Origin of the sequence: Paenibacillus aurantiacus (genome assembly GCF_042431225.1) — a bacterium.
Taxonomy (GTDB): domain Bacteria; phylum Bacillota; class Bacilli; order Paenibacillales; family Paenibacillaceae; genus Paenibacillus_Z; species Paenibacillus_Z aurantiacus.
The window spans coordinates 1-57,671 of record NZ_JBHMDO010000053.1 but is presented as its reverse complement, the minus strand read 5'-3'; the positions used below and the strand labels follow the sequence as shown (position 1 = coordinate 57,671).

General features: G+C 58.5%; 49 protein-coding genes, 1 other RNA gene and 2 riboswitches (1 of these 52 running past the window's edge). Of the genes, 41 read left to right on the top strand and 9 right to left on the bottom strand.

The genetic code is table 11. The annotated features are described in order from the left end of the window. On the bottom strand, window positions 1–900 hold the 5' portion of the coding sequence (locus ACFFSY_RS32650; RefSeq protein WP_377502352.1) for a sensor histidine kinase. Its footprint begins 501 nt before the window's first position; only the first 900 of its 1,401 coding nucleotides appear in the window; the start codon lies at window positions 898–900; the stop codon falls past the left edge of the window. After that, window positions 893–1,567: a response regulator transcription factor gene (locus tag ACFFSY_RS32645; RefSeq protein ID WP_377502349.1), complete on the bottom strand. Its 675-nt coding sequence runs from the start codon at window positions 1,565–1,567 to the stop codon at window positions 893–895. The genes ACFFSY_RS32650 and ACFFSY_RS32645 overlap by 8 nt, the downstream gene beginning before the upstream one ends. Before the next feature lie 167 nt (window positions 1,568–1,734). Here ACFFSY_RS32645 and ACFFSY_RS32640 point away from each other — a divergent pair, with 167 nt between their 5' ends. The 5 genes from ACFFSY_RS32640 to ACFFSY_RS32620 all read left to right on the top strand — a co-directional run bounded on the left by ACFFSY_RS32640 (window position 1,735) and on the right by ACFFSY_RS32620 (window position 10,203). Then, entirely contained in the window at window positions 1,735–2,259 is a 525-nt protein-coding gene (locus ACFFSY_RS32640; RefSeq protein WP_377502346.1) for a hypothetical protein, read from the top strand. Beyond that, window positions 2,259–2,930, top strand: coding sequence for a PspA/IM30 family protein (locus ACFFSY_RS32635; protein WP_377502343.1), 672 nt, complete (start codon window positions 2,259–2,261; stop codon window positions 2,928–2,930). The genes ACFFSY_RS32640 and ACFFSY_RS32635 overlap by 1 nt, the downstream gene beginning before the upstream one ends. Window positions 2,931–3,102: 172 nt before the next feature. Beyond that, on the top strand, window positions 3,103–3,534 hold the full coding sequence (locus ACFFSY_RS32630) for a universal stress protein (protein ID WP_377502340.1): 432 nt from the start codon (window positions 3,103–3,105) through the stop codon (window positions 3,532–3,534). A 263-nt stretch (window positions 3,535–3,797) separates the two neighbouring features. Next, window positions 3,798–5,840 (top strand): bifunctional diguanylate cyclase/phosphodiesterase, encoded by a 2,043-nt coding sequence (locus ACFFSY_RS32625; protein WP_377502337.1) that lies wholly within the window; start codon window positions 3,798–3,800, stop codon window positions 5,838–5,840. A 232-nt stretch (window positions 5,841–6,072) separates the two neighbouring features. Continuing rightward, window positions 6,073–10,203 carry a hypothetical protein gene (locus ACFFSY_RS32620; RefSeq protein ID WP_377502334.1) on the top strand — a complete coding sequence of 1,377 codons (4,131 nt, stop codon included), beginning with the start codon at window positions 6,073–6,075 and terminating at the stop codon, window positions 10,201–10,203. 51 nt (window positions 10,204–10,254) lie between these two features. On the opposite strand, the gene ACFFSY_RS32615 is transcribed toward ACFFSY_RS32620, so the two are convergent. Next, complete coding sequence (locus ACFFSY_RS32615) at window positions 10,255–14,853, bottom strand: DEAD/DEAH box helicase (RefSeq protein WP_377502331.1); 4,599 nt, start codon at window positions 14,851–14,853, stop codon at window positions 10,255–10,257. 114 nt (window positions 14,854–14,967) lie between these two features. Between ACFFSY_RS32615 and ACFFSY_RS32610 the strand changes: the two genes are divergently transcribed. Beyond that, entirely contained in the window at window positions 14,968–15,396 is a 429-nt protein-coding gene (locus tag ACFFSY_RS32610; RefSeq protein ID WP_377502328.1) for a hypothetical protein, read from the top strand. 264 nt (window positions 15,397–15,660) lie between these two features. Here ACFFSY_RS32610 and ACFFSY_RS32605 read toward each other — a convergent pair whose 3' ends face one another. From ACFFSY_RS32605 to ACFFSY_RS32595, 3 genes are all read right to left on the bottom strand, one after another. Continuing rightward, window positions 15,661–16,161 carry a C40 family peptidase gene (locus ACFFSY_RS32605; protein ID WP_377502325.1) on the bottom strand — a complete coding sequence of 167 codons (501 nt, stop codon included), beginning with the start codon at window positions 16,159–16,161 and terminating at the stop codon, window positions 15,661–15,663. Between the two features lie 4 nt (window positions 16,162–16,165). Further along, a riboswitch (cyclic di-AMP (ydaO/yuaA leader) is annotated at window positions 16,166–16,320 on the bottom strand. Between the two features lie 271 nt (window positions 16,321–16,591). Next, window positions 16,592–17,416: a hypothetical protein gene (locus tag ACFFSY_RS32600; protein ID WP_377502322.1), complete on the bottom strand. Its 825-nt coding sequence runs from the start codon at window positions 17,414–17,416 to the stop codon at window positions 16,592–16,594. A 36-nt stretch (window positions 17,417–17,452) separates the two neighbouring features. Beyond that, a complete protein-coding gene (locus ACFFSY_RS32595) occupies window positions 17,453–19,522 on the bottom strand; it encodes a M1 family metallopeptidase (protein ID WP_377502319.1) in 2,070 nt (689 codons plus the stop codon). A gap of 181 nt (window positions 19,523–19,703) precedes the next feature. Here ACFFSY_RS32595 and ACFFSY_RS32590 point away from each other — a divergent pair, with 181 nt between their 5' ends. From ACFFSY_RS32590 to ACFFSY_RS32580, 3 genes are all read left to right on the top strand, one after another. Beyond that, window positions 19,704–20,246: a YwhD family protein gene (locus ACFFSY_RS32590; protein ID WP_377502316.1), complete on the top strand. Its 543-nt coding sequence runs from the start codon at window positions 19,704–19,706 to the stop codon at window positions 20,244–20,246. Between the two features lie 116 nt (window positions 20,247–20,362). Continuing rightward, window positions 20,363–20,785, top strand: a complete 423-nt coding sequence (locus ACFFSY_RS32585; protein ID WP_377502313.1) for an N-acetylmuramoyl-L-alanine amidase — start codon at window positions 20,363–20,365, stop codon at window positions 20,783–20,785. Window positions 20,786–20,946: 161 nt separating this feature from the next. Continuing rightward, window positions 20,947–23,172, top strand: coding sequence for a methyl-accepting chemotaxis protein (locus ACFFSY_RS32580; RefSeq protein ID WP_377502310.1), 2,226 nt, complete (start codon window positions 20,947–20,949; stop codon window positions 23,170–23,172). A gap of 289 nt (window positions 23,173–23,461) precedes the next feature. Here the strand turns inward: ACFFSY_RS32580 and ACFFSY_RS32575 are convergent, their stop codons facing one another. Beyond that, the gene (locus ACFFSY_RS32575) at window positions 23,462–24,154 is read right to left on the bottom strand and encodes a hypothetical protein (protein WP_377502307.1); all 693 of its coding nucleotides are present in this window, start codon (window positions 24,152–24,154) and stop codon (window positions 23,462–23,464) included. Between the two features lie 359 nt (window positions 24,155–24,513). Beyond that, window positions 24,514–24,603, top strand: a riboswitch (cyclic di-GMP riboswitch). A gap of 85 nt (window positions 24,604–24,688) precedes the next feature. On the opposite strand from ACFFSY_RS32575, the gene ACFFSY_RS32570 reads away from it, so the two are divergent. From ACFFSY_RS32570 to ACFFSY_RS32520, 11 genes are all read left to right on the top strand, one after another. Further along, window positions 24,689–25,033, top strand: coding sequence for a DUF192 domain-containing protein (locus ACFFSY_RS32570; RefSeq protein WP_377502304.1), 345 nt, complete (start codon window positions 24,689–24,691; stop codon window positions 25,031–25,033). A gap of 56 nt (window positions 25,034–25,089) precedes the next feature. Further along, window positions 25,090–25,284 (top strand): Flp family type IVb pilin, encoded by a 195-nt coding sequence (locus ACFFSY_RS32565; protein ID WP_377502301.1) that lies wholly within the window; start codon window positions 25,090–25,092, stop codon window positions 25,282–25,284. 108 nt (window positions 25,285–25,392) lie between these two features. After that, on the top strand, window positions 25,393–25,587 hold the full coding sequence (locus ACFFSY_RS32560; RefSeq protein WP_377502298.1) for a Flp family type IVb pilin: 195 nt from the start codon (window positions 25,393–25,395) through the stop codon (window positions 25,585–25,587). A gap of 88 nt (window positions 25,588–25,675) precedes the next feature. Continuing rightward, a complete protein-coding gene (locus tag ACFFSY_RS32555; RefSeq protein WP_377502295.1) occupies window positions 25,676–26,188 on the top strand; it encodes an A24 family peptidase in 513 nt (170 codons plus the stop codon). Continuing rightward, window positions 26,185–26,565, top strand: coding sequence for a TadE/TadG family type IV pilus assembly protein (locus ACFFSY_RS32550; protein ID WP_377502292.1), 381 nt, complete (start codon window positions 26,185–26,187; stop codon window positions 26,563–26,565). Before ACFFSY_RS32555 ends, ACFFSY_RS32550 begins: the two co-directional genes overlap by 4 nt. A 9-nt stretch (window positions 26,566–26,574) precedes the next feature. Next, window positions 26,575–27,492 (top strand): pilus assembly protein TadG-related protein, encoded by a 918-nt coding sequence (locus ACFFSY_RS32545; protein ID WP_377502289.1) that lies wholly within the window; start codon window positions 26,575–26,577, stop codon window positions 27,490–27,492. Window positions 27,493–27,533: 41 nt separating this feature from the next. Continuing rightward, window positions 27,534–28,256: a Flp pilus assembly protein CpaB gene (gene cpaB / locus ACFFSY_RS32540; protein WP_377502286.1), complete on the top strand. Its 723-nt coding sequence runs from the start codon at window positions 27,534–27,536 to the stop codon at window positions 28,254–28,256. 83 nt (window positions 28,257–28,339) lie between these two features. Then, a complete protein-coding gene (locus ACFFSY_RS32535) occupies window positions 28,340–29,191 on the top strand; it encodes a CpaE/TadZ family protein (RefSeq protein ID WP_377502283.1) in 852 nt (283 codons plus the stop codon). A gap of 37 nt (window positions 29,192–29,228) precedes the next feature. Continuing rightward, entirely contained in the window at window positions 29,229–30,665 is a 1,437-nt protein-coding gene (locus ACFFSY_RS32530) for a TadA family conjugal transfer-associated ATPase (RefSeq protein ID WP_377502281.1), read from the top strand. An 8-nt stretch (window positions 30,666–30,673) separates the two neighbouring features. Further along, window positions 30,674–31,633, top strand: a complete 960-nt coding sequence (locus ACFFSY_RS32525) for a type II secretion system F family protein (protein WP_377502278.1) — start codon at window positions 30,674–30,676, stop codon at window positions 31,631–31,633. Between the two features lie 4 nt (window positions 31,634–31,637). After that, window positions 31,638–32,567 carry a type II secretion system F family protein gene (locus tag ACFFSY_RS32520; protein ID WP_377502275.1) on the top strand — a complete coding sequence of 310 codons (930 nt, stop codon included), beginning with the start codon at window positions 31,638–31,640 and terminating at the stop codon, window positions 32,565–32,567. Between the two features lie 138 nt (window positions 32,568–32,705). On the opposite strand, the gene ACFFSY_RS32515 is transcribed toward ACFFSY_RS32520, so the two are convergent. After that, entirely contained in the window at window positions 32,706–34,802 is a 2,097-nt protein-coding gene (locus ACFFSY_RS32515; RefSeq protein ID WP_377502272.1) for a transglycosylase domain-containing protein, read from the bottom strand. Window positions 34,803–35,012: 210 nt separating this feature from the next. Here ACFFSY_RS32515 and speE point away from each other — a divergent pair, with 210 nt between their 5' ends. The 6 genes from speE (at window position 35,013) to argS (ending at window position 41,061) form a co-directional block, all read left to right on the top strand. Continuing rightward, on the top strand, window positions 35,013–35,840 hold the full coding sequence (gene speE / locus ACFFSY_RS32510) for a polyamine aminopropyltransferase (protein ID WP_377502270.1): 828 nt from the start codon (window positions 35,013–35,015) through the stop codon (window positions 35,838–35,840). A gap of 13 nt (window positions 35,841–35,853) precedes the next feature. Continuing rightward, window positions 35,854–36,723 (top strand): agmatinase, encoded by an 870-nt coding sequence (speB, locus tag ACFFSY_RS32505; RefSeq protein WP_377502267.1) that lies wholly within the window; start codon window positions 35,854–35,856, stop codon window positions 36,721–36,723. 502 nt (window positions 36,724–37,225) lie between these two features. After that, window positions 37,226–37,486, top strand: a complete 261-nt coding sequence (locus tag ACFFSY_RS32500; RefSeq protein WP_377502265.1) for a DUF7667 family protein — start codon at window positions 37,226–37,228, stop codon at window positions 37,484–37,486. A 168-nt stretch (window positions 37,487–37,654) separates the two neighbouring features. After that, window positions 37,655–38,191 carry a DNA-deoxyinosine glycosylase gene (locus tag ACFFSY_RS32495; RefSeq protein WP_377502262.1) on the top strand — a complete coding sequence of 179 codons (537 nt, stop codon included), beginning with the start codon at window positions 37,655–37,657 and terminating at the stop codon, window positions 38,189–38,191. A gap of 638 nt (window positions 38,192–38,829) precedes the next feature. Further along, window positions 38,830–39,306 (top strand): YwiB family protein, encoded by a 477-nt coding sequence (locus ACFFSY_RS32490; protein WP_377502260.1) that lies wholly within the window; start codon window positions 38,830–38,832, stop codon window positions 39,304–39,306. Window positions 39,307–39,381: 75 nt separating this feature from the next. Then, window positions 39,382–41,061, top strand: a complete 1,680-nt coding sequence (gene argS, locus ACFFSY_RS32485) for an arginine--tRNA ligase (RefSeq protein ID WP_377502257.1) — start codon at window positions 39,382–39,384, stop codon at window positions 41,059–41,061. 307 nt (window positions 41,062–41,368) lie between these two features. On the opposite strand, the gene ACFFSY_RS32480 is transcribed toward argS, so the two are convergent. Beyond that, the gene (locus ACFFSY_RS32480) at window positions 41,369–42,508 is read right to left on the bottom strand and encodes a S8 family peptidase (RefSeq protein WP_377502254.1); all 1,140 of its coding nucleotides are present in this window, start codon (window positions 42,506–42,508) and stop codon (window positions 41,369–41,371) included. Between the two features lie 850 nt (window positions 42,509–43,358). Here ACFFSY_RS32480 and rpoE point away from each other — a divergent pair. The 15 genes from rpoE (at window position 43,359) to ACFFSY_RS32405 (ending at window position 57,424) form a co-directional block, all read left to right on the top strand. After that, window positions 43,359–43,907 carry a DNA-directed RNA polymerase subunit delta gene (rpoE, locus tag ACFFSY_RS32475; protein ID WP_377502251.1) on the top strand — a complete coding sequence of 183 codons (549 nt, stop codon included), beginning with the start codon at window positions 43,359–43,361 and terminating at the stop codon, window positions 43,905–43,907. A gap of 212 nt (window positions 43,908–44,119) precedes the next feature. Beyond that, on the top strand, window positions 44,120–45,724 hold the full coding sequence (gene pyrG, locus ACFFSY_RS32470; RefSeq protein WP_377502248.1) for a CTP synthase: 1,605 nt from the start codon (window positions 44,120–44,122) through the stop codon (window positions 45,722–45,724). A 161-nt stretch (window positions 45,725–45,885) separates the two neighbouring features. After that, on the top strand, window positions 45,886–46,284 hold the full coding sequence (locus ACFFSY_RS32465) for a response regulator (RefSeq protein ID WP_377502245.1): 399 nt from the start codon (window positions 45,886–45,888) through the stop codon (window positions 46,282–46,284). Window positions 46,285–46,831: 547 nt separating this feature from the next. Then, window positions 46,832–48,085: a UDP-N-acetylglucosamine 1-carboxyvinyltransferase gene (gene murA / locus ACFFSY_RS32460; protein WP_377502242.1), complete on the top strand. Its 1,254-nt coding sequence runs from the start codon at window positions 46,832–46,834 to the stop codon at window positions 48,083–48,085. A 100-nt stretch (window positions 48,086–48,185) separates the two neighbouring features. Continuing rightward, window positions 48,186–49,529 (top strand): transcription termination factor Rho, encoded by a 1,344-nt coding sequence (gene rho, locus ACFFSY_RS32455; RefSeq protein ID WP_377502239.1) that lies wholly within the window; start codon window positions 48,186–48,188, stop codon window positions 49,527–49,529. Window positions 49,530–49,554: 25 nt separating this feature from the next. Beyond that, window positions 49,555–50,802 carry a radical SAM family protein gene (locus ACFFSY_RS32450; protein ID WP_377502236.1) on the top strand — a complete coding sequence of 416 codons (1,248 nt, stop codon included), beginning with the start codon at window positions 49,555–49,557 and terminating at the stop codon, window positions 50,800–50,802. A gap of 117 nt (window positions 50,803–50,919) precedes the next feature. Further along, window positions 50,920–51,117 (top strand): 50S ribosomal protein L31, encoded by a 198-nt coding sequence (rpmE, locus tag ACFFSY_RS32445; RefSeq protein ID WP_377502233.1) that lies wholly within the window; start codon window positions 50,920–50,922, stop codon window positions 51,115–51,117. Between the two features lie 72 nt (window positions 51,118–51,189). Continuing rightward, window positions 51,190–51,627 (top strand): hypothetical protein, encoded by a 438-nt coding sequence (locus ACFFSY_RS32440; protein ID WP_377502230.1) that lies wholly within the window; start codon window positions 51,190–51,192, stop codon window positions 51,625–51,627. An 86-nt stretch (window positions 51,628–51,713) separates the two neighbouring features. Continuing rightward, window positions 51,714–51,978, top strand: an RNA gene (gene ffs / locus ACFFSY_RS32435) — signal recognition particle sRNA large type. A 161-nt stretch (window positions 51,979–52,139) separates the two neighbouring features. Then, window positions 52,140–53,594 (top strand): ATP-binding protein, encoded by a 1,455-nt coding sequence (locus ACFFSY_RS32430; RefSeq protein ID WP_377502227.1) that lies wholly within the window; start codon window positions 52,140–52,142, stop codon window positions 53,592–53,594. Window positions 53,595–54,002: 408 nt separating this feature from the next. Next, window positions 54,003–55,757, top strand: coding sequence for a DNA polymerase III subunit gamma/tau (gene dnaX / locus ACFFSY_RS32425; protein ID WP_377502224.1), 1,755 nt, complete (start codon window positions 54,003–54,005; stop codon window positions 55,755–55,757). 45 nt (window positions 55,758–55,802) lie between these two features. Further along, window positions 55,803–56,114, top strand: a complete 312-nt coding sequence (locus ACFFSY_RS32420; RefSeq protein WP_377502221.1) for a YbaB/EbfC family nucleoid-associated protein — start codon at window positions 55,803–55,805, stop codon at window positions 56,112–56,114. 25 nt (window positions 56,115–56,139) lie between these two features. Beyond that, on the top strand, window positions 56,140–56,736 hold the full coding sequence (recR, locus tag ACFFSY_RS32415; RefSeq protein WP_377502218.1) for a recombination mediator RecR: 597 nt from the start codon (window positions 56,140–56,142) through the stop codon (window positions 56,734–56,736). Between the two features lie 149 nt (window positions 56,737–56,885). Beyond that, a complete protein-coding gene (locus ACFFSY_RS32410) occupies window positions 56,886–57,164 on the top strand; it encodes a DUF2508 family protein (RefSeq protein ID WP_377502214.1) in 279 nt (92 codons plus the stop codon). Continuing rightward, the gene (locus ACFFSY_RS32405; protein ID WP_377502212.1) at window positions 57,161–57,424 is read left to right on the top strand and encodes a pro-sigmaK processing inhibitor BofA family protein; all 264 of its coding nucleotides are present in this window, start codon (window positions 57,161–57,163) and stop codon (window positions 57,422–57,424) included. Before ACFFSY_RS32410 ends, ACFFSY_RS32405 begins: the two co-directional genes overlap by 4 nt. Window positions 57,425–57,671: the final 247 nt, after the last annotated feature.

Here is a 57,671-nt window from a genome sequence, read left to right as displayed (position 1 = left end):
CCGGGCCAGATAGAGCAGGTCGCCGACCAGGCGCGTCATGCCCTTCACTTCCTCCTTCATATGGCCGAGCGTCTGGACGGCGAACCGGTCGTCCGTCTTATCGGACGCGGACGGGACGCTCATGCCGAGCGCTTCGATCGAGGCTAGCAGCACGCTGAGCGGGGTGCGCAGCTCATGCGAAGCATCGGCGACGAATTCGCGCTGGCGGACGAGCGAGCGTTCGATCGGCGCCATCGCGCGTTTGGACATCAAGTGGCTGACGTATACGGCCGCGATCGCGAAGACGAGAGTCAGGCCGCCCAGCACGAACGCCGCGCTGCGCAGCATGCGCTCCTGGGAGGAGATGTCGATGCCGACGAATAACGTCCCGACCTCGCGGCCGCCAGCGGTCATGGTACGGCTCGCCACCAGATAAGGGGTCCGCTCCCCGTCCTCCTGATGCATGTCCCGAACCCGCCGGAGCCGGCTCTCCGCACGAAGTTCGACGACGCGGGACTCGTCCGCTCCGGCGTTCCAATGCCGGAACGACTGGAGCGCTTGCTCGCGAAGGCCGCTTTGATTCTCGTCTCCGAACAAGAGGCTGCCCTGGGCGTCGATCCAATAATAGAACGCCTGGTCGCCGCCAACCGCGAAATAATCATCCTTCTCCGCCATGAAGCTTTTGCCCCGCGTATTGCCGCCATGCTCGTCGATCAACCGGAATTCGTCATCCAGCAGCGTCTGGATCTTGCTCTCCTGCTCGCTGCGGGCAGACGCCTCCAGCAGGGAATACGCCGCTCCCGCGAACAAGCCGAGCAGCAGCAGGAGCAGCAGGCTGTACTGCGCGGTTAGCCGCCATCGGGTGCGGCGTATAATATCGCCGGCGCGCTCCTTCTGGCGCCGTCCGGGCCGCCTACGCATGGATGCGGTACCCGACGCCGCGGACGCTCTGGATGAGCCCTTGCTGCCCGGCCAGCTCCAGCTTCTTGCGCGCGAGCTTGACGGTCGCGTCGATGATCTTCAGACTGACGTCGGAGTCGTAGCCCCAGATGCGGTCGAGAATGAGCTCGCGGGTGAGTACCCGTCCCCGGTTGACGGCCAGCAGGTCCACGATCTGAAACTCTCTCGGGGTGAGCAGAATCCGCTGGTCGCCCAGCTGCACTTCATGGCTGCTCCGGTTCAGCCGCATGGGGCCGAGCTGCACCGTCTCTTCTACCAACGGCGCGAAATTACGGCGGGTCAGCGCGCGAACCCTTGCCAGCAGCTCGTCGATCTCGAACGGCTTCACGAGATAATCGTCCGCTCCCGCATCGAGTCCGGCCACCCGATCCTGCACCGTATCCCGGGCGGTCAGCATCAGAATCGCGCCGGCATAGCCGGCCTTGCGCAATCGTCGGCAGATCGTCGCCCCATCGCCCTCCGGCATCATCCAATCGAGCAGAATCACGTCGTACGACGCGGCCATCGCGTAATCGTACGCTTCCTCCCCGGTCATGACCCAGTCGACCCGGCTGCCGGTTTTGACGCTCATCATATGCACGATCAACTCGCCGAGGCGAATATCGTCTTCCGCTAATAATAGATTCATTTATCGATAACCTCGCTTTCTGCCTACGCGTGTGCGAATACCATACCAGGACAAGCTGAAATGAAGCTGAAAGAAACCTGACCGCGGCATGAATGTTTCGTTTCACCGTTTTTTCACCAAACGTCGGTAAGCTAAGGGGGTACGAAACGCCAAGGAGGTGAGAACGAATGAAAACCGCGGGATGGAAATTGCTGAAATGGCCGCTGCTCGCGGCGCTGGTCGTGACCGTGCTGGTCATTTGCTCCGGCTGGACGCATGGCGGCATGCATGCGTCAAGAGGCGCGCACGAGGCCGGATTCGGCCGCGGCGGCAGCCCGTTCATGGCCGGGGGCCCGCGCATCGAGCAAGGGATTCGGGGCGGACACGGCGGAGGCTTCTCCTTCGCGCACATGCTGCTGAAGATCGGCGTGCTGCTGATCGGCGCGGCGCTACTGGCGAAAGGCAAGTCGGTGCTGAAATGGGGCGGCGGTCTCATCGCGCTGCTGGCGCTTTGGTCGCTGCTGTCGTTCTGGACGATCGTCATCATGGCGGCCGTCATCGCGGCTTACGCTTACATGCGTAGAAGAACAAAATCGAATGATCCACTTGAGTTAACGGCTTCGGCGGGATGGCTGGCGCCGTCGTCTACGCACAATCAAGTCCACATACTCGATCAATGGGAAAGACAACTGGAGAAGGAGGCGAAGCAATAATGGGGATTATTAAACGCGTCAAAACGATCATGCAGTCCGACCTGCACAGCTTTCTGGATAAGGTGGAAGATCCGATCAACATGGTGAAGCAGTACATTCGCGAGCTGGAGGAGCAGCTGGACCGCGCGGTGCAGGCCCTGTCGCTGCAACTGCTGGCCGAGCGGAAGCATGCCGCGCTCATCGAGCAGACCGAGGCGCTGCTGGCCAAGCGCACCCGTCAGGCGGAGCTTGCCGTCGACCGCGAGGAGGACGCGATCGCCACGATCGCGATCCGCGAGAAGCTCGTCCATCAGGAGCGGCTTGCGCATTACCGCGGCCAATATCAATCGCTGCAAGAGCAGACGGCTCAGCTGCGGGAGCAGATCGAGCAAATGAAGCATACGTACGACGCCCTGCAGGCGAAGAAGCATTACTTGATCTCCCGCGTACAGGCAGCGCAAGCGATGGAACGGGCCAGCAGCACGCTGAACGCCTTCGATCCGAATCAAGCGGCGCGCGGCTTCGCCCGCATGGAGGAGAAGGTGTGGCAGCTGGAAGCGTCCGCGACAGCCCGCAAGCAAGCGCAAGGGCAGTGGGGCTCTGCGGCATCCGCCCGCCTGGACGGCTTCGAGGACAGCGTCAAGCTGGAGCTCGACGCGATGAAACAGCGGAAGGCGAGCGCGCAAGGCTAGCGGCATCGGAAGAAGCGCAGGCGTCGAATCTAGCGCGGCGAGGGGGCTCCTCGCGCGCGCGGCAAGCACGGCATCCCAACCGATTGGCTCCGGGGATGCCGTGTTTGTGCGTTGTCAGGCGGCGTTGCGGGTAATAATCCTTTGAGCGGTCAAGCACGAAGGAGGGTTTCCGATGTTATTTTCCCATGTAGTCGTGGCATTCGACGGTTCGGTCCAGGCATGGCGCGCGCTGGAATACGCCATCAAGCTGGCCGAGAGCGGACTCGCGGAGCGGTTGAGCGTCGTTCATGTGTACAGCGCGCCCTATATGGTCGTGCCCGAAGCGACGATCTATGCGCCTGCCGAACTGCAGAAGGAGATGTACGACAGGGCGGAAGCGCTGCTGGCCGAAGCCGGCAAGCGGACGGCCCATCTTCCCCATGCCTCGCTTACGCTGATGCAGGGCAGTCCGGCCGACAGTCTGCTGCAGTACGCCGATAAGAACGGCGCCGCGCTGATCGTCATCGGCAGCCGGGGGCTCGGCGGTCTGCGAGAGTTCATGATGGGCAGCGTCAGCCATAACGTGGTACAGCATGCTTCGGTGCCTGTGCTGGTCATTAAATAAGGACGCGCGCAAGCGGGCGGGATCGCCCGGAGCAGCGCTGTGCAGCAAGCTTTGACCCTTGTCTTCCGGCAGAGAGGTCAAGGCTTGTTTCGCGTAGTCGTAGATTGGGTAAAGGGGTCGGAATAACTATGCGACGAATGTCGAATTTGGTCTAATTATTTGTCTATTTTTGTCGAATTGGGCAATACTGAGCATTCTCTTTAAAATCGTCATCATTTATAATAAGGCTAACATCAGGAATCGGCGACTGGAGAGGTAGAGCAATGAATCACATGCACGGACACTATAACGAATGGATTGTTGCTTTATCCTTTCTCATCGCGGCAGCCGCATCTTACTCCGCCTTTGATTTAGCCGGGAAAATCTCCCGCGTATCGGGCAGAGCCCGGACCGTCTGGCTCTCCATCGGCTCGTTTATTATGGGCGCCGGGATTTGGTCGATGCATTTCGTCGGCATGATGGCCTTTCATCTCGGCGTCAATGTGCAATACAATATTTGGACGACCGCGGCCTCCATGGTATTCTCCATCGGCGCGTCGTTCGTCGCCTTCCGCGTCACGTCGCTGACGAATATCCCTTACTGGCGCCGCATCTTGGCCGGTTTATATATGGGCGTGGGCATCGTCGGGATGCACTACACGGGCATGTCGGCGATCCAGAAGCCTGTCATCGTCTCGTATAACGCGTCGATGGTGGGCGTGTCGGCCGCGATCGCGGTCGGCGCTTCGTATGCGGCACTCTTCTTGTTCGGCAAATTACGCAGCGTGCAAGGCTTCTCTTATTGGAAGCTGATCTGCTCGTTCGTTATGGGATTTGCCGTTTGCGGCATGCACTATACGGGCATGCTGGCGACCAACTTCCATATGAGCGCGTCCGACATGGCGGCTCATCATGTTGCCGGCGACTCTCCCCCTCAGTTTTTGATGCTCATTACGGTCGTGATGGCGACATTCCTCATCTTGGCAATCTCGGCAGGCGTCATGTTCTTCGATCGGACGGTGCTGGAACGAATGGCGTACTACGACGCGCTGACCGGATTGCTTAACCGTCACCGCCTGCTGTACTATTTCGAAACCTCCTTCTCCGGGAAAGAAACGGGCTTCCTGCTTTTCCTCGACTTGGACCGGTTCAAGAACGTGAACGATACGCTTGGGCACGATGCCGGCGACATTGTTATTAAGGCAACGGCAGAGCGGCTGAAGCAGGCGGTGTCGGGCGACCAGACCGTGTTCCGGCTTGGCGGCGACGAATTCCTCGTTGCTTCGGCCAAAGGTTCGAAGGAAGAGGCATTGGAGTTGGCGGCGAATATTGTCCGGATGCTGCGCAAGCCGATGGATGTCGAGGGCAGCGAGATCCATTTGACGATCAGCGTGGGCGTCAGCTTGGCTCCCGAGCACGGCAGCGACCGGACGGCGCTGCTCAAGACCGCCGATATGGCGCTGTATCAGGCCAAGGAGCTCGGACGGAACCAATACCGGTTGTTCGACGAGGAGATCGATCGCCAGTATATCCGCAAAATGGAGCTGGAGCGGGATTTGCGCAAGGCGCTTGCGAACGGGGAGCTGTTCGTCTGCTACCAGCCCAAATGGGACGCCAAGGAGAACCGGCTTATCGGATTGGAGGCGCTTATGCGCTGGCGGCATCCGGAGCTTGGGCTCATCTCGCCGGTCGAATTCATCCCGATCGCCGAAGAAACCGGATTGATCGTGCCGATGACGCGCTGGATGCTTCGCGATGTCTGCGCGCAGAACCGCAACTGGCAGAAGCGCCGAATGGCGAATGTCCGGGTATCGGTGAACATGTCGATTCGCGTGTTCGAGCGCGGGGCGCTGGTGCAGATGGTGCATGATGCGCTGGAGTCGTCGGACCTGGAGCCGTCGCTGCTCGAGCTGGAGATTACCGAATCGATCGCCATGCAGGACGTGGCGGATACCGTCGACCAACTGCAGCAGCTGCGCGCGCTCGGCGTCCACGTATCGATGGATGACTTCGGCACCGGCTATTCCTCGCTGGGCAGTCTGGATGAACTGCCGATCGACGTGCTGAAGATCGACCAGTCGTTCGTTCGCCAGAGCGCCATGGAATCGAAGCAGGCGATCATCAGCACGATCATCGCCATCGCCGGGCATTTGAAACTGCAGGTCGTCGCCGAAGGCGTCGAGACGCAAGAGCAGATCGAATTCCTGCTCTCGCGCGGATGCAGCATCATGCAAGGGTATTACTACGGCAAGCCGATGGATACGAAGAGTTTGGAGCAATGGCTGATCGACCATCAGGCGAGCGGCAATCTCATGCGCGTGAAATAATACAGACAGGGCCATAGGTCGAAAGAGGACAACTCTTGAGACCTATGGCCCTTTTTCGCATCCCGATTTAACCGGGAAACGTTTGGGAAATTCACATTCCTTCATATCAGCTCCGGTTGGAATATGATAGAATTAGCGCTAGGAAAACTCATACTAAAGGGTGATCGCGTTGCGCAGGATAGCGGGATTTGGATTAGCATTTCTATTACTATGGGGCGTTGTTCCTATCGATATGGGACGCGTCAGCGCCAGCGTTGCGAGCGGAGCCGGCAGACCGGCGGCGATTGCGGGACGCATGGCGGATGAGCGCACGCTCGTGCTGACGTTCGACCGGGCGCTGGCCGGAGCGAGCGACGCGCTGGCGCTGTCTAGCGAGAACTTCAAAGTCAACGGGCGATCGGGCGTCGTTGCGGAGGCTTACGCCGAGGATCGCGAAATCTTCATCGTATTGAGCGAGATCGCGTCGGGCGATCGCGTCGATGTCTCGGTGGAGGCGGATACCGTCTTCGGCGCGGGTATCGTGGCGGGGGCCGGCAATGCGGCCGTCAACGGGTACCGCATCGTTACCGATTCCGGGGCGCTTAAGCTGAAGAATGCCCTTGATCCCGATGGCGGCGGCTTCGCGCTGGCCGATGCGGTGGCGTATATCAATCGGTTGAAGGCGACAAGCGGCGGCGATGCCAATATTGCCGGGCTGTCCCCGCTGGACGGCGCGGACGTGCGGTACCTGCTTTCGTTGCTGGATCTGGGCTTGCCGGATCGGAAGCAGCTGCAGACGGCGATCGCGCAGGCGGATGCGCTTCTGGCGGCGACGCAAGGACGGACGGACGCTGAGCGGAGTCGGTTAAGCGCATCGCGCGAGCATGCGCAGGCCGTGGCCGCAGACGCGGCTTCGACGCAGCGCGTCATCGACGAGGCGCGCGTGCGGATCGAAGCAAGCCTGGCGGCGTTCAAGCCGGTCGGCGCCAAGTATCGCGCGGTGCGGACGCCGTTGTCGGTCGGCCTTACGCCGGGCTCGCTTCTCGCGGACGGTCTCTTCAATGAAGCGGACCGGCAGAAGCTTGGCACGGACGAAGGCGCCGCGGGCGCATCGCTGCGGGTCGTGCTGCCTGGCGCGGACGGCGGATTCGACGACTATCGGCCGGGCGATCAGATCGTGCTGACCGTTAGAGAGAATGGGAAGTCCGGAGCGAGCGAGCAGAATTCCTATACGTATACGTTGAAGGCGTCGGATGTGGCCCGCATGAAGAAGGACGGCGGTACGTATAGCGTCGACTTCGATATGGCGTCGTTCCTTAAGGCGCAGGGAACCGACCTTGCTGTGTTCAGCTATAGCGCGCTCATGCGGAACGGCGCGAATCTCTCGCAGAGCAGCGAGGCGGTGAGCAATGCGGCGAGCGAAGCGTTCAGAATCGATTTCGCGCCGGTCATTCAGACGGCACCCGAGCGCGTCGTTCAGGGCGAGCCGATCGCGGTGACGGTGAACGATCCGAAAGCCAAGGTCTATTTGACCAAGCGGGACATGGAGACGGACTTGCCGTTCGTTTGCGATGGCGTGGGCGGTTGCAGCTTGGCGACCAAGGCGATCGAAGCGGGCCTCTATGAGATTTATGCCAAGGATACATCGGGTCAAAGATCGGCTAGCCGCACGGTTGAGGTGGAGGCGAAGAAGCTGCCGTCAGCTCCTGCAGCTCCGTTATCGGTCACGCTATCGTCGATGCTGCCGATCAATGAAGAAGGACAGTACGTGTTCAACGGACCGACGAGGGACAGCTGGGGTTGGTCGGAAGAGCCTGTGATGGCGCAGGTCGAGCTGCCTGGTCATCGCGACGCGGAGCCCAATTATAAGCTAGGCGACCTTATCGTGATTGCATTCCGTGGGGGAGAACGTAATTTCAAGACGGTCGTCCACGCGCTGAATAGCGACGAAATCGGCGCACTCGACAGTGCAGGGGCAGAGGAGACGGTCACGGTGTCCGTCGACGTCACGTCCTACTTCTTGGGCGAGGGGCTGAAGGATGATACCGTCGAAGTCGCCGCGCACGTGCAGGATGCCGAGGATGAAGCGCTCGTGTCGGCGAGCGTCGAGCTGGATCATACGATCTGGATCGACGTGACGCCGCCGGAGCTAGAAGTATCGACCGGCGATGTCATCGAGCAGCCGCCGGCAGAGGTCATCCCGCTGGATGGCGGGCGCATTGTGGCGGCCGGCAAGGAGCGCGTTGCGATTTATGTGATTCCATGGCTGTGCGTGGAGGGGGCCAGAACCGAAGATCAGTTGGAGGATCTTGTTCAACGAGGAATAGGGCATAAACAGCTCTATACGGGGTCCAACGTGACGTTCCAGGCGTCTTCGCTGGGCGTTGGCGACTATGTGGTGTTGGGCGTTGACGAGGCCGGCAACGTATCGGTGCCGGAGAGCATTATTAGCGTCCAGGATATCGCTGCGGATCTAGATGCGCCAACGCTGACAGTTAAGACGGTTGAGTCTGGCGGGCTAGACGCCGCGATTTCGCTGGAAGAGGGGCGGATCTGGGCGAGCAGCTCGGAAACGGGCACGATCTATGCGGTGCTTGAGGGCGAACTGCCGGAGACGGTCACCGCGGCGAATTTAGATACCATGATTTCGCGAGAACAAGGGCTGAAACGCGAATTCGCCGAGGGGCACGTTCTATTCGGGGCGAGCGATCTGGGCGAGGGCGGCTACGTATTGTTCGCGGTCGATGGAGCAGGCAACGTATCGCTCCCATCCCCTACGATTCATATTGAGGATCAGCTGGTACCGATGGTAACGGTGTGGACGAGCGAATACGGTAATACGATTCCGCTGAATGGCGGCCGTATTTGGGCTAATAGCACGGAAGCGGGCACGATCTTCGCCATCCCTGCCGGGGAAGCGTCTGCGGAAATGTCGTTAGAGGCTTTGAATGCCCTAGTCTCGGATGAGATCGGATACAGCCGTCCGTTTGTAGGAGAGAACGTTGTTTTCGAGGCAAGCGACCTGGATACGGGCGAGTTCGTCTTCTACGCCGTGGACGAGGCGTTGAAAGTATCGGCGCCATCCGATCCGATTCTCATTGACGAGTTCTATGAGCCGGATTTGACCGCGCCTACGCTTGAAGTCACGACAAGCGAAGATATCGAAGGTGAACCGGCCGAGAGAATCCCGCTGCATACCGGTCGCATCTATGCGCGAAGCAACGAATCCGGCATGATCTATCTCGTGCCGGCCGTAGAGGCGGCCCCGGACATTAGCGTTCTTGAATTGGAAGCCATCGTCGACGGCGAGAGAGGCTGGAAGCGCCAATCGTCGGAGTCGAGCGTAACGTTCGAAGCGAAGGAACTCGTCGTGGGTGATTACGTGTTGTTCGCGGTCGACGATTCGGGCAATGTATCGGTTGCCTCTCGCCCAATCTCGATCTTCTATGTAGAGCCTCCGTTGCTTCTTTCAGCGAACGCGCCGGATTCGATTGAGATCGACGATGCGATGACCATTCATCTGCCGATCGGCCTGACGGCAGGTGATCTACGTGCGTATTTGCAAAGCGCGGACTACTTCAATATTTATGAAGATGACGGTTATGAATCATCCTCGGTAGAGGACAATGCTTTGTTGACGGAAGAGAACGTCGTCATGGTGGAGACGGGGAATGATAGGTTTGTATTCCAGCTGGACTTCCACCCCTATGTCGTGAAGACGGCGCACCATCAAGCGGATGTGCCTAACAGCCAAACCGAACTGACGGTCAACGCGCCGCTTATGGTTAGTTTTAACGAGGAACTCTCGGAGTATGCCGGCAGTCAGGTCGAAGAGGCGTTCAGACACGCGGCGAACGGCAGGGAGTTAAGCTTCAATTGGGGGTTCGATGAGGACGGCTATTATGTCCTTACGATTGGGCTGGAACCGTTGTCAGAGGGCGAAGGAGAAGATCCTGTCGTGCGTTTCGCCAACAACATTACGGCGAAGCTGATCGAGGCCGAATCCGCGCAGCCGGAGACGCTGCTGGAAGTAGAACCGGTTGGGGTACAGCTCTCGCCGGATTATGAAGCGGGGAAAATCACGTTAACGTTCTCCGTGGGGCTGTCGTCCCGCCTGCTGCTGACGGAAGCGCTGGATCCCGGCATGATCGAGACAATCTTGGTTGCGGAAAGCGGTCAAGATCGAGGCTCCTTGTATGTCCAGTCCGTTCAACATGGCGAAGCAGACAACCAATTGATAGTTACCTTCAGTGATTGGGATGAGTTGGCGATCGAGAATGCCAACCTCGTCACGCTGCAGCTGAAGTTCAAGACCCGATCGGTCGATACCGCTCTCGGCGCTTGGATCGGCAGTGACTATTTCTTGTATGTCCCATTAGCCTAAACTAACAAAGAAACGGCCGGAAGGATGAGTCCTTCCGGCCGTTTCTTCTGTCTATTGCAAATTGCTCGGCCACAGCACCAGCGCCTGCTTGTCCCGCTCGGCCCCGAGCGCCCGCAGCAAGCCGGCCGCCGGGGAGTCCGCGATCGCCGCGCCGTTCCACTGTTCGATCTTGATTTTACTCAAGCCTCCGCGCCGCAGCACGGTGCGGAGCACTTGTTTCAAGCCGGCAGCGTCGAATGGAGGAGGGGCTTGGTCAAGCGCATCGGTCCCGCTTGATCCTTCGGGCGCCTGCGCGAGCGATACGATCTTGCGCCCGTTGCTCTCGATCCAATACCGCCATCGTCCGCCTTGCAGCACGAGGTAGTTGCCTCCTTTGCGCGCGAATCCGGCTCCCGGCACATCCGGCCAGTCGGTGCTTAAGCCGAACGGGTTGGCCAGATCGACGGCGGCGATGATCGTGTAGCCCTCCGATTCCCCGGGCGCGAGCGGCCGGCCCACGGCGGCAATCTGCTCCCGACGGGCGAATTGCAGCGCCGGTTCGCCGGCGACGAGCACGCCGCGCGTCACGATACCCAGATGCTCCAGCTGGCGCAGCGCGGGCAGATGCGCGTCCCAGCCGAACGGACTGATCTGTCCAGCCAGCTCCTTCGAGACGAGGCCGAAGCTATCCAACAGATGCTGGGTCCATTGGAGGACCGATTCCGCATCCACGCCGCCTTGCCTGTCTTGCATCCCCTCGCCGTTGTCCGTTCCAGCCGACTCCTCCAGCAGGCTGCCGGTCCAATACCAGCGTCCAAGGCCGGAGCCGGTCTTGGCCAGCTGCTTGCCTTTGGTCTGCGCATGAAGCCGCATCGGCGCGAATTGGTCGTTGGCCACCGCGCCTTCCCAGACAAGGTCGATCAGTGCCGGGAGCAGCTCCGAGGGCGCAAGTCCGCTCTCCCGCCCGAGCCGCGTCAGGAACATCGCACCCCCATCCCGCAGCTGCGCCAGCAGCTCCGGATGTTTGGAGGCGGACGTCTGCCGGGCTTGCTTCAAGCAGGGCAGGTATAGGGCACGGGACTCCGCGAGGAAGAATGCGATTTTACCTTCTTTCTCCCCTTCATCCTTGCGTCCGAGCCAGATCACTTCCCCGGATGCGCACAGCAGATCAAGGTCTTCTTTGCGGTAGCCGTTCAAGCGCGAGGGGAAAATGACGCTCTCCCAGTGAGAGACCGGCAGATAGAACCCTTGCAGCTGGCCGATAACGGTGCGCAGGCCGTCGGCACCTGCCAGCTGCGTGCCATCGAGCACGTGCTGCAGGCGCGAAATCTCCGCGCACCAGCGTACGGGCGCAGCGGGTTCGGCTTCCTTGCGGGCTTTCTCCATCGTCAGCCGGATCAGGCGCTTCGCGACGCGGCGGCTCGTCCAGATGCGCTCGTCCGCATCCTCCGCGAATGGGGCTTGTTCAATGAGATCGTGCCGCAGCAGCAGCTCGATGACGACTGCCGCGCTGCTTTCATCGAGCATTGGGTACCGTTCCATCAGCTCCATATCGGTGAAAGATAATCGGTGCTCGGCGAATCGGCCCGCGATGAAGACAACCGCGTCCTCTCCGGCAGGGAAGCGCTCATAGAACCCTCGTTCGTCCGCGCAAATCCATCGCTGGCCGTTGTTCCCGAAGCGGTAGGCGGCGATTCGCCCGCTTGCGGCGAGCGTCGCGAGCGCCTCCGCCATGAACGACGCATCCGGTCCGAGCAGCTTGGTCAGCTCGTCCTCCGAGAGATCACCGCGCCGCTTGAGCGCCGCGTACAGATCATCCGGCGTCCGGAGCTCTCCCTGACCGGCGGCCATTCGCTCTTCTTCCGCCTTGGCAATCGCCGGATCGACCGCATCGCGCAGCGCCGCTTCGCCGAAGAGGGCGCCCGCCATCGATCGGCTGACGCTCAGCAGCTGCAGCTGAGTCGCCGCGCTTAGGCCGTCCCCCTCGTAGATTTGCGTGTTCACGTAGTCGGCGATGAACTGCGCGGCGAAGGGGGACGGGGCTTTGGTCTCCCGAACGACGATCTCGATCTCGCCCGCCGCGATACCCGTAAGGAGCCCCTTCAAGCCGTCGGCGTCCAGATACACGTGCAGGCTCTCCCGCATCGCTTCGAGCAGGTAAGGGAATTGATCCGCATAGGGAAGCGCTTGTTTCAGCAGTTCCTCGCTGCGCAGCCGCTTCTGCCACATCGGCGTGCGCGTGAAGCTGCGCGAGAGCAGCAGCGATGTCTCCGCGATGCGGCGGAACGAGATGCCGAGCATGGGCGAGCCCGCGATCGCCTCGGTCAGCAGCTCATCCAGCGAGTCCGCGGCGATATGCCACAGCTTGTTCAGCCAGGAGTTGTCGCCTTCGGCAAGCACTAGCTCGATTCCGTTATCCTTCGCGTTGCCATACAGCTTGTACGGCAGCAGACGGCCGAACTGCTGCTCGATGGCGAGCAGCCATGTTCGGTTCAGCTTGCGCCCGAACAGCGTATGGATGACGACCCGCGTCTGATTGGTTAAGTCCCTGTAATGCTCGATGAGAATGAGTTTGTCGGTCGGCAGCCCCAGCGCCTTGTGCTGCGCCCGCGCCAGATCGATGAGCTGTTCGGCGGCCGTGCGGTCCAATCCGTATTCCACGTCGAGCCAGCGGACGGTATCGGCTTCAAGCGTTGGTGCCAGCTCGTCGCCCGCATGTCCATCCCGCAGTCGCAGCCGCTCGGCCAGCTCGCCGAGGAAGCGACCCAGCCGCACGCCGAGCCGCACGCCGCGGCCGCCGGGTTCGTTGCGCCAAAACGGGATTTCGCTGAACCGGTTCGGCGCTTCTTGCACGTAGACCCGGTCGTGATCGATGCGGCTGATCATCCATGAAGAGGTTCCGAGCTGGAAGACATCGCCGGCGCGGCTTTCGTGGATGTACTCCTCGTCCAATTCCCCAAGGTGGACGCGGCTATCGGCATGATGAACCGGGTATGCCGAAGACTGCGGGATCGTGCCGACGCCGGTGACGGCGGCGACTGGCGTAAGCGCGCGGCGCGTGACGACGTCCCGCTCGCGATCCCAATCGATCAGCGGCCGCGCGAACGGGTAGAAGCCGGCCAGCACCTTCAGGACCGACTCGAGCTGGGCGCGCGTATACTCGCGGTAACACTCGCTGCCGCATAGCAGCGCATGCAGCGCGTCCACTTCGATATCCTCGGCCGCCGCGACCGATACGATATGCTGGGAGAGCACGTCGATCGGCTGCCGTGGCAGCCGGATGGCTTCGATCTCGCGCCGGACGACGCTGCGGCAGAGTACTGCAGCTTCCGGCAGCTGGCTGCGGCTCCGTGCGAGAATAACGCCGCGGCTGACGTCGCCCACAGCGTGCCCGGCGCGGCCGATGCGCTGAATGCCGGAAGCGGCATCCATGGGCGGATCCACCTGAAGGACGAGGTCGATGTGGCCGACGTCGATCCCAAGCTCCAGCGAGGAGGTGGCGACGAGGCAGCGCAGCTGGCCGCTCTTCAGCAGATCTTCGACTTCAAGACGTCGCTCGCGTGCCAGCGATCCATGGTGAGCGCGGGCGAAATCCTCGCCGGTCTGCTCGTTCAGACGCAGCACGAGCCGCTCGCACAGCCGGCGGCTATTCACGAAGAGCAGCACGGACGAGGCGCCTTCCATCAGCTGCAGGAGCCGCTCGACGATCGGCGTCCACACCGCCGCTTCGCGCGATTGCGCGGGGCGGCTGAAGTCCGGCATCGTCACGCGCACATGCATCGTCTTGGCCATCATGCTCTCGATAATCGCCACGGGCCGCGGGTGGTAGCCCAGCACATGCCGCAGCGGCTGCGCTTCTTCCGCGTCCTCATCCAGATCAGCAGTGCGCTTGTCCAAGACGCGCGAATGTTTATCCCTGTCATCCCCGTCACCCCCGGCATCTCCAGCATCGCGTTCGGCGGCGGCGTCCCGAGGCGCCCATCCGCCGAGAAAACGCGCCATGCGGGACATCGGCTTCTGGGTTGCCGAGACGCCAATCCGCTGAACGCGACCTTCGCATAGGGCAGTCAGCCGCTCCAGCGCGAGCGTCAGATGGGCGCCGCGTTTATCGCCGGCGATGCCGTGTATCTCGTCCACGATGACAGCGTTCACTGTCCGCAGCATCGCGCGCCCTTTGGCGGAAGTAAGCAGCAGGTATAACGATTCCGGCGTGGTGACGAGCACCTCGGGCGGCTTGCGCGCCATGCGGGCCCGCTCTGCGGAAGGCGTATCGCCTGTACGGACGGCCGTCGCGACTCCTGGCCAGCCGTCGTCATCGCCTTTACCCGCGACTCGGACTTTCGCGTCCTGCTCGATCTCGGAGATAAACCCGACCAGATGGTGCTGAATATCGTTGTTGAGCGCTTTCAGCGGCGTAATATACAAGGTTCGTACGCCGGCCGTCCAGTCTCTGCCTGCAGCGTGCTTCTCCCGGACGATCCGGTCCAGGCAGGGCAGCAGCGCCGCGAGCGTCTTGCCAGAGCCCGTAGGCGCGGCGATCAGCGTATGTCGGCCGCTTCGGATGGAGGCCCATGCCTGCAGCTGGACGTCGGTCGGCTCGCCGAACGCGCGGCCGAACCAGCCGGCCAGGACGGGATGAAACGCCTGCAGCGCTTCGGAGGATGAAGACATCGAAAGTCAGCTCCTTTTCGAGAAGAAGTGTTGCTTCTCATTATACCTGTTTTTGGTTCAGAAACTGAGCGGCGTCTCATACGTTTAGAAGTAACACCAATCGGGAGGGTATGTATGCAGAGATGGCGGGAGACGTTGGAGGAGAGATGGAACGAGTGGAGACAGGTCGAGGATGCGCTGAGCCGCACGCTCGAAGGCAGGCGGGTGCTGCGCGTCGCGGGATCGCGTACGCCAAGGCTGCTGCCGCCGGCATCCAAGACGATTAGATCGGGCCAATTGACGGGCATATCGGGCAGTTACGAGGCCGGACTGGCCTGCTTTTGCCTAGGCGAGTTGAAGGCGGAGGAACGGCATGCGTTCCTGGAGGCGTGGCACGCGCGTCTTGGAGAAGGGGCCATGGTCGTCATTGCCGATCGAAGAAGCGAAGGATGCTCGTCGGCCTTTGAACTGCATCAGTTGTTCGCGGATGTCGGCACGGCGCTGGATGTGCAAGTCGGACGGACGTTCTGGTGGGTGCGTTACGAAATTAACACGCGGCGTTGAGAACGGATTGGCACGATCGGTATCCCCGCACATTACGGCTACGTCTTTGATTGCCCTCTATAATTATTAGAATAATCAAACAATTTAATCCGAATTAGCCTCGAAATGCGCTGCAGCTTGTTTCACGGGCCCGCATTCGAGGTGAAGGATGACTTATACCGGCAAGTATGGCGGAACAGCAAACCGCCGTGCTTGTTCGGGGGAACAAACACGGCGGCTCGTTGTTTGGGATCGAACGCGGGGGCGATCGATCCCGGTCGCGAATTAATCGACGTCAGTCGTGTCGACCACTTCGTCCGACGGCTCGTCGGCATATTTCTCAAAGGTTTCAGGACTCATAACGCGGCGGGCCGTGACATAGCGCTTCTGATAGTAGGAATCACTAAGTCCGCTGATAGTTACGCCCTTGCTGGAAGACGAGTGAGCGAACTTACCGTCTCCAACATAAATGCCGACATGCGAAATGCCTTTGCCGCTCGTATTGAAAAATACGAGGTCGCCTGGGATCAAGTCGGCTTTCGCCACTTTCTTGCCCAGTTTGGCTTGCGAGGAGGACGCGTGCGGAATCGAGACGTTCAATTTCTTGAATACGTACATCGTGAATCCGGAGCAGTCGAACCCCTTAGTCGTGGTGCCGCCATAGTTGTATGGCGTGCCGATCAGATCGGCGATGACGCCGTCCATTTTGGAATCCGCGAATGCGCTTCCAGCTTGGAACGCAAGCATCATGGCCAAGCCAATCAGCAGAGCAGCAAACTTCTTCAAGAATAGAAACCCCTTCCGGTGCCTACGAGGTTAGCTGTGGGGTTCGGTTGAAGGTACCCTATGATCGCCTCGGGCGTATGCTAGTTTGCATTCGCCGGGATCAATTCACCCAAAGATGGTTCCCCCGTTTCTCTTGCGAGAATTCGGCATTTTTTTCATTCCGCGTTATAATTCGATCATTTTCACATATTCCCTTCTAAGTTCACAATTTGTTCACAGATTAGAATTCTAAGAGTGCAACTTTTTTGCTATTATATCGTATCTATTTTTCTCTTTCTATCGGTTCAACACCCATTCTATCGACAGTCCCCATCCTCTGCCCCGCTTTCCGGTCATGAACCGTCCCGATCCGCTGTTTTTCCTTGCGCAAGCTTCTTTTTCCAACAGCAAAGGACAGTACCTGATCGGCACTGCCCTCCACCTTCAATTCTCATCCTTCTTTGGCTTCATTCGACTGCCAGGCCGCGAATTGCGCCGCCACGGTCCATACCTTCATGATCGTGCGCACGAAATGGAAGCCTTGGTGCAGGACCAGCGCGAGCAATCCTGCCCATAGCATGGATACCGACGCCGCCGTGAGGCTGAGCAGCAGCCCGATCGCCCACATAAGGAGGGAGACGCCCGCGAAAGGCAGCAGCTTCTTCAGCCCTTCGCTGAGACCGCCGAACGCGCCCTTGCCCGTGACTGCCCCGAACTGCATGGCCAGGAACAGCAAGTGCAGGAGGACGGCCCCCGCGAACCATCCGCCGGCCAGCGGCAGCGCGCTTGCGCTCAGCTCCGCCAACGTATCGCTGCCAATCAGCGCCTCGTACAACCGCGGAACTACCCAGATGCCCGGGGCGATCGTCAGTGCCACTTCCAGGAAGTACAGCAGCGTAACCGGTCTCCAAGCCGCACGGATACCGGCCAGGAAGCGGGTGCCGCCTTCGCTTTCCGATGCGTGCAGGGAGTAGAACAGGCCGGCGTTCACCAGTGGCGTGATGAGCATGCGCCCGGCCAGCAGCGACGCGAACAGCCACAAATAAGGATGGATGAGATCGGTCTTCATCAATTGGAACTGCGCTTCCGTCAAGAATAGTCTCACTGCGTCCTCGCCGCCTTCGATGCCTGGATACCGCTGCAGCAGCGGCGTCACGATCGAATCGATGGTCCGGTAGAGGAAGAAGCCCCAGAGCAGTTCGTACAAGAACAGGACGATTACGATGAAGAAGTGCTGTCCCGTCAGCCACCAGCCTTGCTTTAAATGCCGCCTCATGCCGCGATCCTCCTCTCTTGCCTGTCCTGGCGGCCATTACCAGGCCAGCGACGCGAACAGGCTCTCGATCAGCTTGGTCAAGCCGATCCCCCAGCGGGTGCGCGTCTTCTCCGGCACTTCCGCCTTCAAGTAATTGTTGATGTGCCGGTTATCCAGCACGTTACCGTAATCCGGGTCGACCGTTGCGTAAAGCAGCGGGGCCGGGTGCAAGACTTTATAGACCATTTGATTCTCCTTGCCTTCCCAAACCTTCGGCATGGTCGTGCCGTCGGCGAACTGGAGCACGACCGGCACGGGCCCGTTCGCCCCGCCTCGCCGCTTGACCAGCACGGTCGATTCGTACTGCTTGTTCCCCTTCTCGGCGACGGGACGAACGGTGATCGATTCGACCGCATAATCCGCCATGTCGCTGCCGTAGACGAAATGGCTGAAGTAGTCGTCCCATTCCGTCTTGGTGACCTGCTCGACGATGCGCTGGAAGTCGGCCGTGGACGGATGCTTGAATTTATACTTCTGGAAGTAGGTCCGCAAAATTTTGCGCATCGTCGGTGCGCCGACCTGCTTCTCAATGCCCACCAGCACGAGCTTGGCACGCATGTACACATTCTCGGCATAACTATCCGAACTGTGATAGGACCACGAAAGCTGCTTAAGCGGGGCGGGATTGGTCATGTAGCTGGCTTCCAGCGTCAAATTGGGCTCGAGGCCGTATGCGCTCTCCATGACTTTGTCCTCCGCATAAGAGGTGAAGCCTTCATCCAACCAGGCTTCCTCGAACTCGTTGGTCGCGACCATGCCGTACCAATACTGATGGCCGACTTCATGCACGACCGTTCGCTCCAGGCTGTCGATTGACGGGTCTGGCGAATCGGCCTCGAAGCTCGTGACGAGCGTCGGATATTCCATGCCGCCCGCGCCGCCTGCGCCTTCCGGCGGCACGACGATGGACAAGGTCGAATATGGATACGTGCCGTACCACTGGGCGAACTTGCCGAGCGCGGATTTGGCGGCGTGCATGTAGCGCTCTTTGAGCTCGGCGTGCCGGGGATCCAGATAGAGCTTGATGCGGACGCCTGGAATACCGGTTGTCGAGTAGGCTTCTTCGCTATAGATAAAATCGGGTGAAGCGGTCCACGCGAAGTCGTGCACGTCGTCGGCGTAGAATTGGAACGTCCGCCGCCCGCCGTCCGCATTCGTCGGCTTCGTCTGAAAGCCGGTCGCGGCGACCGTATAGTCCGCCGGCACGTTGATCCGCACGTTATAAATGCCGAAGTTGCTGTAGAATTCCGAGTTGCCGTGGTACTGATGCGCGTTCCAGCCATCTGCGCTTCGCCCCCGCGTTCCGGCCGTCTCGTAGGCGGCAAGCTTCGGGAACCATTGGCCAGCCATGACGAAATCGCCGTAATAGCCCATCCGCGCGAATACCTGCGGCAGCTTGACCGTGAAGCCGAGTTTCAGCGTTACGCTCTCGCCGGGCGCAATGGTATCGGGCAGTCGCAGCTTGGCCAGCGTCTTGTCGCTGGCATTGCCGTCATCGGGCTGCACGTAATGCAGCCTTGGGAGGAGACTGTCGCCGCTCTCCGTTTGAAGCGAGTCAATCGTCATGCTGCCTACGCCCGCCGACGTCGCCTTGTCGCTTCGCAGTTTGCCGCCCGATTCCCGCATGAAGCTGGTGTCCGGCGCTTCGAACGCGTTCGGATAGAGGTGGAAGTACATTTCCGATACAGCAGACTTGCCGGGGTTTGTCCACGTGAGCGTTTGCTCGCCCGTGAGCATTTTGCTTTGTTCGTCGAGTCTGACGTCGATGTGGTATTCCACGACGCGTTTGCTGAGCGCGACCGGCTTCGGCTTGAGCACCGATTCCGGAACGGGCACGTTCGTCTGGGGGAGCGTCGTCTTGGGTGCGGGGACCGCGGGAGCGGCGGGCGTCGGCGCGGTTTGGACCGACCCGGGCTTGGCCGTCGGCGAAACGTCCATATGGGACGGCGCGAAGGCGTACGTATATTGCGATACCCAGGCATCCCCGAACCCTTCCCGCGCCGACACGCCGAGAAGGGCGGCGGCGACGGCGAAGAGCAGCAAGCGTTTGGCAAGACGTGGCGTCATTGAACGATTCCCTCCCGTTGACAAGCATCTAAGGCATGTATATGTTTGCTTTTCCAGGATTATTAGCTAAAATGGAATTAATGTGTGGACATGCGCGGCAAACCCGCGCCAGTATTGGATCTAAGCATGGTAGAGCCGTGCCTTGGAGCACGGTTTTCAAAGGGAAGGGAGCCTGGAATAGATGTCCGAACAAGAGCAAGGCCAGCAGCAGCCGGCGGCAGGGGAAGAGGCGCCGAAGAAGGAGAAGAAGCAGCTTGCGCTGAACGTTGTCAGCAACAAGGCGCACAAGGGGTTCGGTGCGGGTACGATCGATCTGAGCCAAGTCTCCTGCGTCATGATCGATAACGGCGAGGCTTATATAGATGTAGGCGCCATGCACGCCAAGAGCAAGATCGAGCGCGGCATCAAGTTTACGCCGAATAAGGAAGATACGCCGAACGGACGCCTGTGCTACATTGTATGGGTCGCGGTCGACCGTAACGAGAGCGGCTCGTATTATGCCGGCGCGACGGCTTGTCCGATGCTGATCGATTCGGAGGCGAAGCGCGGGTGGAAGATTCTCGCCGACCACGTGAACCGGCTCGATTACGCCATCAAGCGGCGCTACGTGCTGGATGAGCTGACGGCCGACGAGAAGGCCGCGCTGAAGGGGCTGCTCGTCAGCCACAATGCGGAGTGGTGGGACAACTCGCCGGAGACGCTGAAGGAAGCGCTCCAGGGATAAATGCAAATAGCGCCACGGGGAGAACACCCTGTGGCGCTATTTGTTGCGTGGCAGTATCTCATAGGGGGACTACCTCTTATGGGCCGGCGCTTTCGAAACCTTGGAGAAGGGGGTCGATGCGGCCATCTCCGAGAACAGGCTTTCCGTCTTTTCCGGGGGTTGCTTCAAACCGGATTGAAACGTTCACGGCGGTGGCCAGAACGGAGGCCTCCCATAGATTAGCGACTGAGGTACAACGAGAGCTGATCGCGTCTACCGGCCTTCGAGATCGAGGCGTAAAGGCTGTCGACTTCTACGTCATCTGCAAAACGAGGATGCCTGCTATTCTGACGGAGTGCGGAGGCTTTATGACGAATCGGGAGGAAGCCGCGCTCATGAAGGCCGATGACTACCGGAGGAAAGTCGCACACGCGATCGTAAACGGAATAGCCCAATCATCCGGTTTCACAGAACGGCAACCTAACCACTGCCGCTTACGAGGGCTTCTGCGCTGCCGATCCGTGCAACGGCATGCACGAACGCAGGTGTTATTTGGATAGCCGATGAACAACCGAACAAGGAATGGTTTTCAAATCCTAATATTAGTAGAAGTGGGGCTAATTTACTAGGTTGGATTGCGATATTTCATGTCGATTCTTGTTGATGGAAACGGTTTCCCCTATTAAACTAGTACTATAATCATCGAAGGGGGAGCTGGCGTGTGAAAGTTTTCGCTCCGTTTGTATACATCATGAACCGATTGTCCTATGTGAAGAAGTTCCTTCTCATCGGACTGCTTGTCCTCATCCCCATCTCTATCCTATCCGTCGATCTGTTCCGTACGCTGCAATCGTCGATTGAAGTGTCGAAGCAGGAACGTGACGGCGTGACGTATCTCGCGCCCGTGAAGACGCTCATGATGCAGATGCAGAAGAGCCGCAGCATGGTCGACAACGGCAGCAAGCTGGCCGCCAGCCAAGTCGAAGCGATCAAAGCCGAGATGAAGCAGCGCATCGGGCTTGTCGACGCGATGGACGCCAAGTATGGCGCAGCGTTCGGCACAAGCGCGCAGTGGAGCAGCTTTAAGTCCGGCTGGGCGCTGCTGGAGCAGCAGTACGCGGATTTGACCGTGGACGAGAGCGTCGCCTGGCATATTAAACTGATTCAACAGCTGCTGGAGATGCAGCTTGATATCTCCGACGGCTCGACCATGACGATGGATCCGGAGCTGAGTTCCTTCTCGCTCGTCAACATGATCATTAACCGCCTGCCGTCGCTGATGGAGAACGAAGCCCTCGCGCGCGGACTTGGACGCTCGCTTCTGTCCGGGGAGCCGATGACGCCGGAAGCGCAGCTTAATTTGGTCAAGCAAGCGGATGCGATTAACCGGTTAGTCGACGAGATCGGCCATGACTGGAGCAACGCGATGGGGGGCAGCGCGGACATCGGCTCCATGGAGAAGCGGGTCGGTACGACTTCCGAGACGGCGAAGCGCCTTAGCCAACTAGTTATGCAGGAAGTCGTATCGGGCAAGAACGATCTTGGCTCCTCCTCGTTCTTCGCGGACGGCACGAAGGCGGTCGACGAAGCTTCGGCCTTGTATGACGAGGCGCTCGCGTTACTCGGCAAGCTCGTCAACAATCGGATCGACCGGATGGAAGTCGAGCGTAATACGATGATCGCTATCGTAGGCGTGGTGCTGCTGCTGGTGCTGATCTTCTTTATCGCGTTCTATTTGAACGTGAAGCAGACCGTGAGTCGTCTGGAGCAGGACAGCTCCCGCATGGCGCAGGGCGATCTGACCGTTCGCGTCCAATTGAAGACCAGAGATGAGCTTGCGCGCGTCGGCGACGCCTTCAACCGCATGGCCGAATCGTTCGCGGACGTGCTTCGCGGCAACCAGGACATCGCCAAGCAAGTAAGCGGCTCTTCCGGCCAAATGGAGCGGACGGCGCATGATTCGGTCGGCGCGGCCAACCAGATCGCGGCCGTCATGCGGGAGATGGCGGGTGAAGCGGAACATCAAGTTAGCAGCATGGAACAGAATGCGACGGCCATGACCGAGATGGCCGAAGGCATCAGCCGGATCGCCGTCACCTCCGCGGTGGTGAACGAGGTGTCGGCGGCTGTGTCGAACGAGGCGAAGAAGGGACGCGATACGGTCGTCAAGGCGGCCGGACAGATGCATACGATCCGCGAGACGGCGGGTTCGACGGCCGAAGCGGTCGCGCAGCTTCGCAAGCAGTCCGAGCAGATCGGCTCCATCGTCGACTTGATTACGGGCATCGCCAAGCAGACCAATCTGCTGGCGTTGAACGCCAATATTGAAGCTGCACGCGCGGGCGTGCATGGCAAGGGCTTCGCCGTCGTCGCGAGCGAAGTCGGGAAGCTGGCTGACCAGTCCAGACAGCTTGCCGCGAATATCGGCCAGCTCGTCGTGTCCATGCAGCAATCGGCAGCCAATGCGGCGGAACGGATGGAGCAAGGCGTGGCGGAGACGACCGAAGGTCTGGCGCTTATGGATACGGTGAACGGCATGTTCGCATCGATCTTGAACGAAGTGGAGCAGGTAGCGGCACAGGTCGAAGAGATCTCGGCGGCTACGCAGCAAATGTCCGCGGGCACGGAGCAGGTCGCCGCATCGGTGCACGAGTCGCTGGGTTATGCGGCGCGTGCGGCCGAGAAGGCGCAGGAGGCGGCGGAATCGGCGGGCGCGCAGCTCGTGTCCATGGAAGAAGTGCTGCATGCTTCGGGATCGCTGAGCGAGACGGCAGTCGAGCTGCAGCAGGCGCTTTCGAAGTTCAAGGTAAATGGCGAATCTGCGGCTGCGGTTGTCGAAGATCAGCCGAAGAAGAAAGAGAAGAAAGAAAAGAAAGAAAAGAAAGAGAAGAAGGCGAAACAACCGAAGGGCGCGAAGCGGAAGCTTTCGCTGCCGTGGAAGAAGTAGGGGGACCAGAGGCGATAGACGGACGAATATACCTCGCTCCGAACGGACCATTCAACCTAATTGCATACAGCAGCTGTTTCGGCGGCCTACATCTTGCTATTCGCGGGATGTAGGCCGCTTTTTTTGGGCAGTTGGAGCTGCTCGCATAGGAGGAGCGGGTTGCGATTCGGGGACGTCTCGAGCGATCTTCAATCCATACCGCATCGAAACACGCATTAGCACCATAACCGGGTGCAAGCGCCAAGGACGCTGCTAGCCGCCTCTATGGGCGCTCGCAGCCGCTCTGTTATCAGCTCTGCCGTCCAAGATGAAGTCGTGCCGACTCCCGAATCCGGCGGGCGTTCGGGATATCTTTCGCCTGCAGGAAGCGCCGGAGCAGCTCTACGGGTGTGCTTGGATTCTGGGAGAGGGACAACCACACGCGAGGATCGTTAGTTTCGAAGAGGGCATCGTAGGTTTCTGCGGGCAGATCGCTGCGTCTTGCCAATCGTTCGCGATCCGCCGAGACTAGCAATCGCCGCAGAGAATCGGCGTGTGTGTTTCGTTGGATCGCGGCTTCCAATAAGGCTCTCTTCTCGGGGGCGGATGGCTCCTGGCGGATCAACGTCTCTAACATCCAGGTACGTTGATCGTAGCTGTCGAACAGCAGCTCGGTCTCCTTCAACCCGAAAGCCGGATTGACGTAGACCTCGATGGCTAACGTCAATAAGGCCTCGTCTACGATCCCGGCTAATTTCCACATCACGTGGACCTCTTGTCTCGTGTGTCCCAGTTCCACCACGGCCAGGTTTCGGTCGATAAGATCGAAGGCAATGGACGGCGGCAGCGGCTTACGGTAGAGAAGGACGAGCTTTCGCCAAACGGTTTCTTCCGCAGCCGTGTGCTTCAGCTCGCGATGAAGATCAAGCAGCAGGTCTTCCGTCAGTGGAACGGTGATCTCTTCGTCGCTTAAGCATTGCGCAATAACGAGGGAATGATGCACTTTTCTTCCTCCCAGGTTTCGTAATTAACCAATAAATTCTATGCCATCTCGCAGTTCTCCTTCACAATGGCGAGGGCCGGTACATCCGAGAAAACAGATCTTTGGTCGCACGATAAATCTACCCTTGAGTATTGGTTAATGTTACCTACATGTTTGAGAGGGAACTTCTCGTTATTAGGGTATAACGAATTAAGAAAACGTTACAACTAGTTCTAACATACCAGAATACTGAGGGAATTTAGATCTGGTTTTCGCTTTCGGAAAATAGGGGATTTTGTCGGATTACGGAGTATAGGACCTCGGGGTAAGATGTGATCAAGATATCGGAACGGCGAACAAGCAATACGAACTTCGCTGGATCTCGATAAAGGCAAAACCGGCGAAAGCCGGCGACGCAAAGCTATAGGGGCTAAGCCGCGTGAGAAGCGGGATGCCAGCCAGCTGCCGAAAGATGCAGGGGAGTTCTTTTTTTGAACCCTCCTTTCGGGCCTAAAGGTGGGCTATTTTGCATAGACAAAGGAGGTGACGCTCCGGATGAAGCTGGTCATTCAGGAGAGCGGGGAACGGCTTGGCGACCATATTGAATGCGCTTACACGTTTTGGCGGAGGCTGATAGGTCTTGTGGGAAGACGTTCTCTTCCCAGTGGATACGGTCTTCATATTCAGCCGTGCAAGTCGGTCCACATGTTCTTTATGGCATGCGACCTGGATGTGCTTCATCTGGACAAGTCGGGCATCGTCGTCGGCCTGGAGCATCGGCTGAGACCGGGGGCGATCGGGACGGTCTTCGAAGGCACCCGTTCCGTCGTGGAACTTCCGGCAGGCACGCTGGCAGCCGCGAAGGTGGAACTTGGACAGACCGCGATTTTGGAACCTTAACGAGCAGTAGACGGACGGAATTTTGAACAACACCACAACCTTGGGAGGCTAACAACATGATGAACAGCATTCGCCGCTTCTGGAACGACGAGCAAGGTCAAGGGATGACGGAATACGGATTGGTACTCGGTTTGATCGCGGTTGCGGTTGTGACGGCGCTGATTACGCTGCGCGGCCATATCATCGACCTGTTCAACAACGCGGAGGATACGGTCAACACCGGGGTAACAGAGATGGGCGCAACGCCATAAACGCAAGCTGATCGGACACGGGATAACATACGGACCGACACGAATACGGAAGCCAATTGAACGATGTGCAGCTAAGACAACTACAACAACTACTTGGAGGCTAACAACATGATGAACAACATTCGCCGCTTCTGGAACGATGAGCAAGGTCAAGGGATGACGGAGTACGGTTTGGTGCTAGGTTTGATCGCGGTTGCGGTAGTGACGGCGCTGATTACGCTCCGCGGCCATATCATCGACCTGTTCAACAACGCGGAGGATACGGTTAACACGGGCGTAACGGAAATGGGCGGAACGCCTTAATCGTCTCCGATGAAGGGCCGTGCGTCGAACAGTGGCGTGCGGCCCTTCCCTTTTTGGAACGACAATAAGCCGAAGAGGAGGCGCGAAGATGTGGACAAATGCGATATTGCTGCTGGTACTGGCACTCTGCGTCGTGACCGACCTGCGCAGCCGCAAAATTTATAACAAAGTCATTGCGCCGGCGCTGCTGCTGGCGGCCGTGCTTCATATCGCGACAGCCGGCTGGGGCGGACTGCTCCATATGCTGGTCGGACTTGGCGTAGGATTGGCGATTCTGCTCATCCCTTATCTGTTGGGCGGCATGGGGGCGGGGGACGTCAAACTGCTGGCGCTGGTCGGGGCGTTGAAGGGAGCGGTGTTCGTGTTGACCGCATCGGTATACATGGCGTTGGCCGGGGCGGTCATGGCGCTGGCGATCGTGCTGTTCAAGAATGGCTTTCGGGCCCGAATTCGGTATGTGCAGTACGTCCTTGTGTGCGTGCGATACCGGCTGAAGCTGCCGCTGCAGGGGCAATTGGCCTCCGGCTCGTACCCTTACGGGGTAGCGATCGCGGGCGGCTGTCTGCTCGGATTTATGCTGGAAGGATGGGGAGCGGGATGATCCGGGATGAGCGCGGCCAATCGCTGGTTGAATTTGCCATTCTGCTGCCGCTGCTCATGCTGCTGCTATGCGGGATCGCCGATTTGGGGCGGCTGTTCTTCGCCTACTCGAGTTTGCAGATGACCGTACAGGAGACGACCCGCCTTGGAGGGCTTGGCCGAAGCGACCAAGAGATGACGGCTTATGCCAAAACGCATCTTCAGGTAGGAGATCCGGGCAGCATGACCGTTACGATTACGCCGAAGCAGGCGGCTCGGGCGTCCGGCGATAACGTGACGGTGACGCTTCGCTACTCGCTTCCGCTCTTGACACCGGTCATCACGCGGATTATTCCGGCCCCCGTTCTTTCAGCCCATTCCACCATCCGGGTGGAGTAGGAGGTTACGATGAGAATACGGTTGGATGCATTTATTAGGGAGGAACAAGGCAGCACGATCGTCTTGGCCGGTCTGGCGATGCTGGTATTGCTCACCATCGCCGGGCTCGTCGTGGATGGCGGCATTATGTATGCGGAGAAGAGCCACCTGCAGAAGACAGCCAATGCCGCCGCGCTGTCGGGGGCTCAAGAACTAACCGGGCGTCCTGGGGTGGCCGAGGCAGTAGTCCAGTCGATCCTCAAGGCGCACGGGGAGCAGAACAGTCTAATTGGCACCGAGATCGTGCCGATGTCCACCGTAAGGGTGAAGTTAAAGAAGGACATCCGGCTTGGTTTCGCTAGACTGCTCGGCAGGGACACGGCGACCGTCACGGCGGAAGCGGCGGCTCAGATTATGCCCATGGGACGGGCATCCGGCGTCGCACCGCTTGGCATTGACGAGTCGATTCCGCTGCAATATATGAAGCCATATAAACTGAAGGTAGACAACTCCGGGGTAGAAGCCGGGTACTTCGGCATTCTGGCGCTCGGTGGTCCCGGGGCCTCGACGTACGAGAGCAACTTGAAGTACGGGTATCCAAGCGAGATTGAAGCTGGCGATATCATCGACACCCAGACCGGCAACATTGCGGGCAAGACGCGGGACAGTATCAACATGCGCATCAATGAGGACCCCTATCCGGCGGGCGAGTACTGGCACCGGGACTCCTCCAGGGTTATCTTGATACCCGTGTACAAGCCCCATCGGTATGGATCCAATCAGCTGAAGACGATCGAGGTTCGCGGGTTCGCTTATTTTTATATTCTCGAACCGATGTCGAGCAAGGATACGTCCATCACGGGCATGTTCATCGAACGGGCAGGCACCGGCTATGCCGGGACGGACATCGTGAACAAAGGCGCTTACGCGATCCGGTTAATTGAATAGCGCGGCAGGACAACAAGAGACAGCGGAGGATGGGGACGCGCATGAGATCGAAGATCATATTATTCGCCGCGGTCATCATGGGCTTGGCGACGACGGCGCTCTTCTTTAGTTATATGAAGAAAGTGGATGAGCGCGCTGAGTCGGGCAAGGCGATGATTGCCGTACTGGCAGCGAAACAAGCGGTGGCGGAGAACACCCAGCTATCTGGCGGCATGCTGCAGATCGTCGAGGTGCCGGCCACGGCCATCAATGGAATGGCGCTGCGGGACCCGGCGGCGGCCGTGGGGAAAGTGACCGCGTCGGCGCTGGTGCCGGGCGAGGTGATATTGCCCCACCATTTGCAGGACCGGCAAGACGAAGCACTGGTGGTGTCCAAGAAAATTCGGGAGGGCTATCGGGCGGCCGCGGTTGGCGTCAACTTGGTGCAATCCGTCTCGAACCTTATCGAGCCCGGCGATTACGTCGATGTCGTCTACACCGTCCAGGAGAAGGCAGCCCAGACGATGAACTCGACGCTGCTGCTGGAGAACGTGCGCGTGCTCGCGATCGGCAGACGTATGGTGGAAGCGAGAGCGGATACGCCTTACGTAGAGTACGCGACCGTAACGTTGGAAGTGAAGCCGGCAGATGGCGTCAAGGTGGTCCATGCGGATGAATCGGGCACGGTGAGCTTGATGCTTCGCAGCAGCGTAGCGGTCGGTCCGAAGGAGCAGGCAGGTGCGGCGGGCCAAGCGGGCGGCACTTCCGCGGGGAGCAAAGGCTAACAGTAGGCATGAACGCAAAGCGGGCCAAGGCGTGAACGGCGGTCTTGGCCGCGGACGAGAGCGGGTAGAGGAGGATGGTCGAGATGAACCAAGCGGATCGCGGCGGCGAGCGTGACATGGCCGGGGAGGCAGAGGGAAAGCGCGGCGAGATGATCGTCGTGTGCAGCGCCAAAGGGGGGATCGGACGGACCGTGCTGGCGGTCAATCTGGCCGTTGCCCTGACCAAGAAGAATATCCAGATCGGCATGCTGGACGCCAGCTTCCAGTTCGGCGACGTCGCGCTTGCGCTCGATCTTCATCCGACTTTTACGATCCAAGATGCGATCGGCAATCTCGAGCAGCTTGACCGTCACGCGCTGGCCGGGTATCTCATTCACCACCATTCGGGCGTCAAGGTGCTGGCCGCGCCGGAGCGTCCGGAGCTGGCGGACCTGATAACGGACGAGGTGGTCGACCGGGTGTGCGACCTGCTGCTAGCTCATCATGACTATGTCATCGTAGATACGGGAGCCGGGCTGCAGGAGCGGACGCTGCAGCTGATCGAGAAGGCGGACCATGTCTTCATGCTGACGACGCTCGAGATGACGGCGGTCAAGAATACGAAGCTGATGCTGGAGACGCTGGAGGTGCTGGGCCTTCGGGACAAGACGCAATTGATTGTGAACCGCTCGACGATGGAGAGCGTGCTGAAGGCGGCGGACGTGCCGGAGATCCTCGGTATGGAGAGTGCGACCTACATTCCGAATGATTTTCAATTAGTGGCGCAGTCGCTGAATATCGGCATTCCGTTCGTGCTGAACCAAGCCAAGTCGGAACTGGCCAAGACGGTGTTCAAGATGGCGGAGCAGCTCATATCGCGGCGGGAAATCTCGACGTTCAAGCCGAAGCAGGGCTCCTTCTTCCAGCAGTTGTTCGGCAAGACGGCCAAAGCGTAGCGGATCAAGACCAAAGGCGAGAGGATGGACGCAAACCATGAGCTTACTCGATAAAATCCAGGCCAAAGCCGCGACCGCCGGAGCGGAGCCGGCGGAAGGGGGAGCGATCGTCGCTTCTCCCGTGGAGCCAGCTGCTGCGGGCAAAGCGCCGAGGAAGGACCTGCTGGCCACTTTCCGGCAGATCCGGGGCACGGATCCGCGCCCGAAGGAGGCGCAAGCGCCAATCTCGAAGCATCAGGAACTGAAGAACAAGCTGCATAAGCAGGTGCTCAACGACCTCAAGGACGAGGACGTCGAGGCGGTGATTCCGAAGATCGACGCGATGGCCATCGAAATCATCATGGAGGACGAGTCGCTGCGGGGCAAGGTGGACCGGAAGAAAGTCGTGGAGGAGCTGCTGCACGATTTGACCGGCTTCGGCCCCATTAACCCGCTGCTGCTCGATCCGGAGATCAGCGAGGTCATGGTGAACGGCCCCAATCAGGTGTACGTGGAGCGCAGCGGCAAAATCGAGCTGTCCTACGTGCAGTTCCGCGACGACGAGCATGTGATGAATATCATCGATAAAATCGTCTCGCCGATCGGCCGCCGCGTCGACGAGAGCAGTCCCATGGTGGACGCCCGCCTGCCGGATGGTTCGCGGGTCAACGTCATCATTCCGCCGCTGTCGCTGAAAGGGCCGACCATCACGATTCGGAAATTCTCCAAGGACCCGTTCACGATCGAAAACTTGGTCGATTTCGGCACCATTACGCGGGATATGGCGATCTTCCTGGAGGCGTGCGTCAAGGCGCGGCTGAACATGTTCGTCAGCGGCGGTACCGGCTCCGGCAAGACGACGACGCTCAATGTGCTCTCCGGCTTCATCCCGAGCGACGAGCGGATCGTGACGATCGAGGATGCGGCCGAGCTGCAGCTGTGGCAGGAGCACGTCGTTTCGCTGGAATCGCGCCCGCCCAACATCGAAGGCAAAGGGGCCATCACCATTCGCGACTTGGTCCGCAACTCGCTTCGGATGCGCCCGGAGCGGATCGTCATCGGCGAGGTGCGCGGCGGCGAAGCGCTGGACATGCTGCAGGCGATGAATACCGGTCACGACGGCTCCTTGGCGACGGGGCACTCGAACAGCCCGCGCGATATGATCGCCCGTCTGGAGACGATGGTGCTGATGGCAGGCATCGAGCTGCCGGTGAAAGCCATCCGGGAGCAGATCGCCGGCGCGATCGATATTATCATTCAGCAGTCGCGGCTGAAGGACGGCTCGCGTAAAATTACCAATATTACGGAAGTGCAGGGGATGGAAGGCGATGTCATTGTGCTGCAGGACATTTTCGCCTTCCAGCAGACCGGGGTGGACGAGCGGGGCAAGATCGTCGGCAAGTTGGCGCCTACGGGCGTCCGGCCGAAGTTTTACGAGCGTCTGGAGAGCTCGGGCATGCATATTCCGGCTTCCGTATTTATTGAAGAGGAGTGAGTAGGCATATGGCGGTCATCCTCACGGCGATGGTCTTCGCGACCAGCCTGCTGCTGTTCGTCGCCACGCTGCAGCTGATGCAGACGGATAAGCGAATGGAGAAGCGGCTGCGGCACTATCTCGTGCTGCACGATAAGAAGTCGCTCGGACGCCGGAAGTTCGGCCTGCTTGTCCAGCTGCAGCTGTCCAAACAAGCGGTGCGCGAGCGGGTGCTGACCAAGAAGAAATCCCAGCGGCTGGAAGAGCGGATAAGCCGGGCGGGGATCGCGATGAAGCCCGAAGAGTATATCCTGTTTCAATGGCTGAGCACCGCGCTGGGCGGCGGCCTCTTATACTTGCTGACAGGTCAGCTGGTACTGCTGGCCGCAGGCGCGGCCGCGGGCTTCCTGTTCCCGGGCTGGATGTTGAACCGGCTTCGCCGCAAGCGGCTCTCGACCTTCAATGACAGTCTGCTGGACATGCTGACCACCGTCATCGGATCGCTGCGGGCCGGCTTCAGCTTCGTCCAGGCGCTCAAGACGGTCGTGGAAGAGTCGACGGGGCCCATGCGCGAGGAAGCGGATATCGTGCTGAAAGAAATGCAGTACGGCGCGACGGTCGAGGATGCCTTGGGCAACTGGCGCGAGCGCATGCCGAGCGAGGATCTCGACCTGCTCGTGCAGGCGATCTTGATCCAGCGCCAAATCGGCGGCAATTTGGCGGTCATTCTGGAGACGATCGTGCAGACGCTGCGCGATCGGGGACGCATTCAGCGGCAGGTGACGACGTTGACCGCGCAAGGCCGGCTCTCGGGCATGGTCATCGGCTTGCTGCCTTTGGTTCTGGGCGTGCTTCTCTATATGATCGAGCCGGATTACATCGGAACGCTGTTCCGGCACCCCGTCGGCGTGGGGCTGTTGGTCGGCGGCGGCGTATCGGGGCTGATCGGTTTCGTTCTGATTCGGAAAATGACGAGGATCGAGGTGTGAATCCATGCTGTATGCGGCGTTTTGCCTGACGGTTACGCTCGCCATCTACGGGTTATGGGTGCTGCGGGAGGAGCGGAGCAGCCGGCTGAAGCGCAGGCTGGCCCAAGTCAGCGGGACGCTTGAGGAGAAGCGGCGCGAGCCGGAATCCGCCGCGGCCCCCGGCGAAGAGAGCTCCTTCTTGAACCGGCTGCTCAAGCCGGGCCTGCGGATGCTGCGGCGTGCTTTCAGCCGGCGATTGGAGGAGCACAAGGAGGCCAGCATCGAGCTGACGCTGCTGCAGGCGGGCCGGCCATTCCAGATGAATCCCGTCGACTACCGGCTGCTCCAAATCGCGCTGGCGGCGCTCCTGCCCTGCGCCGCAGGCGGTTACGGCTACCTGCTCGGCCTGGGGGTGGGCGGGTGGCTGATGATGGCTTTCGCCGGCTTGGGTCTCGCGCTGGTCTTGCCGGGCTATTATTTGCGGCTTAAGACCAAAGCCCGGACCAAGCTCGCGCTTCGCGAGCTGCCTGACGTGCTCGACCTGCTGACGGTCAGTCTGGAGGCAGGCCTTGGGTTCGATTCCGCGCTCCATAAGCTGGTCGCCCGAAAGGAAGGGGTGCTGGCCGTCGAATTCCGGCGCTGCCTGGAGGAGATCCGCTTGGGCAAGACGCGCCGCGAGTCGCTTGCGGGCGTAAGGGACCGGCTGCCGCTGGAAGAGCTTCGCGTGCTGATCAGCAGCATCCTGCAGGCGGAGAAGCTCGGCATCGGCATGGTAACGGTGCTTCGCGTCCAGTCTCAAGAGGTACGCGATCGCCGCAAGCAGCGCGCCGAGGAAGAGGCCATGAAGGCGCCGATCAAGATGCTGTTCCCGCTTGTGCTCTTCATCTTCCCGAGTCTCTTCATCGTGCTGCTTGGGCCGGCAATCATTCAGTTCATCGAGACGTTCTCTAAATAAGGGGTGTGGTGCCGCCGGACATTCCGACGCTCCCCGACCGAAAAAAGAGCCTCTGACCCGCATAATATGCCGGGTTAGAGGCTCTTTCTTATGGCAAGGATTTGGCCGTGCTCGCATTAGGCAGCTGCGGACGGCCCCTTAATCCGTCCACCACCGCTTCAGCTGCGACCACCACGATTTGGACGTTTCCTTCGCGGCATCCGCGTCGCCCGAAGCGGCTTGATCGCCGTGCGCGCCGCAGACCTCCGCCGGTTCGGTGCCGGTGACGAACGTCTCCAGCCGCCGGTTCGGGCATCCTTCCCCGGCGAGCTTGCCGGTCTTCGGATCGACGTACACCGTGGATACGCCGCCGGGCACGGGGAAGATTTTCGGCGGTACGGCGGCCAGCGCATGCTCGGTGTAGTTGGCGAAGATCGGCGCGGCGCGGTGCGCCTCGGTTGGCGTCAACTTGCGGTCTTTGTCGTAGCCGACCCATACCGCCGTGACCAGCTCGGGCGTGTAGCCGACGAGCCAGGCGTCGGTCGCCGTCGTGCCGGTCTTGCCCGCGACGGGCCGCTTGAGCAGCGCCGCGACCCGATTGCCGGTGCCGCCCGTCTCGAAGACGCTCTCCATCAAGCTCGTCAGCACGAACGCATGCGCCGGGTCGACCACTTGGCTGTGCACCGGCTTCGCTTCGTACAGCACCTCGCCCTTGCCGTCCTCAATGCGCAGAATCGCGGTCGGCTCGACGCGCTGGCCGGCATTGGCGAACACGCCGAAGGCGGACGCCATCTCGAACGGGCTGACCGGGAACGTGCCGAGCGCGAGCGACGGCACCGGCTGCAAGCTGGCGGTAATGCCGAGGCGCCGGGCCATGTCGATCACGTTGTCGGCGCCGACGGACATGATCGTATTGACCGCGTAGATGTTATCCGAGCTGGCAATCGCCTGCCGCATGTCGATGTAATCCTCGGCGTACCGATCGTTGTAATTGTGCGGCGCGTATGTCTTGCGGCCCTCGTCGTAGGTGAAGATCGTCGGCTCGCTTTTGAACCGGGAGACCGGCGTCATCGCGCCGTGCTGCAGGGCGGTCAGGTATAGGATCGGCTTGAAGGACGAGCCGGGCTGACGCGTCTTCGCGAGCGCGCGGTTGAACTGGTTCGTCTTATAGTTCCGTCCGCCGACCATGGCCTTGATATAGCCGGTGCGGGGATCGATCGAGACGAGCGCGGCCTGCTGCTGCGACGAGGACGGAATACCCTTAGCCACCGCATCCTCCGCGGCGAGCTGCGCCTCCTCGTCGAGCGTCGTGTAGATGCGCAAGCCCCCTTCGCTGAACAGCCGCTCGTCAATGCCGAGCTGATCGACGGCGACGGTGCGGACGTAATCGCGGAAGTACGGCGCGGTGCCGTCCTGCTGGCTGCCGCCCAGCGGCTGGAATGCGAGCAATTCTTCGCCCGCGGCATCCGCTTCTTCCCGGCTGATGTAGCCTTGCGCCGCCATCGTGCCGAGTATCGTGCGCTGGCGGTCCTTGGCGTTCTTCATATCATTATATGGAGAGTAATATTTCGGCCCCTTCGGGATGCCGGCCAGCATGGCGCTCTCGGCCAGCGTCAGTTCGGCGGCATGCTTGCCGAAATACAGCCGCGCCGCCGCTTCAACGCCATAAGCGCCGTGCCCGTAATAGATTTGGTTCAGATACATGCCGAGAATTTCGTTCTTGGTATAATTCATCTCGAGCTGAACGGTATACATCGCCTCTTTTATTTTGCGGTTCCACGTCCGCTCGTGCGTCAGATACAGATTGCGCGCCAGCTGCTGCGTAATCGTGCTTGCCCCCTGCTTCGTCTCCATATGCTCCAGATTGACGACGGCCGCCCGGGCCAGACCCTTCAGGTCGAAGCCGAGATGATCGTAGAATCGCTGGTCCTCGATCGCGAGCGTGGCGTCGATCAGGTGGCGCGACACCGCCTTGAGCGGTACGGATTGCCGGTTCTCGCCGGTATGGAACGTGTCGATGACGTTCCCCTGCAGGTCGAGCATCTGGGACGATTGCGTAATGGACGCGGCCGGCAGCGTCTGATGACGCAAATAATAGAGGAAGCCGAAGGCGAAGAGGAGCATCGCCAGCGTGCAGCCTCCGGCGATGAAGCCCACCTTGCGCAGGCGGCGAATCAGCGGCATCCACCGTTCAGCGCGTATGCGCCAAGGCGTGCCGCGTTTGCGCGCCGCCTTTTTGGAAGCGGGTTTGGTCATGATGGCATCCCTCACGTTCGCGTCTCTTTTTCCTTAGTATGGAAAACGGAAGGATCGCCTATTCACCCCCTTCGGGAGCGAACATGTTTTTTTTGTGCAGGGGGAGGCGAAAGGTTGATTTTTCCCCCGGAAGCACTATAATACAGTGTGAACCATCGACCTAACGAATAATAGGAATCCAACATACACGAAAGAAGGGACCTAACAGCCATGGAATTGTGGTATACCGAGAAACAAACCGACAGCTACGGCATTACGGCCAAAATTAAAGAAACGTACGTGAGCGAGCAGACCGATTTCCAGAAGCTCGACATGATCGAGACCGAAGAATTCGGCACGATGCTCGTACTGGACGGCATGGTCATGACGACCGACAAGGACGAGTTCGTCTATCATGAAATGGTTGCCCATCCTGCGCTGTATACCCACCCGAATCCGAAGCACGTGCTTGTCGTCGGCGGCGGCGACGGCGGCGTTATCCGCGAAGTGCTGAAGCACCCTTCGGTCGAGAAGGCGGTCCTCGTCGAGATTGACGGCAAAGTCATCGAATATTCGAAGCAATATCTGCCGAACATCGCGGGCGAGCTGGACAACCCGCGCGTTGAAGTGATCGTCAACGACGGCTTCATGCATATCCACGACCACAAGAACACGTACGACGTGATCATGGTCGACTCCACCGAGCCGGTCGGCCCGGCGGTCAACCTGTTCACGCGCGGCTTCTACCAAGGCATCTACGACGCCCTGAAGGAAGACGGCATTTTCGTCGCGCAGACGGACAACCCTTGGTTCAAATCCGACCTCATCTCGAGCGTCAACCGCGACGTGAAAGAAGTATTCCCGATCGTACGCGTCTACTGGGCGAACGTGCCAACGTACCCAAGCGGCCTGTGGACATTCACGCTCGGCAGCAAGAAGCACGACCCGCTCGCGGTGGACGAGTCGTCCATCCCGGAGATCGATACCAAATACTACTCCCCTCGTCTGCACAAGGCGGCGTTCGCGCTGCCGAAGTTTGTGGAAGACTTGGTGAAATAGAGAGGACTCAACCATGCGTCTGGATCAAAAATATTCCGGTAACGTCTTTATCCTGAGCTCCGATGATTACGCCGCTTCCAAAGCGGTCATCTACGGCATGCCGATGGACTTTACCGTCTCGTTCCGTCCGGGTTCGCGCTTCGGCCCGGCCCGCATCCGCGAAGTGTCGATCGGCCTCGAAGAGTACAGCCCGTACCTCGACCGCAGCCTGGAAGACATCGACTACTTCGACGCCGGCGACCTGCTGCTGCCATTCGGTAACGCGCAGCGTTCGCTCGACATCATCGGCGAATTCGTCAGCGGCGTGCTGGCGGACGGCAAAATGCCGGTCGGTCTCGGCGGCGAGCATCTCGTCTCCTGGCCGATTTTCCAAGAGGTATACAAGAAGTACCCGGATCTGGCGATCATCCACTTCGACGCTCACGCCGACCTGCGCGAGAGCTACGAAGGCGAGCCGCTGTCCCACTCCACGCCGCTGCGCAAGGCAGCGACGCTGATGGGCGGCAAGAACATCTACCAGTTCGGCATCCGTTCCGGCTCCCGCGAAGAGTGGCAGTATGCGCGCGAGAACATCAACTTCCATCCGTACGAGGTGCTCGAGCCGCTGAAGAAAGTGCTCCCTGAGCTGGCGGGCCGTCCGGTCTACCTGACGATCGACATCGACGTGCTCGATCCGTCCGCGGCGCCGGGCACGGGCACGGCGGAAGCGGGCGGCATCACGAGCAAGGAATTGCTCGAAGCGGTCCACGCGATCGCGAATTCCGGCGTCAACGTTGTCGGCTGCGATCTCGTCGAGGTAGCGCCTGCGTACGACCACTCGGAGATGACGCAGATCGTCGCATCGAAGGTCATTCGCGAGATGCTGCTCGGCTTTATTAAGTAAATCATGTCCGGGGGATGTCCCGGCATCCGTACCGGCCCGCCTAGCATCTTGATGCAAGGCGGGCCGGTTTAATTTAAGGAAGGCAGCACGTGCGCAATGTGTCATCTCCGGGCCGCGTTCGCCGACGCCGCCGTACAGTTCCCGTAACAACGTTCATCCTTCGCCTGCCATTCCGCATGCGATGACCGTATGCCCGCCTCTTGCTTTCCGCCTTCGACGGAGCAGTCCTGGCGGAGCAAAACTTTCAGCGCTCCTTGCCTATGAAATGTTTCTTTTGGCCATACTGGTTACTAGAAAGGTAATTGGTTTGCGCTCCCGATAGGGAGAGCAGCATTTACCTACAGGTAATTGGTTTGCGCTCCGGATAAGGAACGCAGCATTTACCTAGAGGTAATTGGTTTGCGTTCCGGATAAGGAACGCAGCATTTACCTACAGGTAATTGGTTTGCGAACCCGATAGGGTGCGCAGCATTTTCCTAAGGCGAAAAGGGAGCGTGGGACAATGGGCATTTTACCGGTTCACGAACGTTTGGCGGAGTTGTATATCCTGCGGACGAAGCGGAGGCTGTCGGATGCGGAGTCGGCCGATTTCGAGCATTGCTTGGCGGCGAACGCGGTCTACTGCAGGCAGTTGGCCAACTTGTACAACCTGTCGCTGGTCGCTTCCATGACGGGCGACGCGGAGTGGCAGCACGAGATTTGCGCGCGCATCGAGAAAATGAACGGCCAGCCGCCGGCCTCGCGCCGGACGGAAGAGGCGTAGGACACGACCTGCAGCCATCCCAGGCCTGCGTGCCCGGCTTCGAGAAGATGGTTGAGGCACAGACATCGGCTTTGCTCGCCGCGGGAAACCCGCCTTGGTGTATCTTGCAAGGCGCGGCAAGGGAGCTGGCGCCTTATTCTTCGCTGGCCGCAAGAAGGAGCGAGAGTCGTGCGGAAACAATCGTTCCCGCCCGTGATCGACGAGCGGGCGCGGGTGCTGATCATGGGCAGTTTGCCTGGAGACGCATCCTTACAGATTCAAGAGTATTACGGGAACCCCCGCAACTATTTTTGGACGGTCGTCTACGCGCTGTTCAGCGATGGGGCGGCACCGGAGGCGGACTATCCGCGCCGGCTGGCGTTCGCGGCACAGAACCATCTTGCGCTCTGGGATGTCATCGCTGCGGGCGAACGAGAGGGCAGTCTGGATGCGAACATCAAAGCAGAGCTGCCCAATGCGATTCCGGAGCTGCTTGCGGCATATCCGGGCATTCGCTGCCTCGCCTTTAACGGCAGCAAGGCGCACGATACGTTCATGAAGCATTTTCGCCATCATCCGTGCACCGAAGGACGCGCGGTGCTGAAACTGCCGTCCACGAGCCCGATCCCGACCCCGAGAATGCGCGGCGCGGCGGATCGGATCGAAGCGTGGCGGCCGATTGTTGGCTATGCGCGCGGTGAAGGGGAGCTAAGACAGGGCGATTAGAGGATAGGTGCCTCGATGCTGCCGGGCAGCCTTTCGCTTCTGCTGCGTACCTGCCGCCCCTTGCTTTTTTCGGCGGGAGACGACTATAATAGAACCAAATTCAGCGACAATGATCGGGAGAGTACGCTAGCGAGAGCCGTCATAGCGAGCCGGGGTGGTGGGAGCCGGTACGGAAGCGCAGCCGGAAGCGCACCCGGGAGTCGGTTTCCTGAAGCGAGAGGCAAGTCCGCCGCTCGCGGGTAGGGAGACCCGGCACAGGCCGTTATCCTGCCAAGTGGAACGCCGCCCGGCGCTTGAAGAGCCGATGCGCGGGTTTCAGAAGAGTGGTACCACGGATAGCCTTCCGTCTCTTTCGGAGACGGGGGCTTTTTTGAATTCTAAGAATTTATAAGCTTCGCATGGATGAACGAGCTTAGAATTCTCCGGAATGAAACGTGCCTCGCCGACGAAGACGGCGTCAGCCGGTTCGCCTTGTTTACAATACAAGAACTAATACGTTTCACGCTTATTCATCATTTTGTATTTCTCCGGAAGGAGACACGCTATGCCGCATGGACGGCGCAGCATTTCACCTTACGGGGATCAAGCGCATGCGGCTTGGCCGGATCGCGCAATGGAGGGAGACAGGAGTTACGTCTATGAACGATAAAGCAAGCGTCCGTATCATGCTTGAGAGCGACGTGGATGGCGAGAAGCAGGCGCATCAGCTCACCGGTGAGTGGTACCGGAAGGACAGGACGGTCTACATCCGGTATGAGGAGCGGGATGAGACGTACGGTGAAGTCCGCACCACCGTGAGGTGGCGGGAAGGGGAATTGCGGCTCACCCGGCACGGCGGCATTGAAGCGGAGCAGAATTTCGCGGCCGGTCAGCGGCTGCCGGGCCGCTACAAGTCCGAGCACGCGACGTTCCCGCTCGAGACGGAGACGCTGCTGCTGTGGATGCAGACCGGCGACGAGAGCAGCATCGGCACTGCCGACAATTTGCCTAGGCCTTCACTGCCGCTGCTCCTGGAGTGGCGATATAAACTATGGGTCGGCGGCGAATCGGTCGGGCTGTTTCGCATCCGCCTGCTGGCCGAGGCCGAGGAAGTACCGGAAGCGCCTACGGCGTAAAGCGCACAGGCGGTTGAATCAACCATTCGCGAACAAACAGGGCGTGGCGCCCAATTCATACGAGGAGATGTTCGAATGACAACCAATGTATTGGAACAATTGTATGCCAAAGTCAGAGAGGCCATTGCCGACGCTGCTGTCGCGGCGGGACTGGCGAGCCGGGAAGAATTGCCGGTATTCGCGATTGAAGTGCCAAAGGAGAAGGCGCATGGTGACCTGGCGACGAATGCGGCGATGCAGCTGACCAAGATCGCCAAGAAGAACCCGCGCCAGATCGCCGAGGCGATCGTGGCCAATCTGGATACGGCCAAGGCCTCCATTCAGTCTGCCGAGATCGCGGGCCCGGGCTTCATTAACTTCCGTCTGGACCGCAGCTATCTGCATCCGGTCATCGCGGACGTGCTCGGCCAAGGCCAGAACTACGGCCGCGTGAACGCGGGCGGCGGCCAGCGCGTGCAGGTCGAGTTCGTCAGCGCCAACCCTACGGGCAGCCTACACCTTGGCCACGCACGCGGCGCGGCAGTCGGCGACGCGTTGTGCAACGTGCTCGACTACGCGGGTTATGAAGTTACGCGCGAATATTACATTAATGATGCCGGCAACCAAGTCGCGAATCTGGCGCTCTCCATCGAGGCGCGCTACAAGCAGGCGCTCGGCCAAGACGCCGAGATGCCGGCCGACGGCTATCACGGCGAGGACATCGTCGGCTTCGCGAAGGAGCTGGCCGAACAAGAAGGCGATCGCCTGCTGGCACTGCCGGAAGAAGAACGCTACGCGTTTTTCCGCCAATACGGCTTGGAACGGGAACTCGACAAGATCAAGCGCGACCTGGGCCGGTTCCGCGTCGGCTTCGACAGCTGGTTCAGCGAGACGTCCCTTTACGAGAACAATCAGGTCGTGCAGGCGCTTGAGGCGCTTCGCGAGCGCGGCCAAGTGTTCGAAGAAGGCGGCGCAACGTGGCTGAATACGATGGCGTACGGCGACGACAAGAACCGCGTGCTCGTGAAGAACGACGGCTCGTACACGTACCTGACGCCAGACGTGGCGTACCACCGCGACAAGTACGGCCGGGGCTATGACCGGATGATCAACATTTGGGGCGCTGACCATCACGGCTACATCCCGCGCATGAAGGCGGCAATGGAGGCGCTCGGCAACGATCCGAAGAAGCTCGTCGTCCTCATCGCGCAGATGGTCAGCCTGTTCCAGGATGGCGAGAAAGTCAAGATGTCCAAGCGGACGGGCAAAGCCGTCACGATGGAAGACTTGATGGACGAGGTCGGTGTCGACGCGATCCGCTATTTCTTCACGATGCGCAGCATGGATTCCCATCTGGATTTCGATATGGATCTGGCGATTTCGACGTCCAACGAGAATCCGGTATTCTATGTGCAGTATGCACACGCGCGTATTTGCAGCGTATTCCGTCAAGCCGAGGAGCAGGGCGTTACGCTGGCGGGGCTGGCAGAGATCGATCTCTCCAAGCTATCGACCGAGCACGAATACGATCTTCTTCGCAAAATGGGCGAGCTGCCGCAGGAAATCGCCGAAGCGGCGGAACAATATGCGCCGCATCGCCTCGTACGCTACGTGTACGAGATGGCCGCGCTATTCCACAGCTACTATCGGGCGGAACGCGTCATCACGGAAGACGCCGCGCAGACCCAGGCGCGTCTGGCGCTGCTGTCGGCAGTCCGCACCGTTCTGGCTAACGTCCTGCGCTTGATCGGCGTATCCGCGCCGGAGCGCATGTAGGCTTCTTACGTTCACTCGCAATAGGCAAGAACCCGGGAAAGACCGCGGCCTGACCGCGTCTGCTCCCGGGTTCTTCTGTTCTCGCACGCATGAGGGCGTATCGAGAGAACTCGCACCGTCAAAATAAAGTTCGGCCGTGTTCAACGACGCGCGGCGGTAAGTCCGCATGTGCACAGCGGCGGGCGAAGATTCCTTGTGCCTGATGCTTCTGCATGAGCCCCCTCCGCCTTGATGGACGCGCGTAAACGCACGTTCGTTCATGTGGCCGGTGGTAATAGTGCTGCGCCTAGCACGGCGATGGCCTGCCTTAACGATCGGCGGCGTTCAGCATGCGTTGAATGTCCAGTTCCCCGGTCAAACGCGGCACCTTGGTGCCTCGCAGCGGCACCATCGACTTCTTGAGGATCATTTTAATATCGCCAGGCGATAGATCGGGGTGCTTGGCGAGCAGTAGGGCAATGGCGCCGCTGACGTGCGAGGTAGCCATGGACGTGCCGCTCATTTCGTTGTACTTCCCGCGGAGCCATGCCGACAAGATTTTGTCGCCGGGCGCGTAAATATCGATATGCATGCCGCGGTTGCTGAACGGGGCGATTCGCCGCAGCCGGGTCGTGGCGCCGACCGCAATCGTCTGCGGGTAGCGGGCCGGGTAATCGACGGCTTTGCGCTTGCCGTCGTTGCCGGAGGACGCGACAATGATGACGCCGGAATTGTACGCGTAGTTGACGGCGGAAAGCAGCGATTTGCTGCGCGATTTCATACCGAAACTCATGTTGATAACGTTCATGCCGTTATTGACGCACCATTCGATGCCAAGCACGATATCCGAGACGAAGGCGCTCCCGTTGTTGTCGAACGCCTTAACGGGGTAGACGGTCGCCCTGGGCGCGACGCCGATCATGCCATGGACCTGGTTGGCCGCAGCGATCGTACCCGCGATATGCGTGCCGTGTCCGTTGTCGTCGAAGGGAAGCGCGCTTCGATTGAGCAGATTAATTCCACGGCCAAGCGACTGTTTGAGATCGGGGTGATTGAAATCGACGCCCGTGTCGATGACGCCGACTTTGATCCGGTGGCCGGTCGTCGAACTCCAGGCGAGCGGAGCTTTGATTTTCTGCACGCCCCAAGGGATCCCGCGATCCGCGGTGGTCGGCTTGGGCATGATGCTTGATGCGTCCACGACGACCGGCCGATCTTCCTCCAGCCAAACGGCCCCGGTGGGAAAGCGGGACGAAGCTCCTCCCTCCTCGGGGAACGAGAAGCCGCGAATGAGCGGCAAATGGCGCACGCGATCCCGCATTGCGGATGATGCGGCCCATTCGGTCCAGACATCCAGAAACCGCTTATAGTCGCCGTGCCGCTGAAAACGGACGATCCGCCGCTTCGTGCCCGTGGCGGGCGCGGCCAGTTTACGATGCAACCAACGGAGTATCTCGGTTCTGTCCAAATTTGGCGTCCCCTCCTACGGCGGAACTGCTGAGGTATTGTATGACCGAGCGTTCCAAGCCGTATGAGCAAGTGACCTTTATTCGAGCAAAATAGGCGGCGAATAGTGTCAATTCACGCGGGCGTTCATACTATATAGGAAGAGCCGCGGCAGCGGTTCTTGATTCCCAAAGCGGCTTAACGCAAGCCGGCAGCGGGAGGGATACAGTCGAGCGGAGGGCGCAGCCCTCCGCTATTTTCGTTGTAGGCAGGCCAATTGGTTTGCGCGGCCGAGGGCCGGGCAGCATTTGGCCAAACGATTTGGCTTGCGCGGCTGAGGGCCGGGCAGCATTTGGCCAAACGATTTGGCTTGCGCGGCTGAGGGCCGGGCAGCATTTGGCCAAACGATTTGGCTTGCGCGGCCGAGGGCCGGGCAGCATATGGCCTAACCATTTGGTTTGCGCGGCCGAGGGCCGGGCAGCATATGGCCTAGCCATTTGGTTTGCGCGGCCGAGGGCCGGGCAGTTGTCGTCAAGGCGAACTTGGCTTGCCGCAACCGACTTTTGGGCAGCGTTTCAGCCCGGCCAATTCGTTCGCCCAGCCGTGGGTTACGCAGCATTTGGCCCTAGCGAATTGGTTTGTGCAACCGTAGGTTGGGCAGCATATCGCCCCGGCGAATTGGTTTGTGCAACCGTAGGTTGGGCAGCATATCGCCAAGGCGAATTGGCTTGCACGGTCGTGAACCGGGCAGCATTTCGCCAATGCGCGCGTCCAAGCTTGCTTTTTTGAAAAAAATAGGTTTTACTATAGGTTGAAAAAGGAACACAAGCAGCGAAGAGACGTTTCGCATTCGTACGAGAGGGAGTGTACCCATGAGCGAGTTCACGTTGAAACTCGATCCGGAGCGCGTAAAGGAAATGCCGATGGTCGACTTGGCGTTTGAATTGCTGAAAGCCGCCAATACGCCGTTTTATTACCGGGACCTAATGATGGAGATTGCGAAGGTTCGGGGGTTGTCCCAAGAAGAAATCAACCAGGTGATTGCGCAAGTATATACGGAAATTAACATCGACGGCCGTTTCGCGTGCGTCGGCAGCAACATGTGGGGATTGAAACGCTGGTATCCGGTAGAGCGTAACGAAGATCCGGTGACGAACGCGAAGCGTCCGCGCATTATCAACGACGACGACGACGACGATCTCTACAACGACGACGAGGAAGAAGAAACCTACGCGGCGGACGAAGAGGATTTCGATATGTACGACGAAGATCAAGAGATCTTCGACGAAGAAGTCGAGACCGAAGAGGAAGTCGACGAGGAAGTGCTCATCGACGACGAAGAGCTCGAGGATGAGGAGTCGGACGAAGAAGAGACTGAGGACGAAGAAGCCGAGGAACCGGACGACGACGACGAGAAGTAAACGAGACGTAAATCACAGGTTTTGCAGTCTTGACACGGGATGTCCGGCATATTAAACTATTGCATGGGCTTCAAGTTCGGACATTAGATATACGACAAAAGTCAAAAAGTGCCCCCGTATTCGGGTGTCACTTTTTTCTTTTTTAAGCACCATTTTTGTGCGGAATTTGGGTAAACCTATACTTTAACTTACTAGCGTGGAGGGTATCATCAGTGACCAAGTACATTTTTGTAACCGGCGGTGTCGTGTCGTCTCTGGGTAAAGGTATCACGGCGGCGTCGCTCGGCCGTTTGCTTAAGAACAGGGGTCTGAAAGTGACGATCCAGAAGTTCGATCCTTACATTAACGTGGACCCGGGCACGATGAGTCCTTACCAGCACGGAGAAGTGTTCGTCACCGACGACGGCGCGGAGACAGACCTTGATTTAGGCCACTATGAGCGCTTCATCGACATCAACCTGTCGAAGAACAGCAACGTGACCACCGGCAAGATTTACTCGACCGTTATTACCAAAGAGCGCCGCGGTGAATACCTCGGCGGTACGGTGCAGGTAATTCCGCATATTACGAACGAAATCAAGGACCGCGTGTTCCGCGCCGGCAAAGAAACCGGTTCGGACGTGGTCATTACGGAGATCGGCGGTACGGTAGGCGATATCGAGAGCTTGCCGTTCCTCGAAGCGATCCGCCAAATTAAGAGCGACATCGGCCGCGACAACGTCATGTACGTGCACGTTACATTGATTCCGTTCATCAAAGCAGCGGGCGAAGTAAAGACGAAACCGACGCAGCATAGCGTCAAGGAACTGCGCAGCATCGGGATCCAGCCGAACGTCATCGTATGCCGGACCGAGCAGCCGATCGCCGAAGAATTGAAGCGCAAAATCGCGCTCTTCTGCGATATCGACGCGAATGCGGTCGTCGAATGCATCGATGCGCCGACGCTTTACGAAGTGCCGCTGATGCTTCGCGAGCAAGGGTTGGACGACTTCGTCGTGAACCACCTCAAGCTGAACGCGGGCGAGCCGGACATGACCGAATGGCAGGGGCTCGTGGATCGCGTGAAGAACTTGAAGCGTACGACCGAGATCGCGATCGTCGGTAAGTACGTCGCTCTCCACGACGCCTACCTCTCCATCGTAGAGTCGCTGAGCCATGCGGGCTTTGCATGGGATGCGGAAGTGAAAGTTCGTTGGGTCAACGCTGAAGAAGTGACCGAGCAGAACGTGGCGGACAAGCTGCAAGGCGTTGCCGGCATCCTCGTGCCAGGCGGCTTCGGCGACCGTGGCATCGAAGGCAAGATCAACGCTATCCGTTATGCGCGCGAGCAGCGCATTCCGTTCTTCGGCATCTGTCTAGGCATGCAAGTAGCCGTCATCGAGCATGCGCGCAACGTGACGGGCTTGCTCGACGCGAACAGCTCGGAGATTAACCCGTCGACGCCATACCCGGTCATCGACCTGCTGCCGGAGCAGAAGGATATCGAAGATCTTGGCGGCACGATGCGCCTTGGCCTGTATCCGTGCAAGACCGTTCCAGGCTCGCTGGCTGAGCGCGAATACGGCGACGAGCTGGTCTATGAGCGCCACCGTCACCGGTACGAGTTCAATAACGAATTCCGCGAGCGTATCGAAGCGACCGGCCTTCGCATCTCCGGCACGTCGCCGGATGGCCGTCTCGTCGAGATGGTCGAGCTGCCGGATCATCCGTGGTTCCTGGCCGTTCAATTCCATCCGGAATTCACGTCCCGCCCGAACCGTCCACAGCCGCTGTTCCGCGGTTTCGTGAAGGCGGCGCTGCAAGTTTCGGAAGCATAAGCGGGAATAAGATCAACGGGGAATCTGCCGGGTGCGGATTCCCCGTTTTTTTTCGCGGCCGAAGCAGGATATTGCGGCAACGCGCGCGAATATATTAACGATTATGGAAGAGTTGACCAAATCGTGTCGCCTGGCGTCGCGGATTTTAGGAGGGTTTCAGGTTGGATAATAAGAAAGTGTTGATCGTCGATGACCAGAACGGGATTCGTGTCTTGCTGATGGAAGTGTTCAGCAGCGAAGGCTACAATACTTTTCAAGCTTCCAACGGCAAGTTGGCGCTCGAAATCGTCAGATCTGAATCGCCTGACCTCGTCCTGCTGGACATGAAGATTCCCGGTATGGACGGGCTCGAGATATTGAAGCACGTGAAAGCCATCAACAAGGACATCAAAGTCATTATGATGACCGCCTATGGCGAGCTGGATATGATTAAGGAAGCGACCGACCATGGCGCGCTGATGCATTTTACGAAGCCGTTCGACATTGACGAGATGAGAATTGCGGTAAACATGCAGCTTCGGGGCAAAGGATCGGGCAGCTGGTTCGCGACGGGATCCTGATTTCAGGGTCCTTTTTTTGTATGCTTGACCGAAGCGAGAATCCCCCTGCCTGCGCGGTTGATGCGGGATTGCCGGGTTGTACAAAACGAGGCGGCGATGTGGTATAATGGCACAGGATAACAAGTCAAGTCCGTTTTTCGTAAAGAAGCACGCCCGGAACCGCATGACATGACATAGGAAGCAAACGCAGCCCTAGGCGGCGGAGATCCCGCATCTCGACAGAGAACGGCGAAACGAGCAGCTTGTACGCTAGCCTCCCGCACTCTCGCTGGGGGCGGGCTGCGCTGTTTCCGGCGTTTTTTTTGAAATACAAGTGTTTTATAAGTTCTACACTTATCAATTATTTTGTATTTCTTTGGAATGAGACGTGATGACGCCGACGAGCACGGCGCCATACGTTTCACCTTGCCCTCATTCTTGCTTGGATACAGGAGTTAGTTCCGAGAGTCGCCAAGTCGCAAGCGTACAGCAATCCGGAAAATTCACGGTACACTTCACTTTTGGGAGAAACGCTGGTGTCTTTCCGAATGGGAGGATTTATGAGTTCATGGAAAAATTAATGGTTCGCGGCGGACGCCCGCTGCGCGGCACCGTACAGATCAGCGGCGCCAAGAACAGCGCGGTCGCGCTGCTTCCGGCTGCCATCTTGGCGGAGTCGACGGTAATATTGGATAATCTGCCGCACATTAGCGATGTCGCGGTGTATAGCGAGATTTTGGAAGAACTCGGCGGCAGCGTGGGCTGGGATGGGGATGCGTTCGTGATTGATCCGTCCGTCATGACGTCGAAGCCGATGCCGAACGGGAACGTTAAGCTGCTGCGGGCATCGTATTATCTCATGGGCGCCATGTTGGGTAGATTCGGCGAAGCGACCATAGGGCTGCCGGGTGGCTGCAATTTCGAGCCGAGGCCGATTGAGCAGCACATTAAGGGATTCGAGGCGCTCGGGGCGGAAGTCACGAACGACCATGGTTCCGTGCGCATCGTCGCCAAGGAACTGCGCGGCGCGAAGATTTATTTGGACGTCGTAAGCGTAGGGGCGACCATTAATATTATGTTGGCGGCCTCCAAGGCCAAAGGCTCGACGATAATCGAGAATGCGGCCAAAGAGCCGGAAATCATAGATGTAGCAACTTTATTGAACGCCATGGGCGCCAGAATCAAAGGTGCGGGCACCGAGACGATTCGGATTGAAGGGGTGGAACGCCTGCACGGCTGCCGCCATTCGATTATCCCGGACCGGATTCAAGCTGGCACCTACATGATTATGGCCGCCGCGACGCGGGGCGATGTGCTCATCGATAATGTCATTCCGAAGCATTTGGAAGCGGTGACGGCGAAACTGCAAGAGATGGGCGTTCATGTGTACGAGATGGATGAAGCGATCCGGATCGTCGGCCAGCCTCGTTACGAAGCAGTCGACGTGAAGGCGCTCGTGTACCCAGGGTTTGCGACCGATCTTCAATCTCCGATGACCAGTTTGCTTACGCAAGCGGCGGGAGTCAGCATATTAAGTGATTATGTTTACAGCAATCGGTTTAAACATGTTCCAGAGCTTTCACGCATGGGCGCGAATATTCGCGTGGAAGGACGTTCGGCCATTATCGAGGGTGGACCGCTTAACGCGGCCAAGGTACGTGCTGCCGATCTGCGCGCGGGCGCTTCGCTTGTCGTCGCGGCCCTTGCGGTCGAGGATGGCGTGACCGAGATTTCAGGCGTGGAATATATCGACCGCGGATACGACAATTTGGTCGAGAATCTTCGCGCTCTTGGCGCCGATGTGTGGCGCGAGAACGAGTAATTGCCAGCTAGTTGGCAGCCGGTAGGCCCGGAGCGGAATAGACCGGGCCAATTCCGGCAATGATGGAAGGAATCAAGATCATGGACAAAGTGGTGAGAATATGACAGATCTTCAGATCGCTGATCTGGAAGAGTTGAAGCTAACCGAGCTGTATAAGCTGGCGAAGCAATACCAGATCCCGTACTACGGGCAGCTCAAGAAGAAGGAACTTATATTTGCGATATTGCGCGCGCAAGCCGAGAAGAGCGGGCTGATGTTCATGCAAGGCGTGCTCGAGATTTTGCCTGAAGGTTTCGGATTCTTAAGGCCGATCAACTACTTGCCGAGCACCGAGGATATTTATATCTCCGCTTCGCAGATCCGCAAATTCGACTTGAGAACGGGAGACCTCGTATCCGGCAAGTGCCGGGCTCCGAAAGAAAATGAACGCTATTTTGGTCTGCTTCAGGTAAACGCCGTTAATGGAGAAAGCCCCGAACAAGCTGCAGAACGACTTCATTTTCCTGCCTTGACTCCCCTTTATCCGCAAAAGAAATTGGTGCTGGAACATTCCCCAACTAAAACTTCAACGCGTATTATGGATTTGCTCGCACCTGTTGGACTTGGCCAGCGCGGACTTATCGTTGCACCGCCGAAAGCCGGTAAAACCCTGTTGTTGAAAGAGATTGCCAACAGCATTTCGATCAATCACCCGGATATCGAGCTTTTCGTGCTGCTGATCGACGAGCGGCCGGAGGAAGTCACCGACATGCAGCGTTCCGTCAAAGGGGAAGTTATTGCGTCGACGTTCGACGAATTGCCGGAGAATCACATCAAAGTCGCAGAATTGGTCCTAGAGCGGGCGCTACGCCTGGTCGAGCACAAGAAGGACGTCGTTATTTTGCTCGATAGCATTACGCGTCTGGCGCGCGCCTATAACTTGGTCGTCCCTCCGTCCGGACGGACGCTTAGCGGCGGTATCGATCCGGCATCCTTTCACCGTCCCAAGCGGTTCTTCGGATCCGCGCGCAATATCGAAGAAGGCGGCAGCCTGACGATTCTGGCGACGGCGCTCGTGGAGACGGGCTCACGGATGGACGATATCATTTACGAGGAATTCAAGGGCACAGGCAACATGGAGCTGCATCTGGACCGGAAGCTGGCCGAACGCCGCATTTTCCCGGCGCTCGACATGCGTCGTTCTGGTACACGCCGCGAAGAAATGCTCTTAACGAAAGAAGCGTTGGATAAAGTATGGGCGATTCGCAAGAGCATGAATGATTCAATGGAATTCGTCGATAGCTTCCTCAAGAAGCTGGCGGATACCAAGACGAACGAAGAGTTTTTGGCCTCGCTCGATACGTCAAATATGCCGACGGCACCTGCCCCGCGCAGCAGCAGTAGCAGTAGTTCGAGTGGCGCGAGTGCGGGCCGCCGGACCACGCGCACGACGCCGGTATCGTAACGGCAAGACAGTTTAGGAGGACATCATGAATCTCGTATACGCGGATGAACAAGGCAATTTATATGATCATCCTGAATGGACGGGCCTCGGACGCAGCGGCGATATGATCGTGGAACTGATGGAAGACGAATTAATTCCGCTGCCCGAAGGGGCTACATTAGTAGGGCTGCCTTATACGCGGCCGATCGGCATCGACGCTTCGGGCAACATGCGGCCGCTTCCCGGCGACGTGCAGGCTGTAGGGGCGCTGCTGCCGCAAGGGTTTACCCGCCTGGCGATCCCGGGCTATATGAAGACGGATAAGACGCAGAAGCTGCCGCTGTTCGGCTACTCCGCCGTTGTTTGGAAAGACGGGGGCTTCTATGTGGCGGCGCACGCGACCGACGACCCGGAACGTTGGAACCCCGATAACTGTGACCGTGGCGATGTCGAATCCGGCGTGGAGCGCTTACTAGCCAAATACCCGGAGAACCGCTTGTATAAGCATCTTTCGCACTGCGCGCTAGGCTACGAATGCTTAACCTCGTCCAATACGTTTCTGCAGCGTTGGGAAGGAGCAGTACCGGTCTCGTATTCGTGCAACGCGGGCTGCTTCGGCTGCATTTCCGAGCAGCCGGACGACAGCGGCTTCCCGGCTCCGCAGACGCGGATGAATTTTAGGCCGACCGTTGACGAAGTGGTTGAAGTGATGATGGAGCATCTCAATTCGCCGGAGTCGATCATCAGCTTTGGGCAGGGCTGCGAAGGCGAGCCGTCGACCCAAGCCAAGATCATCGTGGAAGCGATGCGGATCGTGCGAAGTCGTACGGATATGGGGTATATCAACATCAATACCAATGCAGGATTGACGGACCATATGCGTGCCATCGTGGATGCCGGTCTGAATTTGATGCGGGTCAGCACGATAAGCGCTTTGGACGATCATTACAATGCGTACTATAAGCCAAGAGCGTACACGCTGGCGAACGTCGAGAAGTCACTGCGTTATGCATCGGACAAAGGCGTGTATACCTCGATTAACTATCTCATTTTCCCGGGCGTTACCGACCGCGAAGAAGAGATGGAGGCGATGATCGGATTCGTCAAGCGGACCGGTCTGAGACTGATCCAAATGCGTAACCTGAACATCGACCCGGAGAGTTACTTGGAGCTCATCCCGAAGGCGAAGGGCGAAATTTACGGCATGAAGCAAATGCTCGAGATTTTCAAAGAAGAGCTGCCGGATGTGGTTATCGGGTCCTACACCCATGTTCCGCCGGTACCTGGCAAATAATCCATAATCCGCATAGCGATAGACGTTGCGACTTGCGTTTTGACATGCTATAATCCGCTATGTGCGTTATTACTCTGGGCACGCATGAGGCTCAGGGCAGAAAGAGGTGAATGAACGATGAAACAAGGTATTCATCCGACATACCACGTCACTACTGTAACTTGCGCTTGCGGCAACAGCTTCGAGTCCGGTTCCATCAAACAGAACCTGCGCGTTGAGATTTGTTCCGCATGTCACCCATTCTTCACGGGTAAGCAAAAGTTCGTAGATGCAGGTGGCCGCGTCGACAAGTTCAAAAAGAAATACGGTATCTAATCGTCTGCCGATATTTAGCAGAATACAAGAACCTTCTTCAGCCATCCTATGGTTTGAAGGAGGTTTTTTTATATGGCGAACCTATACAACAAACGAAGCAGACGATTTGGCCTGGGCAGGAAGTTTCGTGCGCTAGTGCTGCTCGCGGTCATGCTGCTCGCGACAGCTCTTGTGGCATCGGGTTGCGGAAGAGGCAATGACGGCAATCGCGGCCCCCAAGCACAGTCGTACGGGAATGACGGCTATTTGGGGCTGTCCAACAGCAACCCGCACCTGCTGACGCGGAGTGGATCGCAGCTCAACTACCGTTCAGATGCCGGCCTGGCGACGCAGCAGTTGAAGACGCTGAAAGGCATTCAGCAGATGAGTATTTCTTTCCAAGGTCCGCACCTTTACGTGACGATCCGGCCGAAGCCTGGCGTTGACGAAATGCAGCTGCGTCATCGCGCCATCGGGCTGCTTCGGTACAACATGCCCCGCTACACGATTCACGTCAACACGGTGAAATAAGCGCGAGGGCGACCGGGTTTTGCCTCCACATGTAACTTTCCCCTTGAGGTTGCATCTTGGGACAGAACGCGATATACTTATCTCTGCCGTGCTAGATGGGGAGTTAGCGGTGCCCTGTAACTCGCAATCCGCTTTAGCGAGGTTGAATTCCTGCCCGAGGTTATGTCGATGTGGGGCTGGTCTTTACGAATAGTGTTGACGGATGGGTCCTCCGCAATGGACGCTTGTGAACGGGTCAGGTCCGGAAGGAAGCAGCCATAAGCAAGTTAGTCCATGTGCCGGAGGGGTGCCTGTCCCGAGCTAGGAGTAAAGTTACCGCCCGGATCGCATGTATCGGAGGCAGGTGCACGGTACAATACATGAACATCGAACATCTTTGCCAGCCTGCGGGTCGCGAAGGTGTTTTTTTGCATATTGGCAGGATTTTGTCGATACGTTCGCGAATGGTAGGAAGTACTTGTCACAAGGGCGCGAGAGCGCCAGAATGGATCGCATAAAAAGAGGGATGAACCATGAATCGTATTCCGCCTGCTCCGCTGGTCCGGCTCAGTTTGGAAGCGCTCGATGTACATATTAATCGCCTTCGGGACACGATGATTCTCGTGCTGGATGAGCGCGGACTAATCACGAATTACAACGCATGTTTCCAACGCCGGAGCGGATATTCGAGGCAGGGGCTCATGGGATGTGGCGCTGAGCATATATTTGAAAGTCAATCATTTGAACAATTGGTTGTAGCCGGATACGGTTTTCGGCGGGACCCGGGAGAAGACGCCGGCACGCTGTCATCTTTAACGCTTACTGGAGCGGACGGTACTCGCATAACCGTAACCGCTTTCGTTCTTCATGCGGAGACCGAGGCTGGCATGCAGTCGGTGCTGATGCTGCGGGAACTGGGAGAGGCGAGCGGCCCCAATTTGCTGGAGCGGCTTGGGGAGACCATGTTGATGGACGAAGAGACCGGTGTCATCTTATTACGTTCCGATTCGAGGATTATGGATATAAGCCAACTTGCTTGCCAAGTGCTGAACGTGGAGGCGGCCTCCGCGCTTGAAGAGCCGGTTGGCGGATTTTTCGAACAACGAGGCAGGGAATACGAGCTGATTCGCCATACGCTTGCGGAAGGCGTTCCTGTCCGCAATCATCCGTTTACTTGGCTGCGGGGAGATGAGCGGCGCGAGATGCTGATGGATGTCGGGCTTCTGAGAGGACCGTCAGGCATGGCGGAAGGCGCGTACGTCATTTTTAAGGATGTCACGAATTTAAGATCGCTCGAGCAGCAGGTGCAGCGGAGCGACAGGCTGTCCATGATTGGACAAATTGCCGCAGGTGCCGCGCACGAGATTCGTAATCCGCTCACGGCTATCCGAGGATTTCTCCAAATGTTCCGAAAGACGATGACCGACAAGGGAATGGTGAAGGAAGCGGGGTATACCGAGATCATGCTGACCGAGCTTGATCGAATTAACAGTTTGGTCGGCGAATTTCTGCTCTTGAGCAAGCCGAAGAACATTCTCTACGATCACGTCGACGTGGTGCAGGTGCTGCAGGATTTGATGCCGATGATTTCGAGTGAAGCGCTGCTGCATAACGTCGTGGTCGACTGGGCGGTCGAGACAGGCGCTAAGCCCGTGCTCGCGGATCGGGAGATGCTGAAACAAGTATTTTTGAACATCTGCAAGAACGGAATCGAAGCGATGGCGAACGGGGGGATATTGACGATCAAAGGCCGATGCGCGATAGAAGAAGGCCGGCCCATGGTGACGATCGAAGTGCAGGACACCGGTGACGGAATTCCGGAGGCCATGCTGGAGAAAATATTCGATCCGTTCGTGACGACGAAGCCGAGCGGCACCGGCTTGGGGCTATCCGTCTGTCAGCGCATTATCCACGAGTTCGGCGGCACCATCAGGGCACTGAACCGGAAGGAAGGGGCTCTTTTCATCATTGCTTTACCCTGCATATAGGGGACTCGATAGTTTTGCGCACATAGAGGAGTGGGTATGTTTCACGCTTATACTTCACCCTCTATGTTTCCGGAACGTAACGCGTATCGCCGCTAAAAGACGCCGATAGTCGTTTCGCCTTGAAATACAAGAATTTATATGTTTCACGCATAGAAGTCATCTTGTATTTCTCCGGAACGTAACGCGTATCGCCGCTAAAAGATGCCGATAGTCGTTTCGCCTTGAAATACAAGAATTTATATGTTTCACGCATATAAGTCATCTTGTATTTCTCCGGAACGTAACGCGTATCGCCGCTAAAAGATGCCGATAGTCGTTTCGCCTTGCTTGACGCGATCTGATATAATAAAAGCATGCTGCACTCATGTGTCTCATGGTGCAAAGAAAGCCCGAAAGGAACGGTCTTGCGTGTCACATATCGCTTTATATCGCGCCTGGCGTCCGCAGACGTTCAGGGATATGGTTGGCCAACAGCATATTATCCAGACGCTGCAAAATGCGATTCGCGAGCAGCGCGTCTCGCATGCGTATCTATTCAACGGTCCTCGGGGCACGGGCAAGACGACAACGGCCAAAGTGCTGGCGAAAGCCATCAACTGCGAGCGAGGTCCGGCGATCGAGCCGTGCAACGAATGCGATGCTTGCAAAGGCATTACGGCCGGTACCGTCATGGACGTAGTCGAGATCGACGCAGCCTCGAACAGGGGCATCGATGAAATCAGGGACATTCGGGAGAAGGTGCGGTATGCGCCATCCGAAGTCCGGTTTAAAGTATATATCATAGATGAAGTTCACATGCTGACGACAGAAGCCTTCAACGCGCTGCTGAAGACATTGGAGGAGCCGCCGGGCCATGTCATCTTCATTCTGGCGACCACTGAACCGCACAAGCTGCCGGCGACGATTATATCACGCTGTCAGCGGTTCGATTTTCGCCAGGTTTCGCTTCCGGAGCAGACGGAGCGGCTGCGCCAGATCTGCGATGCGGAGGGAATCGAAGCGCAGGCGGACGGGTTGTCCTATATCGCGAGGTTGTCGGACGGCGGGATGCGTGACGCGATCAGTCTGTTGGAGCAAGCGGCGGCCTTCGGTGGCGGCAGCATCACGCTGGATGGAGCGGTCGAGGTCACCGGCGGCCTGGCGGCGGAGCAGTTCAGCCAGCTTGCGGATGCGATACAAGCGGGCAACGCGGCTTTGATTCTTCCGATCGTGGAGAATTTAATGCAGGCGGGCAAGAGTCCGGACAAGTGTCTGGAGAATCTGCTCTACTATTTCAGGGACCTGCTCGTGCTTAAGCTTGCGCCGGGCGGCCGTGCGTCCACCGAACGGATCGTAGACCCGGAGCGCTACCAAGCGACGGCGGAAGCGTTCAGCACGGAGCGTCTGTTCCGCATGATCGATATTCTGAACCAATATCAGAATGAAATTCGGCATGCCGCACTGCCGCAGACCATCTTCGAAGTCGCCCTTATGAAAGTCAGCACGATTCCAGGCAGCGGCGCGGAGCGCGCGCCAGCACAGGCGTCCGGCGGATCCGCGGGAGGCGAGGAAGTGACGCGGCTGCAGCAGCGCATCGATTCCCTCGAACGCCGGCTAACGGAACTCGCTAAGTCGGGCATTCGCGTAGAAGGCGCGGGCAGCGCCCCTGAACCGAGCAAAGGCGGGAACAAGGGGGCGTTTCGCGGAGCGGGTGGCGGTGGAGGTCTACCCCGCAGTACGGTTAAGTTGGATCCGTACGTCGCCGCGGCGGAGAGCCAGGCAACCGTTCAAGTTCGCAACCGATGGGGCGAAATTTTGCAAAGGGTGAAAGATGCCCGGATTACGGTTCATGCTTGGCTGGTAGACGGAGAACCGGTAGCCGCGGCAGATAACACTGTACTGGTCGCCTTTAAGAACACCATGCATCGCGAAACAACCGAGAAGCCGGCTAATCGCGAATTGATTGAACGCGTATTTCATGATACGTTTGGTAGGCCTGTCCACTTGGCGACCGTTATGGCGAAGGACTGGCAGGCCGCGTTCGATTCCGGTCCGGCGAAGGAAGCCGAGCCGCTGCAGATGCAGCAGCAGGATGAGCCAGTCAGCGGCAGCAAGCAGCCGGAATGGGTAGAAGAAGCCGTCAAGCTTTTCGGCGAGGACCTCGTGGTCGTCGAGGACAAATGACCATAATCTAATAAGCAAACATAACCAATAAGGAGGCGTCACCATATGAACAACATGAACCAAATGATGAAGCAAGTTAAGAAGATGCAAGAGCAAATGATGAAAGCGCAAGAGGAGCTGGCAACGAAAAGCGTGGAAGGCTCCGCAGGTGGCGGCGTCGTGACCGTTGTCGTGAACGGTCACAAGAACCTACAAAGTATCGTCATCAAGCCGGAAGCAGTGGATCCGGACGACATCGATATGCTGCAAGACCTGGTGCTGACAGCAGTGAACGACGCGCTCAACAAAGCGGATGAGTTGGCCAACAAGGACATGGGCAAGTTCACGGGCGGCATGAAGATTCCGGGTCTGTTCTAAGATCCCTTAGCAGAGGAGCTTGTCCTTGTATTATCCCGAACCGATAGCCAAACTAATCGACGCTTTCAGCCGTCTGCCCGGAATCGGGCCGAAGACGGCCGGAAGACTGGCGTTTCACGTACTGCGCATGAAGGAAGACGATGTCATCGACTTCGCCAAAGCGCTCGTGAGCGTCAAACGCAATCTTCATTATTGTTCCGTTTGCTGCAACATCACGGATACCGACCCGTGCCGGATCTGCCAAGACAAGACGCGCGACGATTCCGTAATATGCGTCGTGCAGGAATCCAAAGACTTGGTAGCGATGGAGCGGACCAAGGAATTCGAGGGGCAATACCATGTTCTTCAAGGCGCAATTTCTCCTATGGAGGGTGTGGGCCCGGACGATATCCGCATAGCGGAGCTGCTGAAGCGTCTCTCGGACGAACGTGTACAGGAGTTGATCTTGGCGACCAACCCGAATATCGAAGGGGAAGCCACGGCTATGTACCTATCGCGTCTGGTCAAACCTTTCGGACTGAAAGTCACGCGTATCGCCCATGGACTGCCGGTAGGCGGCGACTTGGAGTACGCGGATGAAGTGACGTTGTCCAAGGCGCTGGAAGGTCGCCGCGAATTATAGACACATGAACAATCCTGCGAGGCTGCTGAAGCTTCGCGGGATTTTTTTATCTGCAGCGGGCAGTTCTAATCTCCTCTATCTCGGACATACACCTAGATTGAACAGGAAATCCAGGTTCAAAGCGGACAAGCTAGGAGGCGTTGTAACGGATGGAGAGCGGATTGGGATTGAATAAAGCAAGGCCTGGGGTGGCCAGTCAACCTGAGGATATAAGCCGCGAGATGCTGGCGCTGAAAGAAGAAATCGGCGTGGCGAAGCAGGATTGGGACAATGCATTAAGGCATTTTGAATATGCGCTTGGGAAAGATCAGATCGATTACGCGATTTTTGCGATAGAGGCGGCCGAGAAGCGATATGAGATGCTGCTGCGCAAAGCCAAGGCGCTTAATGCGCAATGGCCGAAGTGGCATGGGGGGGAAGCGAAATGAAAAGTGTATGGCTGGCAATGTTAATAGGGTCGGCTTTGCTGCTGCTGATCGTGCTGCTAAGACAGAAGCTAAGCTGGATTTGGTTGAAGCGATTCGGGCTGCATCTTGTAACGGCCGCGCTTGTCTTGTACGTCTTGAACTATTCAGGCGTACTACCCGGGTTTGAAATACCGCTTACGCCGGCAACCATTGGTACAGTCGTGTTGCTTGGCATTCCCGGAATCGGTTTAATTCTCGGCTTGCAGTTAGCCGTTCTTTGAGAAAATCATAAGGTAGGCTTGACCTACACAGCACGAATGTGATAAATTACTCTTTGCGCCTGACAAGCATGAACGAAATTCAAGATTGAACAAGAGACTTTCTCAAAAAAAGCACTTGCAATCGAGTGGGCGAATGTGATACATTATTAAAGTCGCCGCTGAGACAAAGGCGATGAACGAAGAAACAACTTGTTCCTTGAAAACTGAACAATGAGCGATATGTCAAAGCTAGTGAAGTAATGAGCTA

What these genes read in the sequence shown, in the direction of transcription:
- ACFFSY_RS32645 (WP_377502349.1), bottom strand. Translation starts at nt 1,567, where the DNA reads ATGAATCTATTATTAGCGGAAGACGATATTCGCCTCGGCGAGTTGATC.
- ACFFSY_RS32640 (WP_377502346.1), top strand. Translation starts at nt 1,735, where the DNA reads ATGAAAACCGCGGGATGGAAATTGCTGAAATGGCCGCTGCTCGCGGCG.
- ACFFSY_RS32635 (WP_377502343.1), top strand. Translation starts at nt 2,259, where the DNA reads ATGGGGATTATTAAACGCGTCAAAACGATCATGCAGTCCGACCTGCAC.
- ACFFSY_RS32630 (WP_377502340.1), top strand. Translation starts at nt 3,103, where the DNA reads ATGTTATTTTCCCATGTAGTCGTGGCATTCGACGGTTCGGTCCAGGCA.
- ACFFSY_RS32625 (WP_377502337.1), top strand. Translation starts at nt 3,798, where the DNA reads ATGAATCACATGCACGGACACTATAACGAATGGATTGTTGCTTTATCC.
- ACFFSY_RS32620 (WP_377502334.1), top strand. Translation starts at nt 6,073, where the DNA reads ATGGGACGCGTCAGCGCCAGCGTTGCGAGCGGAGCCGGCAGACCGGCG.
- ACFFSY_RS32615 (WP_377502331.1), bottom strand. Translation starts at nt 14,853, where the DNA reads ATGTCTTCATCCTCCGAAGCGCTGCAGGCGTTTCATCCCGTCCTGGCC.
- ACFFSY_RS32610 (WP_377502328.1), top strand. Translation starts at nt 14,968, where the DNA reads ATGCAGAGATGGCGGGAGACGTTGGAGGAGAGATGGAACGAGTGGAGA.
- ACFFSY_RS32600 (WP_377502322.1), bottom strand. Translation starts at nt 17,416, where the DNA reads ATGAGGCGGCATTTAAAGCAAGGCTGGTGGCTGACGGGACAGCACTTC.
- ACFFSY_RS32595 (WP_377502319.1), bottom strand. Translation starts at nt 19,522, where the DNA reads ATGACGCCACGTCTTGCCAAACGCTTGCTGCTCTTCGCCGTCGCCGCC.
- ACFFSY_RS32590 (WP_377502316.1), top strand. Translation starts at nt 19,704, where the DNA reads ATGTCCGAACAAGAGCAAGGCCAGCAGCAGCCGGCGGCAGGGGAAGAG.
- ACFFSY_RS32585 (WP_377502313.1), top strand. Translation starts at nt 20,363, where the DNA reads ATGCGGCCATCTCCGAGAACAGGCTTTCCGTCTTTTCCGGGGGTTGCT.
- ACFFSY_RS32570 (WP_377502304.1), top strand. Translation starts at nt 24,689, where the DNA reads ATGAAGCTGGTCATTCAGGAGAGCGGGGAACGGCTTGGCGACCATATT.
- ACFFSY_RS32565 (WP_377502301.1), top strand. Translation starts at nt 25,090, where the DNA reads ATGATGAACAGCATTCGCCGCTTCTGGAACGACGAGCAAGGTCAAGGG.
- ACFFSY_RS32560 (WP_377502298.1), top strand. Translation starts at nt 25,393, where the DNA reads ATGATGAACAACATTCGCCGCTTCTGGAACGATGAGCAAGGTCAAGGG.
- ACFFSY_RS32555 (WP_377502295.1), top strand. Translation starts at nt 25,676, where the DNA reads ATGTGGACAAATGCGATATTGCTGCTGGTACTGGCACTCTGCGTCGTG.
- ACFFSY_RS32550 (WP_377502292.1), top strand. Translation starts at nt 26,185, where the DNA reads ATGATCCGGGATGAGCGCGGCCAATCGCTGGTTGAATTTGCCATTCTG.
- ACFFSY_RS32545 (WP_377502289.1), top strand. Translation starts at nt 26,575, where the DNA reads ATGAGAATACGGTTGGATGCATTTATTAGGGAGGAACAAGGCAGCACG.
- cpaB (WP_377502286.1), top strand. Translation starts at nt 27,534, where the DNA reads ATGAGATCGAAGATCATATTATTCGCCGCGGTCATCATGGGCTTGGCG.
- ACFFSY_RS32535 (WP_377502283.1), top strand. Translation starts at nt 28,340, where the DNA reads ATGAACCAAGCGGATCGCGGCGGCGAGCGTGACATGGCCGGGGAGGCA.
- ACFFSY_RS32530 (WP_377502281.1), top strand. Translation starts at nt 29,229, where the DNA reads ATGAGCTTACTCGATAAAATCCAGGCCAAAGCCGCGACCGCCGGAGCG.
- ACFFSY_RS32525 (WP_377502278.1), top strand. Translation starts at nt 30,674, where the DNA reads ATGGCGGTCATCCTCACGGCGATGGTCTTCGCGACCAGCCTGCTGCTG.
- ACFFSY_RS32520 (WP_377502275.1), top strand. Translation starts at nt 31,638, where the DNA reads ATGCTGTATGCGGCGTTTTGCCTGACGGTTACGCTCGCCATCTACGGG.
- ACFFSY_RS32515 (WP_377502272.1), bottom strand. Translation starts at nt 34,802, where the DNA reads ATGACCAAACCCGCTTCCAAAAAGGCGGCGCGCAAACGCGGCACGCCT.
- speE (WP_377502270.1), top strand. Translation starts at nt 35,013, where the DNA reads ATGGAATTGTGGTATACCGAGAAACAAACCGACAGCTACGGCATTACG.
- speB (WP_377502267.1), top strand. Translation starts at nt 35,854, where the DNA reads ATGCGTCTGGATCAAAAATATTCCGGTAACGTCTTTATCCTGAGCTCC.
- ACFFSY_RS32500 (WP_377502265.1), top strand. Translation starts at nt 37,226, where the DNA reads ATGGGCATTTTACCGGTTCACGAACGTTTGGCGGAGTTGTATATCCTG.
- ACFFSY_RS32490 (WP_377502260.1), top strand. Translation starts at nt 38,830, where the DNA reads ATGAACGATAAAGCAAGCGTCCGTATCATGCTTGAGAGCGACGTGGAT.
- argS (WP_377502257.1), top strand. Translation starts at nt 39,382, where the DNA reads ATGACAACCAATGTATTGGAACAATTGTATGCCAAAGTCAGAGAGGCC.
- rpoE (WP_377502251.1), top strand. Translation starts at nt 43,359, where the DNA reads ATGAGCGAGTTCACGTTGAAACTCGATCCGGAGCGCGTAAAGGAAATG.
- murA (WP_377502242.1), top strand. Translation starts at nt 46,832, where the DNA reads ATGGAAAAATTAATGGTTCGCGGCGGACGCCCGCTGCGCGGCACCGTA.
- rho (WP_377502239.1), top strand. Translation starts at nt 48,186, where the DNA reads ATGACAGATCTTCAGATCGCTGATCTGGAAGAGTTGAAGCTAACCGAG.
- ACFFSY_RS32450 (WP_377502236.1), top strand. Translation starts at nt 49,555, where the DNA reads ATGAATCTCGTATACGCGGATGAACAAGGCAATTTATATGATCATCCT.
- rpmE (WP_377502233.1), top strand. Translation starts at nt 50,920, where the DNA reads ATGAAACAAGGTATTCATCCGACATACCACGTCACTACTGTAACTTGC.
- ACFFSY_RS32440 (WP_377502230.1), top strand. Translation starts at nt 51,190, where the DNA reads ATGGCGAACCTATACAACAAACGAAGCAGACGATTTGGCCTGGGCAGG.
- ACFFSY_RS32430 (WP_377502227.1), top strand. Translation starts at nt 52,140, where the DNA reads ATGAATCGTATTCCGCCTGCTCCGCTGGTCCGGCTCAGTTTGGAAGCG.
- ACFFSY_RS32420 (WP_377502221.1), top strand. Translation starts at nt 55,803, where the DNA reads ATGAACAACATGAACCAAATGATGAAGCAAGTTAAGAAGATGCAAGAG.
- ACFFSY_RS32410 (WP_377502214.1), top strand. Translation starts at nt 56,886, where the DNA reads ATGGAGAGCGGATTGGGATTGAATAAAGCAAGGCCTGGGGTGGCCAGT.
- ACFFSY_RS32405 (WP_377502212.1), top strand. Translation starts at nt 57,161, where the DNA reads ATGAAAAGTGTATGGCTGGCAATGTTAATAGGGTCGGCTTTGCTGCTG.